Source organism: Kitasatospora sp. NPDC004272, assembly GCF_053603035.1.
This window is the reverse complement of record NZ_JBSGET010000030.1, coordinates 1-56,666: the sequence shown is the minus strand read 5'-3', so window position 1 is coordinate 56,666 and position 56,666 is coordinate 1. Positions and strand designations below refer to the sequence as shown.

The 56,666-nt window shown below is 75.6% G+C and carries 51 protein-coding genes (1 of these 51 running past the window's edge); 30 read left to right on the top strand and 21 right to left on the bottom strand.

The features are described from left to right. Positions 1–839: the 3' portion of a gamma-glutamyltransferase gene (ggt, locus tag ACWEO5_RS12510; protein ID WP_452162378.1), read on the top strand. The gene continues 958 nt to the left of window position 1, outside the view; only the last 839 of its 1,797 coding nucleotides appear in the window; its start codon lies beyond the left edge, outside the window; the stop codon is at positions 837–839. A 106-nt stretch (positions 840–945) separates the two neighbouring features. Next, a complete protein-coding gene (locus tag ACWEO5_RS12505) occupies positions 946–1,749 on the top strand; it encodes an exodeoxyribonuclease III (protein WP_452162377.1) in 804 nt (267 codons plus the stop codon). 16 nt (positions 1,750–1,765) lie between these two features. Here ACWEO5_RS12505 and ACWEO5_RS12500 read toward each other — a convergent pair whose 3' ends face one another. Beyond that, positions 1,766–2,254 carry a hypothetical protein gene (locus tag ACWEO5_RS12500; protein WP_452162376.1) on the bottom strand — a complete coding sequence of 163 codons (489 nt, stop codon included), beginning with the start codon at positions 2,252–2,254 and terminating at the stop codon, positions 1,766–1,768. Between the two features lie 112 nt (positions 2,255–2,366). Between ACWEO5_RS12500 and ACWEO5_RS12495 the strand changes: the two genes are divergently transcribed. From ACWEO5_RS12495 to ACWEO5_RS12480, 4 genes are all read left to right on the top strand, one after another. Further along, the gene (locus tag ACWEO5_RS12495) at positions 2,367–2,894 is read left to right on the top strand and encodes a PadR family transcriptional regulator (protein WP_452162375.1); all 528 of its coding nucleotides are present in this window, start codon (positions 2,367–2,369) and stop codon (positions 2,892–2,894) included. Further along, a complete protein-coding gene (locus ACWEO5_RS12490) occupies positions 2,891–3,577 on the top strand; it encodes an ABC transporter ATP-binding protein (RefSeq protein ID WP_452162374.1) in 687 nt (228 codons plus the stop codon). The genes ACWEO5_RS12495 and ACWEO5_RS12490 overlap by 4 nt, the downstream gene beginning before the upstream one ends. After that, the gene (locus ACWEO5_RS12485; protein WP_452162373.1) at positions 3,574–5,847 is read left to right on the top strand and encodes an FtsX-like permease family protein; all 2,274 of its coding nucleotides are present in this window, start codon (positions 3,574–3,576) and stop codon (positions 5,845–5,847) included. Before ACWEO5_RS12490 ends, ACWEO5_RS12485 begins: the two co-directional genes overlap by 4 nt. A gap of 342 nt (positions 5,848–6,189) precedes the next feature. After that, entirely contained in the window at positions 6,190–6,789 is a 600-nt protein-coding gene (locus ACWEO5_RS12480) for a hypothetical protein (protein ID WP_452162372.1), read from the top strand. A 138-nt stretch (positions 6,790–6,927) separates the two neighbouring features. Here the strand turns inward: ACWEO5_RS12480 and ACWEO5_RS12475 are convergent, their stop codons facing one another. Beyond that, positions 6,928–7,602 carry a lysoplasmalogenase gene (locus tag ACWEO5_RS12475; protein WP_452162371.1) on the bottom strand — a complete coding sequence of 225 codons (675 nt, stop codon included), beginning with the start codon at positions 7,600–7,602 and terminating at the stop codon, positions 6,928–6,930. Further along, positions 7,599–8,483 carry a sterol desaturase family protein gene (locus tag ACWEO5_RS12470; RefSeq protein WP_452162370.1) on the bottom strand — a complete coding sequence of 295 codons (885 nt, stop codon included), beginning with the start codon at positions 8,481–8,483 and terminating at the stop codon, positions 7,599–7,601. Before ACWEO5_RS12470 ends, ACWEO5_RS12475 begins: the two co-directional genes overlap by 4 nt. 271 nt (positions 8,484–8,754) lie before the next feature. Here ACWEO5_RS12470 and ACWEO5_RS12465 point away from each other — a divergent pair, with 271 nt between their 5' ends. Beyond that, a complete protein-coding gene (locus ACWEO5_RS12465; protein WP_452162369.1) occupies positions 8,755–9,996 on the top strand; it encodes a DUF2398 family protein in 1,242 nt (413 codons plus the stop codon). Between the two features lie 19 nt (positions 9,997–10,015). Here the strand turns inward: ACWEO5_RS12465 and ACWEO5_RS12460 are convergent, their stop codons facing one another. The 5 genes from ACWEO5_RS12460 to ACWEO5_RS12440 form a co-directional block, all read right to left on the bottom strand. Next, complete coding sequence (locus ACWEO5_RS12460; protein ID WP_344554260.1) at positions 10,016–10,231, bottom strand: cold-shock protein; 216 nt, start codon at positions 10,229–10,231, stop codon at positions 10,016–10,018. Positions 10,232–10,349: 118 nt separating this feature from the next. Further along, positions 10,350–10,550, bottom strand: coding sequence for a hypothetical protein (locus ACWEO5_RS12455; RefSeq protein WP_344554258.1), 201 nt, complete (start codon positions 10,548–10,550; stop codon positions 10,350–10,352). 470 nt (positions 10,551–11,020) lie between these two features. Then, complete coding sequence (locus ACWEO5_RS12450; RefSeq protein ID WP_452162368.1) at positions 11,021–12,673, bottom strand: BCCT family transporter; 1,653 nt, start codon at positions 12,671–12,673, stop codon at positions 11,021–11,023. Between the two features lie 120 nt (positions 12,674–12,793). Continuing rightward, positions 12,794–13,417 (bottom strand): TetR/AcrR family transcriptional regulator, encoded by a 624-nt coding sequence (locus tag ACWEO5_RS12445; RefSeq protein WP_344554256.1) that lies wholly within the window; start codon positions 13,415–13,417, stop codon positions 12,794–12,796. A gap of 101 nt (positions 13,418–13,518) precedes the next feature. Continuing rightward, positions 13,519–14,448, bottom strand: coding sequence for an acyl-CoA thioesterase (locus ACWEO5_RS12440; RefSeq protein WP_452162367.1), 930 nt, complete (start codon positions 14,446–14,448; stop codon positions 13,519–13,521). Positions 14,449–14,656: 208 nt separating this feature from the next. On the opposite strand from ACWEO5_RS12440, the gene ACWEO5_RS12435 reads away from it, so the two are divergent. Then, positions 14,657–16,030 (top strand): SWIM zinc finger family protein, encoded by a 1,374-nt coding sequence (locus ACWEO5_RS12435; protein WP_452162366.1) that lies wholly within the window; start codon positions 14,657–14,659, stop codon positions 16,028–16,030. Then, complete coding sequence (locus tag ACWEO5_RS12430; RefSeq protein WP_452162365.1) at positions 16,027–18,585, top strand: DUF6493 family protein; 2,559 nt, start codon at positions 16,027–16,029, stop codon at positions 18,583–18,585. Before ACWEO5_RS12435 ends, ACWEO5_RS12430 begins: the two co-directional genes overlap by 4 nt. A 78-nt stretch (positions 18,586–18,663) precedes the next feature. On the opposite strand, the gene ACWEO5_RS12425 is transcribed toward ACWEO5_RS12430, so the two are convergent. Next, positions 18,664–20,226 carry an MFS transporter gene (locus ACWEO5_RS12425; protein ID WP_452162364.1) on the bottom strand — a complete coding sequence of 521 codons (1,563 nt, stop codon included), beginning with the start codon at positions 20,224–20,226 and terminating at the stop codon, positions 18,664–18,666. Beyond that, positions 20,223–21,140, bottom strand: coding sequence for an SDR family oxidoreductase (locus tag ACWEO5_RS12420; protein ID WP_452162363.1), 918 nt, complete (start codon positions 21,138–21,140; stop codon positions 20,223–20,225). The genes ACWEO5_RS12425 and ACWEO5_RS12420 overlap by 4 nt, the downstream gene beginning before the upstream one ends. Before the next feature lie 283 nt (positions 21,141–21,423). Between ACWEO5_RS12420 and ACWEO5_RS12415 the strand changes: the two genes are divergently transcribed. Next, the gene (locus ACWEO5_RS12415) at positions 21,424–22,005 is read left to right on the top strand and encodes a TetR/AcrR family transcriptional regulator (RefSeq protein WP_452162362.1); all 582 of its coding nucleotides are present in this window, start codon (positions 21,424–21,426) and stop codon (positions 22,003–22,005) included. Positions 22,006–22,062: 57 nt separating this feature from the next. On the opposite strand, the gene ACWEO5_RS12410 is transcribed toward ACWEO5_RS12415, so the two are convergent. The 3 genes from ACWEO5_RS12410 to ACWEO5_RS12400 form a co-directional block, all read right to left on the bottom strand. Continuing rightward, on the bottom strand, positions 22,063–23,406 hold the full coding sequence (locus ACWEO5_RS12410; RefSeq protein WP_452162361.1) for an MBL fold metallo-hydrolase: 1,344 nt from the start codon (positions 23,404–23,406) through the stop codon (positions 22,063–22,065). Between the two features lie 352 nt (positions 23,407–23,758). Further along, a complete protein-coding gene (locus ACWEO5_RS12405; protein WP_452162360.1) occupies positions 23,759–24,217 on the bottom strand; it encodes a MaoC family dehydratase in 459 nt (152 codons plus the stop codon). A 113-nt stretch (positions 24,218–24,330) separates the two neighbouring features. Next, positions 24,331–24,843 (bottom strand): pyridoxamine 5'-phosphate oxidase family protein, encoded by a 513-nt coding sequence (locus ACWEO5_RS12400; protein WP_452162359.1) that lies wholly within the window; start codon positions 24,841–24,843, stop codon positions 24,331–24,333. 199 nt (positions 24,844–25,042) lie between these two features. Between ACWEO5_RS12400 and ACWEO5_RS12395 the strand changes: the two genes are divergently transcribed. The 13 genes from ACWEO5_RS12395 (at position 25,043) to ACWEO5_RS12335 (ending at position 39,115) form a co-directional block, all read left to right on the top strand. After that, positions 25,043–25,879 (top strand): hypothetical protein, encoded by an 837-nt coding sequence (locus tag ACWEO5_RS12395; RefSeq protein ID WP_452162358.1) that lies wholly within the window; start codon positions 25,043–25,045, stop codon positions 25,877–25,879. A 142-nt stretch (positions 25,880–26,021) separates the two neighbouring features. Then, on the top strand, positions 26,022–26,642 hold the full coding sequence (locus ACWEO5_RS12390; RefSeq protein ID WP_452162357.1) for a hypothetical protein: 621 nt from the start codon (positions 26,022–26,024) through the stop codon (positions 26,640–26,642). Next, entirely contained in the window at positions 26,636–27,574 is a 939-nt protein-coding gene (locus ACWEO5_RS12385; protein ID WP_452162356.1) for a hypothetical protein, read from the top strand. The genes ACWEO5_RS12390 and ACWEO5_RS12385 overlap by 7 nt, the downstream gene beginning before the upstream one ends. Before the next feature lie 87 nt (positions 27,575–27,661). Further along, on the top strand, positions 27,662–28,294 hold the full coding sequence (locus ACWEO5_RS12380; RefSeq protein WP_452162355.1) for an SAF domain-containing protein: 633 nt from the start codon (positions 27,662–27,664) through the stop codon (positions 28,292–28,294). Beyond that, on the top strand, positions 28,294–29,634 hold the full coding sequence (locus tag ACWEO5_RS12375) for a hypothetical protein (protein ID WP_452162354.1): 1,341 nt from the start codon (positions 28,294–28,296) through the stop codon (positions 29,632–29,634). The genes ACWEO5_RS12380 and ACWEO5_RS12375 overlap by 1 nt, the downstream gene beginning before the upstream one ends. Further along, positions 29,624–31,189, top strand: coding sequence for a CpaF family protein (locus ACWEO5_RS12370; RefSeq protein WP_452162353.1), 1,566 nt, complete (start codon positions 29,624–29,626; stop codon positions 31,187–31,189). Before ACWEO5_RS12375 ends, ACWEO5_RS12370 begins: the two co-directional genes overlap by 11 nt. After that, complete coding sequence (locus tag ACWEO5_RS12365; RefSeq protein WP_452162352.1) at positions 31,189–32,187, top strand: type II secretion system F family protein; 999 nt, start codon at positions 31,189–31,191, stop codon at positions 32,185–32,187. Before ACWEO5_RS12370 ends, ACWEO5_RS12365 begins: the two co-directional genes overlap by 1 nt. Further along, positions 32,184–33,071, top strand: a complete 888-nt coding sequence (locus tag ACWEO5_RS12360) for a hypothetical protein (protein WP_452162351.1) — start codon at positions 32,184–32,186, stop codon at positions 33,069–33,071. Before ACWEO5_RS12365 ends, ACWEO5_RS12360 begins: the two co-directional genes overlap by 4 nt. 159 nt (positions 33,072–33,230) lie before the next feature. After that, the gene (locus ACWEO5_RS12355; protein ID WP_176191250.1) at positions 33,231–33,494 is read left to right on the top strand and encodes a hypothetical protein; all 264 of its coding nucleotides are present in this window, start codon (positions 33,231–33,233) and stop codon (positions 33,492–33,494) included. Positions 33,495–33,574: 80 nt separating this feature from the next. Beyond that, on the top strand, positions 33,575–33,937 hold the full coding sequence (locus ACWEO5_RS12350; RefSeq protein ID WP_344554236.1) for a TadE/TadG family type IV pilus assembly protein: 363 nt from the start codon (positions 33,575–33,577) through the stop codon (positions 33,935–33,937). A gap of 38 nt (positions 33,938–33,975) precedes the next feature. Beyond that, positions 33,976–34,473: a TadE/TadG family type IV pilus assembly protein gene (locus ACWEO5_RS12345; RefSeq protein WP_452162350.1), complete on the top strand. Its 498-nt coding sequence runs from the start codon at positions 33,976–33,978 to the stop codon at positions 34,471–34,473. Beyond that, a complete protein-coding gene (locus ACWEO5_RS12340) occupies positions 34,473–34,949 on the top strand; it encodes a pilus assembly protein TadG-related protein (RefSeq protein WP_452162349.1) in 477 nt (158 codons plus the stop codon). The genes ACWEO5_RS12345 and ACWEO5_RS12340 overlap by 1 nt, the downstream gene beginning before the upstream one ends. After that, positions 34,949–39,115: a LysM peptidoglycan-binding domain-containing protein gene (locus ACWEO5_RS12335; protein ID WP_452162348.1), complete on the top strand. Its 4,167-nt coding sequence runs from the start codon at positions 34,949–34,951 to the stop codon at positions 39,113–39,115. The genes ACWEO5_RS12340 and ACWEO5_RS12335 overlap by 1 nt, the downstream gene beginning before the upstream one ends. A gap of 103 nt (positions 39,116–39,218) precedes the next feature. Here ACWEO5_RS12335 and ACWEO5_RS12330 read toward each other — a convergent pair whose 3' ends face one another. Continuing rightward, on the bottom strand, positions 39,219–41,246 hold the full coding sequence (locus tag ACWEO5_RS12330; protein WP_452162347.1) for an NACHT domain-containing protein: 2,028 nt from the start codon (positions 41,244–41,246) through the stop codon (positions 39,219–39,221). Positions 41,247–41,775: 529 nt separating this feature from the next. Then, the gene (locus ACWEO5_RS12325) at positions 41,776–42,255 is read right to left on the bottom strand and encodes a VOC family protein (RefSeq protein WP_344554230.1); all 480 of its coding nucleotides are present in this window, start codon (positions 42,253–42,255) and stop codon (positions 41,776–41,778) included. A gap of 361 nt (positions 42,256–42,616) precedes the next feature. On the opposite strand from ACWEO5_RS12325, the gene ACWEO5_RS12320 reads away from it, so the two are divergent. After that, the gene (locus tag ACWEO5_RS12320) at positions 42,617–43,153 is read left to right on the top strand and encodes a nucleotidyltransferase (protein ID WP_452162346.1); all 537 of its coding nucleotides are present in this window, start codon (positions 42,617–42,619) and stop codon (positions 43,151–43,153) included. Between the two features lie 13 nt (positions 43,154–43,166). Here the strand turns inward: ACWEO5_RS12320 and ACWEO5_RS12315 are convergent, their stop codons facing one another. Further along, positions 43,167–43,730, bottom strand: coding sequence for a DUF4240 domain-containing protein (locus ACWEO5_RS12315; RefSeq protein ID WP_452162345.1), 564 nt, complete (start codon positions 43,728–43,730; stop codon positions 43,167–43,169). A gap of 180 nt (positions 43,731–43,910) precedes the next feature. On the opposite strand from ACWEO5_RS12315, the gene ACWEO5_RS12310 reads away from it, so the two are divergent. From ACWEO5_RS12310 to ACWEO5_RS12300, 3 genes are all read left to right on the top strand, one after another. Then, positions 43,911–44,858, top strand: coding sequence for a zinc-binding dehydrogenase (locus tag ACWEO5_RS12310; protein WP_452162344.1), 948 nt, complete (start codon positions 43,911–43,913; stop codon positions 44,856–44,858). 54 nt (positions 44,859–44,912) lie between these two features. Continuing rightward, a complete protein-coding gene (locus ACWEO5_RS12305; protein WP_452162343.1) occupies positions 44,913–45,956 on the top strand; it encodes a S66 family peptidase in 1,044 nt (347 codons plus the stop codon). A gap of 209 nt (positions 45,957–46,165) precedes the next feature. Further along, entirely contained in the window at positions 46,166–47,455 is a 1,290-nt protein-coding gene (locus ACWEO5_RS12300; protein ID WP_452162342.1) for an amidohydrolase family protein, read from the top strand. Between the two features lie 126 nt (positions 47,456–47,581). Here ACWEO5_RS12300 and ACWEO5_RS12295 read toward each other — a convergent pair whose 3' ends face one another. After that, the gene (locus ACWEO5_RS12295) at positions 47,582–48,526 is read right to left on the bottom strand and encodes a GlxA family transcriptional regulator (protein ID WP_452162341.1); all 945 of its coding nucleotides are present in this window, start codon (positions 48,524–48,526) and stop codon (positions 47,582–47,584) included. Positions 48,527–48,607: 81 nt separating this feature from the next. On the opposite strand from ACWEO5_RS12295, the gene ACWEO5_RS12290 reads away from it, so the two are divergent. Then, positions 48,608–49,255 carry an HD domain-containing protein gene (locus ACWEO5_RS12290; protein WP_452162340.1) on the top strand — a complete coding sequence of 216 codons (648 nt, stop codon included), beginning with the start codon at positions 48,608–48,610 and terminating at the stop codon, positions 49,253–49,255. A gap of 178 nt (positions 49,256–49,433) precedes the next feature. Here ACWEO5_RS12290 and ACWEO5_RS12285 read toward each other — a convergent pair whose 3' ends face one another. Then, positions 49,434–50,723, bottom strand: a complete 1,290-nt coding sequence (locus tag ACWEO5_RS12285) for an MFS transporter (RefSeq protein ID WP_452162339.1) — start codon at positions 50,721–50,723, stop codon at positions 49,434–49,436. 56 nt (positions 50,724–50,779) lie between these two features. On the opposite strand from ACWEO5_RS12285, the gene ACWEO5_RS12280 reads away from it, so the two are divergent. Both ACWEO5_RS12280 and ACWEO5_RS12275 read left to right on the top strand, forming a co-directional pair. After that, positions 50,780–51,793 carry a MarR family transcriptional regulator gene (locus ACWEO5_RS12280; RefSeq protein WP_452162338.1) on the top strand — a complete coding sequence of 338 codons (1,014 nt, stop codon included), beginning with the start codon at positions 50,780–50,782 and terminating at the stop codon, positions 51,791–51,793. A gap of 196 nt (positions 51,794–51,989) precedes the next feature. Then, positions 51,990–54,104, top strand: coding sequence for an InlB B-repeat-containing protein (locus ACWEO5_RS12275; RefSeq protein ID WP_452162337.1), 2,115 nt, complete (start codon positions 51,990–51,992; stop codon positions 54,102–54,104). 3 nt (positions 54,105–54,107) lie between these two features. Here the strand turns inward: ACWEO5_RS12275 and ACWEO5_RS12270 are convergent, their stop codons facing one another. From ACWEO5_RS12270 to ACWEO5_RS12260, 3 genes are all read right to left on the bottom strand, one after another. Further along, positions 54,108–54,590: a DUF3592 domain-containing protein gene (locus tag ACWEO5_RS12270; protein WP_452162336.1), complete on the bottom strand. Its 483-nt coding sequence runs from the start codon at positions 54,588–54,590 to the stop codon at positions 54,108–54,110. 161 nt (positions 54,591–54,751) lie between these two features. Beyond that, the gene (locus tag ACWEO5_RS12265) at positions 54,752–55,399 is read right to left on the bottom strand and encodes a response regulator transcription factor (protein ID WP_452162335.1); all 648 of its coding nucleotides are present in this window, start codon (positions 55,397–55,399) and stop codon (positions 54,752–54,754) included. Further along, entirely contained in the window at positions 55,387–56,580 is a 1,194-nt protein-coding gene (locus ACWEO5_RS12260) for a sensor histidine kinase (protein ID WP_452162334.1), read from the bottom strand. Before ACWEO5_RS12260 ends, ACWEO5_RS12265 begins: the two co-directional genes overlap by 13 nt. Positions 56,581–56,666 lie beyond the last annotated feature (86 nt).

Sequence of the window (56,666 nt, the reverse complement as noted above, 5' to 3'; positions counted from 1 at the left end):
AGCTCACCGACCAGGCCGCCTACGACCACCAGTACCTGGAGGCCAGCCGGATCGCCTTCGCCGACCGCAACCGCTGGGTCGGCGACCCGGCCGCCGTCCAGGTGCCGACCCGGCAGCTCCTCGACCCCGGCTACGCCGCCGCCCGAGCCTGCCTGATCGACCCGGACCACGCGCTGACCAGCCCGCTCGCCCCCGGCGACCCGTACCACCCGGCCGCCTGCGGCAGCACCGGGCAGCCCGCCGCCGAACCGTACGAGGGCCAGAGCACCACCCACCTGACGGTCGCCGACCGCTGGGGGAACGTGGTCTCCTACACGCTGACCATCGAGCAGACCGGCGGCAGCGGCATCACCGTCCCCGGCCGCGGCTTCCTGCTCAACAACGAGCTGACCGACTTCGACTTCGCGCCGCTCACCCCCGGCGTCCCCGACCCGAACCTGCCCGGCCCCGGCAAGCGGCCGCGCTCCTCGATCTCGCCGACCATCGTGCTCAAGGGCGGCGAGCCCTACCTGGCGCTCGGCTCGCCCGGCGGCGCCACCATCATCACCACCGTCCTGCAGGTGCTCACCGGCCGGGTCGACCGCGGGCTGACGCTGGAACAGGCCATCGCCGCACCCCGGGCCAGCCAGCGCAACACCGCCGCCACCCAGGCCGAACCCGCCTTCCTGGCCTCGCCCGAGGCCGCGAAGCTCCAGGCGCTCGGCCACGTGTTCGCCTCCACCCCGGAGATCGGCGCCGCCACCGGGATCGAACGGCTCCCGGACGGCCGCTGGCTGGCCGCTGCCGAACCCGTCCGGCGCGGCGGCGGAGCGGCGGGAGTGGTGCACCCCTCGCGCTGAGCGGCCGTCAGCTGCCGGGCGCTGTCGGCGCCGGGCGGTATGTTCGGACGGGGTGCCCGGCCCGCGCCGGGGCCCCGTCCGTCCGCACCGCCGAGGGAAGGCCGCCGTGACCGTCCGCATCGCCACCTGGAACATCAACTCCGTCACCGCCCGGCTGCCCAAGCTGCTGGAGTGGCTGGAGTCCGCCAAGCCGGACGTGCTCTGCCTGCAGGAACTCAAGTGCGCCACCGACGCGTTCCCCGCCGAGGCCGTCGCCGAGCTGGGCTACGCCTCCGCCGCGCACGGCGACGGCCGGTGGAACGGCGTCGCCCTGCTGTCGCGGATCGGCCTCGACGACGTGGTCCGCGACCTGCCCGCCCAGCCCGGCTACCTCGCCGAGGACGCGCTGCTCCCGGTGGTCGAGCCGCGCGCCGTCGCCGCGACCTGCGGCCCGGTCCGGGTCTGGTCGGTGTACGTGCCCAACGGCCGCGAGGTCGACCACGCGCACTACCGCTACAAGCTGGAGTGGATGGCCGCGCTGCGCGACGCCGTCCGCGAGGACGCCGCGGGCGACCGCCCGTTCGCCGTCCTCGGCGACTTCAACGTCGCTCCCGCCGACGAGGACGTCTACGACCTCGCCGCCTTCGAGGGCCTCACCCACGTCACCGCCCCCGAGCGCGCCACCCTCACCGCCCTCCAGGAGGTCGGCCTGCGGGACGTCGTCCCGCGCGCCCTCAAGTACGACCGCCCCTACACCTTCTGGGACTACCGGGCGCTGGCCTTCCCGAAGAACCGCGGCATGCGGATCGACCTGACGTACGCCAACAAGCCGTTCGCGGACGCCGTCACCGACACCTACGTGGACCGCGAGGCCCGCAAGGGCAAGGGCACGTCGGACCACGCGCCGGTGGTGGTCGACCTGGAGCTGTGAGGGCGGCGGGCGGCGGTCAGAACAGCTCCAGCAGCGGGTTCATCAGGAACGAGTCCAGCACCGCCCACTGGTAGAGCGCGACCGCCACCAGCGGCAGCGGGTCGGACCCGGCCGCCGCCCAGTCGTCCCGGGAGCGGGCCAGCACCCGACCGTCCTCGACCAGCGTGTCGCTCCGAAAGCCCCCGGCCTCGAACCGCAGCGTGCGGGTCGGGGTCCGGAACTCCACGAAGCGCCGCCCGGCCCGCAGGTGGCGGCGGCCGTGGACGCGCAGCTCGGCGTCCTCGAAGGTGCCGAGCACGCCGCGACGCACCAGGGCCCGGGCCTGGTACCCGAAGCCGAAGCCGGGCAGCTCGGCCACCACCCGGCCGTCCAGTTCCAGCGGCCAGGTCTCCAGGCCCGCGACGATCTCCGCGGTGCCCGCCTTCGAAGGCGCCCGGTGCAGCACCAGTTCGCCGAGCGGCGTCCCGGTGCTGGCGCCGTCCTTCTTGACCAACTTGAACCGCACGTCTTCCCCTCGGTCGGCAAAACCCCGGGTGAAGGCTAGAGGGCGAAGATCCGCACGTCAGTATTCTCTGAGTGTATAGACGCGGAGTGTACGCGCGGCGTACGCTCCCGGCATGAGCGTTCCACTCACCCTGCTCGGGCTCCTCGAACGCGAGCCGAGCCACGGCTACGACCTCAAGCGCGACTACGACGCCTTCTTCGGGCGCGGCAAACCGCTCCCCTTCGGCCAGGTCTACGCGACCCTCGGGCGGCTCGCCCGGGACGGGAAGGTGGTGGTCGGCGACCCCGAGGCCGGCGACGGGCCGGACCGCAAGCGGTACGTGATCACCGAGGCGGGGGCCACCGAGTTCGAGGACTGGCTGCGCGAGCCGGTCGCCGCCGAACCCCACCTGCAGACCGTGCTGTTCAGCAAGGTCGTGCTCGCCCTGATGCTCGGCCGCGACGCCGAGCGCTACCTCGACACCCAGCGCGCCGCGCACATGCGGCGGATGCGCGAACTCACCGAGGTCAAGCGCTCCGGCAGCCTGGTCGACGCCCTGCTCGCCGACCACGGCCTGTTCCACCTGGAGTCCGACCTGCGCTGGATCGACCTCACCGCCGCCCGGCTCGACGCCCTCGCCGCGGAGGTGACCGCCCGATGAGCGGCCCCCTGATCGAGGCCCGCGCCGTCACCCTCTCCTTCGGCGAGACCCCCGCCCTGCGCGGCGCAGACCTGGCCGTCGACGCCGGCGAGGTCCTCGCCGTGATGGGCCCCTCCGGCTCCGGCAAGTCCACCCTGCTGCACTGCCTGGCCGGCATCCTCGCCCCCGACGGCGGAGAGATCCACTTCGACGGCCGCCGGATCGACCGCCTCGGCGAGCAGGAGCGCAGCGCGCTGCGCCGCGACAGCTTCGGCTTCGTCTTCCAGTTCGGGCAGCTGGTACCGGAGTTGAGCGCCGAGGAGAACGTCGCCCTGCCGCTGCTGCTCGGCGGCGCCAAGCGCGCCGACGCGCTGGCCCGGGCCCGCGGCTGGTTCCCCCGGCTCGGCCTGGACGGCCTGGAGGGGCGCCGCTCCGGCGAACTCTCCGGCGGCCAGGCCCAGCGCGTCGCCCTGGCCCGCGGACTGGTCGCCGAGCCGCGCGTCCTGTTCGCCGACGAACCCACCGGCGCGCTCGACTCGCTCACCGGCGAGCACGTGATGGACCTGCTGGTCGACTCCGCCCGCGCCCAGGGCACCACCGTCGTCCTGGTCACCCACGAGGCCCGGATCGCCGCCTACGCCGACCGCGAGGCCGTCGTCCGCGACGGCCGCGCCACCTCGCTGAGCGGGCGGGCCGCCGGATGATCCGCCTCGGCCTGCGCCTCGCCGTCAGCGGCGGCCGCGAAGCGTGGCTGCGCCTGCTGGTCACCGCCGCCGCCGTGGCCGTCGGCGTCGGACTGCTGCTCACCACCCTCGCGGCCGTCAACGCCGTGCACACCCAGAACGGCCGCTACGCCTGGGTCAACACCGGCTTCGCCGCCGACGCCGAGGCCGCCCCCGCCGATCGGGAGGCGGCGGGGACGGCCTCGGACGGCAGCGCCCCGCTGTGGTGGATGGTCCGGCGCGACGCCTTCCAGGGCGAGCAGATCGGACGCGTCGACGTCGCCCCCACCGGCCCGACCACCACGCTCCCGCCCGGGGTCGACCGGCTGCCCGCCGACGGCGAGTACTACCTGTCGCCCGCGCTGGCGAAGCTCGCCGACGCGGTGCCCCCGGAGCAGCTCGCCGACCGCTTCGGCGCCCACCGGATCGGCATCCTCGGCAAGGACGCCCTGCCCGGCCCCGACAGCCTGGTCGCCCTGGTCGGCCGCACCCCGCAGGAGCTGTCGGCGCTCGACGGCGCGACGCGGGTCACCCGGATCCTCACCACCCCGCCCGACCGCTGCGACGACTGCCCGGTCGGCATCCGGTCCAACGGCGTCACGCTGATCCTGACCGTCGTCACCGGCGCGCTGGTCTTCCCGCTGCTCATCCTGATCGGCACCGCCACCCGGCTCAGCGCCACCCAGCGCGAGCGCCGCTTCGCCGCGATGCGGCTGGTCGGCGCGACGCCCCGGCAGGTGACGGCGGTCTCCGCCGTCGAGTCCGCGCTCGCCGCCGCGGCGGGCGTCCTGCTCGGCTTCCTGCCCTACCTCGCGGTGCGCGGCCAGGTCGCCGCGATGTCGCTGACCGGGTACCGCTTCTACGCCTCCGACCTCGCCCTGACGCTCCCGCAGGCCGCGGTCGTCGTCCTGGGCGTGCCGCTGGCGGCCGTCGTCGCCGCCCGGATCGCGCTGCGCCGGGTGCAGGTCTCCCCGCTCGGGGTCAGCCGCCGGGTCACCCCGAAGCCGCCCCGGGCCTGGCGGGTGGCGCCGCTGCTGGCCGGGCTGGCCGAGCTGGTGTTCCTGCTGGTCCGGCACCCGGAGTCGGTCCCGGGCCAGGTGCGGGGCTACCTCTCCTCGTTCGGCCTGATCATGATCGGCCTGGTGCTCTCCGGCCCCTGGCTGACCGGCCGGGCCGCCGCCCTGCTGGCCCGGCGCACCCAGCGCCCGGCCGCGCTGATCGCGGCCCGCCGGCTCGCCGACAACCCCGCCGCCGGGTTCCGGGCGGTCAGCGGGCTGGTGCTGGCCCTGCTGGTGATGACCGCGACGATCGGGATCATCACCACGATGACCGACGAGCGCGGCCGGGTCGAGGGCGGTCCGCAGTACGACAACGTGCTGATCGACTACCTCAGCGAGGGCCGCACCCCCGAGGGTCTCGACCGCGGCGCCGCGCCGCCCGCGCAGCCCGGTTTCACCACCGGCCTGCTGGCCGTCCCCGGCGTGCGCGCCACCATGCTGGTGCACCCGCTCGACCAGGTGGTGCCGGTCCACGCCGGCGACGCGACCGAGGCGTCCGAGGCGGTGGCCTGCCCGGAGCTCGACGCCGTCGGGGTGTTCGGCCACTGCGAGCCGGGCGCGGCCACCGCCTACCTGCCGTCCGTACTGGGGGGCTTCCGCGACTACGCCGACACCGCGTGGCCCGCCGCGCCCTACACCGCCGAGCAACTGGCGGCCCTGCCGGTGGTGAACGTGGTGGTCGCCACCGACGGCTCGCGGGCCGCCGTCGAGCGGGCCCGGACGATGGTGGACACCGCCTACCCGGCCAACCGGCAGGCACAGACCCTCGCCGAGGGGCGGAAGCAGTCCGGTGCCGAACTGGAGGGCTTCCAGCAGCTGGCGAAGGTGGTCATCCTGGCGACCTTCCCGATCGCGGGCTGCAGCCTGGCGGTCAGCGTCGCCGCCGCGCTCGGCGAGCGCAAGCGGCCGTTCAGCCTGCTGCGGCTCAGCGGGGTGCCGCTGGCGATGCTGCGCCGGGTGGTGCTGCTGGAGTCCGCGGTGCCGCTGCTGGCGGTCTCGGCGCTGGCCATCGGCACCGGACTGCTGGCCGCCGACCTGTTCCTGCGCTCCCAGCTCCAGTACACGCTGCACCCGCTCGGCACCGGCTACTACCTGGCGGTCGCGGGCGGACTGGCCGGGGCGCTGGCCGTCATCGCCGCCACCCTGCCGCTGCTGCGCCGGATCACCGGGCCGGAGACCGCCCGCAACGAGTAGCCCCTCCCGGGGAGGGACCGGTCGGACCGGAGGGCACGCCCGCGACGGGCGGGCCCTCCGGGCGTTCCGGCGCTCCGGCGGGGGCCGGGGACGGGAGACGGGGGCCGGGGACGGGGACGGGAGACGGGGACAGGGAGGCAGGGCGTTCGTGGCGCCGGCCCGCGTGCGCGGTTCGCCGGGGGTGCCTGCCCGGAGGTCGTTCGGGTCCGGAGCACCGGTCGGCCCCGAACGGCCTCTCGCGTTCGCCGGTCCGGGCGACCCTGCCTAGCGTGGTCGGCAACCGGGTGTAGCGGCCCGAACACGCAGCCGCCGCCCCCAACCCCGACCCCCTGGAGGTACGGCATGCGCCCGACGCGCACCGCCGCCGCCGCACTGCTCGGCACCACCGTCCTGCTCGGCCTGGCCGGCACCGCCCCCGCGTCCGCGAAGGGCAGCGAACCCGCCTGGGTCTCTCCCGCGCAGGCCAAGCCCGGGCAGTCGGTCTCGGTCAGTGTCACGTGCGCGAGCAGCACGGAGAAGACCGTCACCGCGACCTCGCTGGCCTTCGCCGGCGGCTCCACCACGCTCCGCGTGGGCCCCGACGGGAAGTACTCGGGCAGCGCCACCGTCATCTCCGAACAGGAGATGGCCGTGGCCGCCGCCAAGCGCACCACCACCGACTCGTCCTGGGGCATCGACGGCAAGTGTCCCAACGGGGACGGCTTCGTCGGTGCGGTGGCCATCGCGGTCGCCGGGACGAACGGCACCACCAGCGGCGCGGCCGCCGGTGCGGGCGTCTGGGAGGGCGTCCGGCTCCCGCAGGGCGGGGTGGAGACCGGCCTGGGCGGCTCGGTCGGCACGGACGGCACCCGGTTGGCCGTAGGCGCCGGCCTGGTGGCCTCCGGCATCGGCGGGTTCTGGCTGCTGCGCCGTCGCGGTGCGGCGCCCGGCCGGGCCTCCTGAGCGGCCGGCCGGTACGCGCCCACCGTACCCGGCAGGCCGCGCGTCCCACGCGGCCGACGGCACGGCGAAGGGCGGCACCCCGCGGGGGTGCCGCCCTTCGCCGTGTCCGGGAGCCGGTGCGCTCAGGGGCCGGTGCGCTCAGGATTCGGTGCGCTCCACGCCGCCGGTGCGCTCCAGGGTGCCGACCGTCAGCAGGTACTGGCCGGCCAGGTACGTCACCATGATCAGGAAGCTGTGCGCGGGAAGGTGCCGCCAGTCCGCCAGGTCGGTGGCGATCAGGGTGTCGGAGAACAGGAACAGCGCCCCGCCCAGCCCGGCCCGCACGTTGACCTGCGAGGCGGTCACCGCGGTGGAGGCCAGCAGCAGGCTGTAGAGCGCCACCGGGATCCGCATCCCCGCGTCCAGGTCGGGCCAGAGCAGCACGATCAGCATCGCCCAGACCACCGCGTAGCAGCCCGCGACGAGCAGCGCCCGGCGGCGGTCGGCGAGCGCGCCCAGCTTGACGAACATCGTCACGTAGCAGACGTGGCCGGCCGCGAACGAGCCCATCCCGGCCAGGAACGCGGCCGTCCCGCCGATCTCCAGCAGGATGTCGCCGCCCGCGCCGAACAGCAGCGCCGGGACGAGCAGCTTCGGCGTGCCGGGCTTCCCGAGGGACCAGACCCAGGCGGCCAGCAGCGGCATCAGCAGCGGCTTGGTGGCGTACTGCAGGGGGTGGATCCCGAAGGCGATCGCCAGCAGGTGCGCGGCCGAGACGACGGTGAAGGCGATCAGCAGGGCCCGCGCGGTGCGCGGGTCGCGGAGGGGGGTCATGCGGCGGCACTCTCCGGTCCGGTGGCGGTGGTGGCGGGGCTCTCGGTGTGCGGCGCGGGCTGCCAGCCCGGTCCCTTCGTCAGGTGGCGCAGCCGGTCGCCCCAGGTGGTCGCTCCCCGTATGTCCCGGGCGATCGACGCGTACTCGTGGGTGGCGACCCGCAGCGGGTTGAAGGTGCCGATGTTCTTGGTGAGCCCGTACACCGGGCGCTCGGCCTCGGCCGCGAACGAGCCGAACAGCCGGTCGAAGACGATCAGGATGCCGCCGAAGTTGCGGTCCAGGTAGCCGCCCTGGGAGGCGTGGTGCACCCGGTGGTGCGAGGGCGTGTTGAACAGGTACTCGACCGGGCGGGGGAGTCGGCCGATCCGCTCGGTGTGGATCCAGAACTGGTACACCAGGTTCGCCGAGGAGCAGAACGCCAGCGCCGCCGGGTGCACGCCCGCCAGGACCATCGGCACGAAGAACACCCAGCTGGTGGCCGAGGTCCAGGGCTGGCGCAGCGCGGTGGACAGGTTGTAGTGCCGGCTGGAGTGGTGCACCACGTGGCAGGCCCACAGGATCCGGACCACGTGGTGGCCGCGGTGCGACCAGTAGTAGAAGAAGTCCTGGGCGAGCAGCATCAACGGCACCGTCCACCACAGCACCGGCACCCGGAGCGGCGTCAACTCGTACAGGAACGAGTAGACCGCCACGATCGGGATCTTCCACCCCGCGTCGAACAGCAGCGAACCCAGGCCCATGCCCAGACTGGTCGCGGTGTCCTTCGCGGCGTACCCCTGCTCCTCCTCGTCCGGATGGAAGCGGTACGAGACGATCTCCAGGGCGGTGAGCAGCACGAAGGCCGGTATCGACCAGAGCACGACGTCGGGCAGGTGAGGCATGCCCGGAACCCTAGGGGACGGTGGCGACCTGCGGAAGAGGTTGTTACCGGCGCGTAGTGCCGGGTTCGGCGTCTAGGCTTGGGCCGACATGGAGCGGCAGCGAGCAGCCGTCGAAGTCGCTGCGGCGACCGGCGGATCGGGGACGGGGCGCCCGGGCGGGGCCGGACGGCCCGCCGGACCGGCACGCCCGCAGGACCGCGCGCAGACGCATCCCCAGGGCCTCGCGCGGACGCACCCGCAGGGCCGCGCGGAGGACCGCCCCGGGCCCGAAGTGGCCGCGGCCGCCGAGGAGTTGGCCGCCCGGTTCGCCGCGGCCGAACCCGCCGCCGCCGACCTGCTCGCCACCGCCGTGTTCGGCGCCCACGGGGCCCGGCACCTGGGCGGGGCACCCCGGCAGGCCGAACCCGGGCCCGGGACCAGCTGGTGGCACGGCCCCACCGTCCACCACAGCACCTCGCCGCTGTTCCGGCCGCTCGGCTACCGCCGGATACGCCGCGAAGCGCCCGCCCAGGACGCCGCCCGCCCCACCGGCGGCGGCCGCCACCGCAAACCCGAACGCCCCACCACCGAAGTGCGCACCGCGGCCCGGCTGCTGACGGCCCACCCGCTGGTCACCGCCGACGGACCGCACGGCGCCGCGCTCGCGCTGATCCGCCGTCACGCCGAGGCGCTCGCCGAAGGCTTCCACACCCTGCTCGGCTACCGGCTCACCCTCGGCCCCGCCCACGCCCGCCTGCACAAGGCCCCGCTGCCCGGCCGCCCGCTGCCCGGCCTCGACCCCGCCGGGTACGCCGCCCTGGTCCGCGCCCTGGCCGGCGACCCCGCCCCCGCCCCGGCCCCGGTCCGCGCCCTGCTCGACCACTGGCGCCCGCCCGCCGCGCTCGCCGCCGACCTGCTCACCGCGCCCCCGCTGCCCGCCGCCGACCCCGGGACGGCCGTCCGGCGGCTGCTCGCCGAGACCCCCGTCGTGCTGTACGACGACCTCGCCCCCGCCGAACGCGAACACCTGCGCGGCGCCGCGGCCGCCGAGGCCGAACGGGTCGCCGACTTCCTCGGCCTCACCGCCGAGGTCCGCGCCGAGGGCGTCGCCCTGCTCGACCCCGCCGACGAACTCACCGACCTCGCGCTCCCCGGCCCCGGCACCCTCGCCCAGGCCGCGCTGCTGCTCGCCGAACGCCTGGTCGAGGACCTGCGCCCGGCCGCCACCGCCACCGCGCCGCCCGCCGTCCTGATCCCCGACGCGCTGATCGACGGCACCCTCGGCGACATCACCGACGACTACGGCATGAGCGCCGGGTGGGACGCCGGCTACCTCGCCGACCTCGCCGCCTTCCGCCGCGACGCGCTCGACCTGCTGCACCGGATGGGCTTGGCCGCCCCCGCCGGACGCACCTGGCTGCTGCGCGCCCCCGCCGCCCGCTACGCCCCCCGCGCCGAACCCGAACCCCCGGCGGGCAGCGGCCGGCACTCCCGCCCGAGCGTCCCGGCGCAGGGCCGGGTGCTCAGCAGGTGAGCTGTCGGCGGGCGAGCGGTCAGTAGGTGACCGGGCGGACCCGTTCGGCGACGGGACGGAGCTCCTGCACCGTCCCGTCGTAGCGCACCCGCTGGCCCTGGTGCAGGAAACGGTGGTCGTCGGTGTCGGCGAGCACCGAGTCGTAGTAGACGGCGAGGTCGGGGCCGCCGCCGTCCGGGGTGATGTAGCCGTAGCCGTGGTGGGGGTCGAACCACTTGACGGTGCCGGTCTCCATGACGGGACTCCCTTCGGGCCGGTCACCCTCAGTATCGGCCCGGGGCCCGGCGCCCACCACCCGTCCGGCCCGGCGCCCACCGCCCGGCGCCCACCGCCCGTCCGGCCCGGCGCCCGGTTCAGCGCCCGGCCGTGGCCGCGGCCCGGGCCGACTCGTCCTGGTGCCGGACGGTCTCCACCGTGGCGCCGACGCCGAGCGAGCCCAGCGCGACGGAGGCCGCGACGGCGGCGCAGGCGAGCAGGCGGCGGTGGCGGCGGGGCAGCGGGAAGCGCGGATCCTGGGCCGGCGGGAGGGCCGGCGAGGCAGTGCTGGCGGTCATGCCGGAAAGCCTGGCAGGGGGGTGTTACGCGGTCACGAAAGGCGGGTGAAGTCTGGAAGGGATCTCGGCGTCGGAACCCCCGCCCCCGCATCCGCGCAGGTCGAACGGCTGATCGCGGACGCGCGTAGCAGCCGGGGTGGCGCGGCGCGGGCCGCCGGGGCGGTGCGGCGCGGGTCGCCCGGGCGGTGCGCGAGCGGGCCCGGCGGGCCGGCGGAGGGGTGGGGGAGGGGAGGTGGCGGGAGGGGCGTCGGCGGTTCGGCGGTGGGCGCGGGCGGATGACGGCCGTCCGCGCCCACCGTTCGGCGTGGGCCCGACGCGGATCAGCCTGCCACCGCCGGCGGGCGATCGGGACCATTGCGAACCCTTGGTAAAGGCTCGGCGGTCGGGGCCCCGGCCGGGCGCCGCACGGGCGGCCGGGCCGGAGCGGGGCCGCGCGGGGGCGGTCCGGGGTGGTGCGGGGGACCGCAGGTTCACTCCTGCGGGCGAGACCGCTCGGGGTGTTCCCCGTACTCGTCGCCGACGCTCGCGCCGACCGCGTCGCGCAGGCCGTGCGCGGGGTGGAACCGGGAGAGCCCCGCCGCCGGGTCGGTGCGCAGCTCGCGCACCAGGGCCAGGCACAGCCCCAGCATGACCAGCACGAACGGCAGCGCGACCAGGATGGTGGCGTTCTGCAGCGCCGTCAGCCCGCCCGCCAGCAGCAGCGCGGCGGCCACGCCCGCCATCAGCACGCCCCAGACCACCACCAGCCAGGTGCGCGGGTGCAGGGTGCCGCCGGAGGACAGCGAACCCAGCACCAGGGACGCCGAGTCGGCCGAGGTGATGAAGTACAGCATCACCAGCAGCACCGCGACCACGCTGGTCACCGCCCCCAGCGGCAGCGCCTTCAGCATCTCGAACAGCCCGGCGTCCGCGCCCCGCGGAATGGTCGCCACCAGGTCGGCCGCGCCGGTCGACTGCAGCCGGATCGCCGAACCGCCCATCACCACGAACCAGACCGCGGTCGCCCCGCTGGGCACCAGTAGCACGCCCACCAGGAACTGGCGCACCGTCCGGCCCCGGGAGATCCGGGCGATGAAGGTGCCGACGAACGGCGCCCAGGACAGCCACCACGCCCAGTAGAAGATCGTCCAGGAGCCCAGCCACTCCTCGTCCGTGAGCGCCCCGGTCTGGGTGGCCAGCACCGCCAGGTCGGACAGGTAGCCGCCGACCGTGGAGGGCAGCGCGTCCAGCACGAAGACCGTCGGGCCGACCAGGAACACGAACAGCATCAGCACGCAGGCCAGCACCACGCTGGTGGTCGACAGCCACTTCACGCCCCGGTGCACGCCCGACATCGCGGACAGCACGAACGCGCTGCCCAGCGCCGCGATCACCACCAGCTCCACGCCCTCGGTGGCCCGGACGTCCGTCACGTAGCCCAGGCCGCCCGCCACCTGGATCGCGCCCAGGCCCAGGCTGGTCGCCGAACCGAACACCGTTGCGAACACCGACAGCAGGTCGACCACCCGGCCCTGCCAGCCGTTCGCCCCGCGCTCGCCGATCAGCGGCACGAACGCCGCCGACATCCGGTTGCCCCGCCCCTTGCGGAAGGTGGTGTACGCCAGCGCCAGGCCGCCCACCGCGTAGATCGCCCACGGGTGCAGCGTCCAGTGGAACAGCGAGAACTCCAGCGCCCGCTGCGCCGCCGCCGGGGTCTGCGGCTCGATGCCGGAACCCGGCTGGGGCTGTGCGTACAGCTGCAGCGGCTCGCCGACGCCGTAGAACAGCAGGCCGATGCCCATTCCGGCGGAGAACATCATCGCGATCCAGGCCAGCGTGGAGAACTCCGGCCGCTCACCGTCCCGGCCCAGCGGGATCCGGCCGAAGCGGCTGACCGCCAGCACCACCGCGAGCACCAGGAACACGTCCGCGGCGACCACGAACAGCCAGCCGAAGTCGTGCAGCACCCAGGCCAGCGCCGAGTCCGAGACCCGGCCCAGCGAGTCCTCCGCGAACACCCCCCAGGCCACCACCCCCAGTACGGCGGCCGCGCCGATCCCGAACACCACCCGGTCCAGCGGGAAGGCGTCCGCGTCCGGCGCGGTGGGCTGACGGTCCGTCGGGGGCTCGGCAGATGTGGACATACCAGGCACTATGTCCACAACCCGGGCCGGTCGGTGGCGCGGCACGCCGGGCGGACGGACCGGCGGACGGGTGTGCGGACGGGCCGGCGGACGGGCCGGCAGTGGTGGTGCCGCGGGGGTTCAGGCCGACAGCGGCGGCTCGTACGGCGTCAGCACCAGCCGGACCATCTCCTCCAGCCGGTTGCGGGCGTCGTCCAGCGTCGTCCGGCCGGTCACCCAGGCCGTCAACTCGCCCTGCCAAGCGTGCCCCACCATGTGCCGCACCAACTCCCCGGAGGCCGGCGGGACCTCCGGCATCACCGCCCCCAGCGCCGCCCGGTCCGCCCGGGCCAGGCCCTGCAGCGCCTCGCTGGCGAACGGGTCCGTGGACGTCGCCACCGCCACCCGCAGCCGGGCCAGCTCCGGCTGCCGCTGGTACGCCCGCATCCCCCGCCGCACGAACCGCACCGCCCGCTCGGTCGGCGAGGCGCTGCGCCCCGCCCCCACCTCGCCGACCAGGTCGGCGAGCAGCAGCCGGTGCCAGTCCGCTATCGCGGCGGCGAGCAGGTGGTCCTTCGAGGAGAAGTACCGGTACGCGGTACCGAGGGCCACGCCAGAACGCTCCGACACCTGTTTCATCTGGAGCCGCTCCACGCCGATCTCGGTCACCAGGGCCAGGGCGGCGGACAGGAGGGAGCCGCGGCGTTCGAGCTGACGGGGGGACATCGCCTCCACCGGACGAGGTGACAGGTCAACCTTGGTCACCCGAACCATGATACGTGGCGGCTCCACGCAGCGGTATGACGCGGCAGATCACCAGTGGGTGACAAAGGACGCGTACCAGTGGGTGCCGCGTCGTCAGGTCGTCAGCTCGTCCGGGCGGCCCGCGGGCGCAGTTCGCGGAGCAGGGTCTCCTGGACGGCGGAGGCCACCAGCACCCCGTCGCGGTCGTAGAACTCGCCCATCGCCAGTCCTCGGCCGTCCGAGGCGGACGGGCTGCGCTGGGCGAACAGCAGCCACTCGTCGGCGCGGAACGGGCGGTGGAACCACATCGCGTGGTCCAGCGAGGCCAGTGACACCCGGGGCTCCTCGACCCGGTGCACCCGGTGCGGCTGGAGGTGCAGGGCCGCGGTCGAGGCCAGCGTCAGGTCGGACAGGTACGTCAGCGCGCAGACCTGCAGCAGCGGATCGTCCCCCGGCAGCGGGCGGTCCGTCCGCAGCCAGACGAACTGCTGCGGGACGCCCGGCAGTTCCGGCGGCAGGCCGGGGGCGTCCGCCGGGACGAAGCGCATCCGCAGCGCGCGGAAGACCGCGGCGTTCGCGAACTCCTCGGGGGCGTCCCGCTCCCAGGCCAGGTACGGGTCGGGCAGTTCCTCGGGGCCCGGCACCGGTGGCATCGTGCGCTGCCGGTCGCCCGCCGGCTCCGGGTGCTTGAACGAGGCCGACATCGTGAAGATGACCTCGCCGCGCTGCACCGCCGACACCCGCCGGGTCGCGTACGAGCGGCCGTCCCGGGCCCGGTCCACCTGGTAGACGATCGGGCGGCGCGGGTCGCCCGGCCGCAGGAAGTACCCGTGCAGGCTGTGCACCCGGCGGGCCGGCTCCACCGTGCGCCCGGCCGAGGTGAGCGCCTGCGCCGCGACCTGGCCGCCGAACGCGCGCAGCGGGGCGCCCGCGTGGCAGCGGCCCCGGAACAGGTCCTCCTCCAGCTCCTCGATGCCGAGCAGTTCCGCGAAGGAGCGCAGGCCGGGGGAGAATTCGGGGGTCTGGGCGGCGGGAGCGGTCACCCGGCTCATGCTAGAACAGGTGGCAATCGGTGCAGGCTGTGGGGCCGGTCACGCCGGGTGGCGGCCGGACGGCGGCCGGACGGGGGCCGGACGGGTGCCGCCGGGTGGACGCCGCCGGGTGCTGCGCAGACACTGCCGGTACGGGGCCAGGACGGGATCGGGACGGGGCCAGGACGGGATCGGGGTGCTGTCGGGGTCGGAGGCTAGCGTTCCGCCCATGACCACGGCCGTGCACGCCCTGCGCTACCTCCAGCCCTCCGCCCTCAGCCCCAGCCGGCTGGACCTCGCCACCAGCGGCGGCGCCACCCCGCACGGCGCGGCCGAGCACCCCCGGTTCTTCACCGGCGCGCTGCGCCACCCCGACGCCGCGGCCGCCGCGCTGCTCGCCGTCGCCGACGTGGCCGCCACCCGCTACCACCGGCCCGCCGGCGCCGCCTCGCTCGACCCCGTGGTCACCGCCGACGGCGACCGGCTGCGCTTCGAGTCCTTCTCCGGCTGCGGCGGCGTGCACGCCCGGCTCGACGTGCTGCCCGAGGGCCTGGACGGCGCCGCCACCGGCCACGGCACCACCAACGTCGACGTCAACGCCCCGCTGCGCACCCCCGGCGAACGGCTGCGGCTCGCCGTCGGCGCCGACGAACTGGCCGTCGGCGTCGGGGCCGAGGAACTGGTCGAACGCAGGGTCCCGCTGCCGCAGCGCTGGCTCAAGGGCTTCGCCGAGACCCAGGTGCTCACCGCTCGCTTCGACCGGCGCGCCGCCCTCCCCGCCGCCGAAGCCGTCCGCTTCCTGCGCACCCTGCCCGCCGGCGTCAGCGGCAGCGGCCGCGGCACCGTCCGCTGGGTCCTCCCGGCCGGCCCCGGACTGCGCCCCACCTCCCGGCCCGGCCCCGGCGCGATCTGCCTGCCCGGCCCCGAACGGCTCTCCGCGCTGCGCCCGCTGCTGCGCCACGCCACCGGCCTGCACGTCTACGCCCCGCCCGGCACCCCCACCGAGCCCACCGCCTCCGCCTGGGAACTCACCTTCCCCGGCGGCCGGTTGACGCTCACCCTGTCGCCCGACAGCTCCCGCGGCTTCTCCGGCGAGGGCGGCCTGCTCGACCTGCTCGCCCGCCCCGCCGGTACGGCCGAGGACGTCGACGCGCTCGCCGCCCTGCTCGCCTGGGACCCGCGGATCGAACCCGCCGACCTCGCCGAGGACTCCGGCCTGACCCCGGACCGGGTCCGCTCCGCCCTCGCCCACCTCGCCACCGGCGGCCAGATCGGCTACGACCTGGCCGAAGCCGCCCACTTCCACCGCCAACTCCCCTACGACAGCGGTCGGGTGGCGGACCGCAACCCCCGGCTGCGGTCCGCCCGCGCGCTGCTCGCCGCCGACGCCGTCGGGCCGGTCACCGGCGACCTCCGGGTGGTCACGGTCGGCGACCACGCCCACCACGTCCGGGTCGGGGCCGACGGCACCGCCCTCGGCTGCACCTGCCGCTGGTGGGCCCGCCACCGGGGCGGCCGCGGACCGTGCAGCCACGTGCTCGCGGTGCGGATGACGAACGGCACGGACGGGGCGATCGACGTGGACGGGGCGGTGCAGAAGTGAGCACCGAGGACCTCGTGACCGCGATCCGGGAGGCCCGGACCCCGCTGGCCGCCGCCCTGGTCGAGCGGATGACGGACGCCGAACGCCGGGCCGCACTGCCCCGGCTCAAGCAGCTGCGCCGCGAATTGCGCGACAGCGACCACTCCCGGGGCGGCGCCGTCACCGCCCTGCTGGTCGTCGGCGCCGTCTGCCACACCGCCCCCTCCGGCGCCGCCGACTGGATCGGCGGCCGCGACTTCGAGGTCCGGGCCTGGGACCAGCGACCGCTGCTCGCCCTGCTGAACGCCCGACCCGCCGCCTGGCAGCGGGACGTGGCCCTGCGGCTGGCCCGCGCCCTCTCCGCCCGCCCCGCCGACCCGATCGGCTGGGACTCCGCCACCCCCTACCAGATCGCCGAGCACCTGCTGCGCCGCAGCGACACTCCGCCGCCCGCCGAACCCGGCCTCGTCCTGGAGTGGATGCGCGACCGCGGCAACCCCGAACCCCGTCGCTGGCGCGACCAACTGCCGCCCGGGCCCGACCTGTACGCCCGGCTGCGCGCCGACGGCTTCACCCCCGTCCTCGCCCCGCTGGTCTTCGACGCCGACACCGTCCAGCAACTCTCCGGCCCCTGGGCCGCCAAGGACTCCGAACAGCGCTGGCCCGCCGTGCTGGCCCGGCTCGCCGCCGAGGGCGTCATCGACCGCCCGGCACTGCTCGGACGCGGCTTCGCCCGGCTGGTGCGCGGCGGCGGCCAGGGCGAGCTGCGGACCTACCTGGGGGTGGTGCGCGCACTGGAGCCCAGCAGCGCCGAACTGGCGGACAACCGGCGGGCGTTGCTGGCCCTGCTGGACGGTGACTCGGTACTGGCCGGGTACGCGCTGGAGTCACTGGCGGCCCTGGACGTCGCCGGGCTGCTGGGCGAGGAGGAACTCGCGGAGGCGGCCGGGGTGGTGTGGGCGCGGCCGGAGAAGAAGTTGGTGCGGGCGCAGTTGGGTTGGCTGGACCGGGCGGCGGCCGGTGGTCGGGCGGGGGCGGCGTTGCGGGCGGTGGCGGGGTGTTTCGGGCATCCGGACCGGCAGGTGCAGGGGCAGGCGTTGAAGGTGGTCAAGCGCCATGTCCGTGCGGTGGAGGGGGAGTTGCTGACCGAGCTGCGGGCGGCGGCGCTACTGCTGGATCCGGCGCACGCCGTGCTGGCGGCTGAACTGCTGGGTGTGGAGGTGGAGTTGGCGGGTGAGGTGGTGGTGGCGGACCGGCTGCCGGCGCCGTCCCGGCCGGTGCCGATGCCCGCACCGCTCGCCACCCCGGCGGAGCTGGCCGAGAAGGTGGTCCCGCTGCTGGTCTCCCCCGAGAAGATCCCGGCTTTCGAACTCCTCCTCGACGGCCTGGTGCGCCAGGCTTGGACGGACCGGGACGCCCTCGCCGCCGCCCTCGCCCCGCTCGGCCCGGAACGCCACTCGCTGCACCGGCTCGCCCTGGCGGTCGCGGCCGGCGGCGCGGAACCGTCGCCGTACTGGGCCGAACAGCTGCGGCGCTCGTACACCGGGCCGTTCGGGGCGGTGCTCGCCGCCCGGATCGAGGAAGCCCGGCAGCAGGCAGCCGGGCGGGCGGTGCCGTTCCTGCTGGCCACCCCGACCTGGTGCCACGGTGCCCTGGACGCGCGGGAGTTGGTGTCCCGGATGGCCCACTACGAGGAACTCGGTGTGCAGCCGGGGCCGGTGGACTTCGCGCAGGCGCTGCTGCGCACCGTCGGTGACGGGAGCGAGGGCGCGGAGGCGCTGACCTCGCCCGCCGGGCGGCAGTTGGCGGCCTGGCTGCGCGGCGGCGGACTGCCCCGGCGGGCCACCACCGTGGTGCCCAAGGAGGCGGCGGCGGACGGCCACCGGCACGGCGAGCAGCCCGCCCCGGACCCGGAACGCGCGGCCCTGCTGTCGGTGGCGGCCGGGGCGCCGGTGCCGGAGGAGGTCCGGCTGCTGCTCGGCCCCCGCCGGGGCCTGGTGGAGCACCACCGGGGCAGCCCGCGGTGGCCCGACGTCCGGGCCGCCGCCGTCCTCCCGCACCACCGGGAGGAGAGTGCCGTCCGGCTCCTCCCCGGCCTCGGCGACGCGCACGTCCTGCTCCTGCTCACCGAGAACGCCGGGCCCTGCGGCCCCGCCGTCCACCTGCTCCTCGCACGCGCCTGCGGCGCGGAACGCGAACGGGAACGGACCGCCGCCGTCGACGCGCTGCTCTCGCTCGCCGCCCAGCGGGCGATCGACCCGGCGGCACTGGGCCGGGAGGCCGCCGCCCTGATCCGCGACGGCGACCTCAAGCCCCAGCGCCTGGCCCGCACCCTCACCGCCCTCGCCGCCGCCGGAGCCCCCCGGCTGGCCTGGGACGTCCTCGCCGCGCTGCTGCCCGCCCTGCTGGAGGTGCCGCTGCCCAGGGGCACCGCGGAACTCCTGGCCACGGCGGTCGACCGCGCCCGGGAGGCGGGCGCGCGCGGCAGGATCGACGCGGTGACGCGGCTCGCGACGGGCGGCGGCCGCAGCCGGGCGGTCACCGAGGCGGGGAACCTGGCGGTGGTGCTCGGCTAGGACCGGTCGGACGAGCCCCGCGGCCCGCCCCGACCCGGCCCGGCCCGGTGCGGCGCGACGCGGTGCGGTGCGCCGGGGTCATTCCGGGCTGGTGCGACCGGCCCGCCGGGCGGCGAGGACGACGACGGCACCCGCGGCCAGGGTGACCGCGCCCGCGACGTGCAGGGCGCCGGCCGCCCCGGTCACGAAGGCGTCGAGGACGGCGGCCCGGTCGGCCGGTGCGGCGGCCAACGCGGCGGGGACGGAGCGCAGCCCGTGCGCGGCGGCGGGCAGGGCGGAGGCGAAGACCGAGGTCAGCACCGTACCGGCGACCGCCACGCCCACCGCGCTGCCCAACTCGCGGGTGGCGGACTGGAGTCCGCCGGCCACCCCCGCCTGGTGGGCGGGCAGGGACGAGGTCAGCTCGACCGTCAGCACCGGCATCGCCAGGGCGAAACCGGCACCGATCACCACCAGCCAGAGCGCGTACAGCGGGTAGGACGCGTGCGCGGCCGAGGCGAGCCCGAACAGGCCCCCGCCCAGGCACCCGAAGGCGAGCAGCAGGGTGGCCGCGAAACCGATCCGCTCGGCCAGAGCGGGCGTGAACCGGGCACCGACGATCATCGGCAGCACCAGCGGCAGGATCGCGACACCGGTCTGCGGCAGTGAGAAGCCGCGCCCGTACTGGAGCAGCGAGGCGTTCAGGTAGAACAGGGCGAAGCTGCCGAAGAACATCACGAACATGCCCAGGCTCGCGGCGCTGAGCATCGGGATGCGGAACAGCCGGGGGTCGAGCAGCGGGTGCGCGGTGCGCAGCCCCACCAGCACCCAGACCGCCCAGAGCAGGGCGCTGACCGCGAAGGCGCCGACCACCAGCGGGCTCGCCCAGCCGGAGCCGGGGCCCTCGATGATGCCCACCAGCAGCGCGACGGTGGCGAGCACCAGCAGCGCGGTCCCGGCCGGGTCGAGCGAGCGGGGGCTGCGCCCGCTGGGGCGGACGACGAGCGCGACGCCCAGGGCGCAGGCCAGCGCGAGCGGGACGACCGCCCAGAACAGCAGCCGCCAGGAGCCGGAGGACAGCAGTGCGCCGCCGCCCAGGTTGCCGACCAGGCCGCCCAGCCCGGCGACCGCGCCCCACAGCGCCAGGGCCCGGCCGCGCCGCTCGGGACGGGTGGCGTGCACGAGCACCCCGACGCCGTTGGGCAGCACGAGCGCCGCCCCGACGCCGCTGACGACCCGCCCGACCAGCATCACGCCGGTGTTCGGCGCCGCGGCGGTGACCACGGCCCCGGCGGCGAAGGTGAGCAGCCCGGCGAGCAGGACGCCCTTGCGGCCGAACCGGTCGCCCGCCGCGCCGCCCGGGATGACCAGGCAGGCGAAGACCAGGACGTAGGCGTCGACGATCCACAGCAACTGCGCGGAGCCGGGGTGCAGCGAACTGGCGGCGAGCATCGGCACCGCCAGGTTGATCGCCGCCACCAAGCCGACGACCAGTACGGTGCAGACCGACACCCAGGTCAGGACGAGCCTCTCGGTGCGCCGGAGGCCCGCGGCCCCGGCGTCCCTGGCGGCCCCGGTGGGTTCGGTGCTCCCGGTGCTCCCGGGGGCTCCTCCGGTGGGCGGGGGTATGGCGGCGGCGGTGTCGGAGGGCGTGGTGGTCATGCGTCCTGCTCCTGGTCTGGGGTGGTGGTGTAGGCGCCGCCGAGGATGTCCTCCAGCAGTGTCGGGCCGGTGGGCCGCCAGGACAGCAGTTCCCTGGTGCGCGCGCTGGAGCCGGTCAGGGTCCGGCCGAAGAAGTGGCCGACCACGCCGAAGTGCTCCGCCGCGTCCGCCGGGTCGATCGAGGTCACCGGCAGGCCGAGGGCGGTGCCGAGGGCCTCGGCGATCGCCCGGGTGGTGATGCGCTCCTCGGCGACGGCGTGCATCCGGGTACCGGCCGGGGCCCGCTCCAGGCCGAGGCGGATGAGCCGGGCCGCGTCCGTGACGTGCACGGCGGACCACTCGGCGGTGCCGTCGCCGACGTAGCCGCTGACGCCGTGCTCACGGGCGGCGGCGGTGAGCCAGTCGACGAAGCCCCGGTCGCCGCGCCCGTGCACGCTCGGGGCGAAGCGGACCGCGACCGGGCGCAGGCCGCGCGCGGCCGACTCGAGGGCGAGGTTCTCCGAGCCGCCGCGGTCTGCGGTCGGGCCGACCTCGGGCGAGGCGTCGTCCTCCAGCACCGGGCGCCCCCGGACGATGCCGGAGAGGCCGTTGGCGATCACGAAGGGCTTGCCGGAGCCCGCGAGGCCGTCCAGCACCGCCTCGACGGCGGCCCGCTCGGCGCGGTCGCTGCCCGCCGGGTCGGCCCAGTCGTGCTTGTTGGCCAGGTGCACCACCGCGTCGGCGGCGCGGGCGGCCTCCCGGAAGGAGGCCGGGTGGTCGAGGTCGCCGCGGTGCACCTGCGCCCCCTTGGCGACCAGTCCGGCCGCGGCCCGGTCGGACCGGGCCAGGCCGAGGACCTGGTGGCCGGAGCCGAGCAGTTCGTCCACGGTGGCCGAGCCGATCCAACCGGTGGAACCCGTCACGAAGACACGCACGCGGCGGTCTCCCTTCCGCCCTGCGGGCATGGCGTCGGCGCCGTCGGCCGACAATTACGGATCACGATGTACCGAAACTAGTGGATCCGGTGCACGATGTCCACTAATGCGGGGTGGGGCGGTGGCGGTGGTGGTGGCGAGGCGTAGTGGAGGTGGGGGCGGAGGCGGTCGGCGATGGGTTCCGAGATCCCAACGGGACGGCCCCGAGCGGCGTTTGGCGCAATCATGTGCATACTGTCTCGTAACGTACGAGGCCGGGTAGGGGCCCGGGAACGGAGGCGGCATGGGCGGCAGCGAGCACGGCAAGGTCGGTCGCCCGCGCAGCGAGGAGGCCAGGACGGCCGTCCTGCACGCGGTCGACGACCTCGTCGTCGAACTGGGCTACAGCGCGGTGACCCTCAAGGGCATCGCCGAACGCGCGGGCGTCTCCCGGCAGACCGTCTACCGCTGGTGGTCCACCAAGGCCGAGATCCTGCTGGAGGCGAGCGCGACCGACGCCCGCCACGAACTGGACGTCCCCCCGCAGCCGGACCCGGCCGCCGACCTCGCCGCCTACCTCAAGGCACTGACCGCCTTCCTCACCACCTCCGACGCGGGCGCCGCCTACCGCGCGCTGGTCGGCGAGGCGCAGCACGACACCGCCGTCCGCGACCTGCTGCGCGGCACCGATCCGATCGGCGCCAGCGCGGCGACCGTCATCGGCCGCGCCCTGCCCGGCGACGCGCTGGCCGTCCCGATGCCGCAGGCGACCGCGCTGCTGGTCGGGCCGGTCTTCTTCTGGATCCTCAGCGGCCGGGAGCCGGACGGGCTGGAAGTGCGGACGCTGGCCGCGGACTTCCTGCGGCTGGCGTCGCCCGGGAGCTGAGAAGCCCCCTCCCGGGGGTCGGCGAGGGGCTGGGCGGTTCCGGGCCCGTGGGCGGCGCTAGCGCTGCGGGACCTCGCCGTCCTGGCCCGGTGTCTGTCCGGGGGCCTGGTCGGCGGTGGGGCGGGCGTCGGCGAGCGGGGCGTCGGGGTGGGGCGGGGGAGTGGTGAGGGCGGCGGGGGTGTCCGGGACGGCGGAGAGGCCGGGCGGGAGGAGGAGGTCCGAGCCGGAGGGGGCCGCGGCGACGGCGCGCCACCAGGGCGTGGCGACGGGCGGGTCGGCGGGTTCGAACGGGCGGCCCGGGCGGGGCAGCGCGAGGGTGACCCCGGCGTCCTGGGCCGCGGCGACGGTGCGCTCGGCGGGCTCCTCCCACGGGTGCGGGGCCAGGTCGAAGGTGGCCCAGTGCACCGGCAGCAGCACGTCGCCGCCCAGGTCCCGGTGCGCCTGCACCGCCTCCTCGGGCGTCAGGTGGACCTCCGGCCAGTGCTCGGAGTACGCGCCGACCTGCATCATCGTCGCGTCGAACGGCCCGAAGCGGTGGCCGATCTCGGCGAACCCGGGGAAGTAGCCGCTGTCGCCGCTGTGGAAGATCCGCTGCCGCTTGCCCTCCACGACCCAGGACGACCACAGGAACTTGCCGCTGGGCCGGGGCCCGCGCGAGCAGTAGTGCCGGGCCGGGGTGGCGGTCAGCCGCAGGCCGTCCAGCTCGGCGGTCTCCCACCAGTCGAGGTCGACGATCCGGCGCGGCGACACCCCCCAGTGCTCCAGGTGCGCGCCGACACCCAGCGGCACCGCGAACACCGCGTCCCCGGCGGCCAGCGTCCGCACCGTCGCCATGTCCAGGTGGTCGTAGTGGTCGTGCGAGATCACCACCACGTCCACCGGCCCGAGCTCGGCCAGCGGCAGCGGCACCGGGTGCAGCCGCTTGGGGCCGATCCAGTCGAACGGGGAGCAGCGCTCGCTCCACACCGGGTCGAACAGCACCCGGACCCCGTCCAGCTCGGCCAGCACGGTGGCGTGGCCCAGCCAGGTCAGCCGCAGGCCGGAGGCGGGCGGGGCGGCCAGCTCCATCGGCAGCAGCCGGTGCACCGGGACGGCCGCGGCCGGGGAGCGGCGGTTGGGGTCGACCGCGAGCTTGGTGCGCATCAGGGCCAGCGGGGTGTGCGCGTACGCGAGGCGGCGGGTGGCCACCGGGTTGCGGAACGACCCGTCCACGAAGTGCGGCGAGTTGCGGACCCGGTGCAGGCGCCAGCCCGACGGGTCGGCGCCGAACGCGTCCGTGCGCATCCGCTGCCAGGTCTCCCGGGGGAACGTCCGGTACGAGCGCTTCGCGTCGCGCAGGGCGAGCCCGGCCTCGGCGGCCAGCTCGCCGGCGCGGAACAGCCAGGAGACGGGGCGGGACACGGCACCTCCACGGTCGAACATCCGAACGGCGGCGCACCGGGAGGACGGCGGGACGCAGCGCGCCCCGCGGTGTCCGCAGCGGGCCGGAGCGCGACGCCCGGGCAGCCGGGGACCCCGGTGCCGGACGGCACACCTCAGGCCGGGACATTACCTGCACAAAGCGGACAAAAGGTGGCAGAGTGACGGTGGCGCGCCGGAACGGGTGGCCCGGATGGTCCGCACGGAGCAACGGAAACGGACCGCCCCGGGGTGCGGGGCGGTCCGTCGTCGGTGGAGCGGGCCGTCGTGGGTGGAGTGGGCCGGGATGGCGGATCGGGCGGTTGGGAGGGCGGGTCGGGCGGTTGGGAGGGGATCAGGCGGCCGGGTAGAAGCGGGTGATGGTCTCCGCGACGCAGTGCGGCTTGGCGCTTGTCTCGCTGGCGATGGTGAACCGCACCACGGCCTGCACGCCGCCCGGCACCTCGTCCGCCGAGACCAGCACTGCCGTCGCCCGCACCGCCGTGCCCACCGGCAGCGGGGCTGGGAAGCGCACCTTGTCCGAGCCGTAGTTCAGGGCCATCCCGACGCCCTCCACCCCATAGCACTCCTTCGCGAGCACCGGCAGCAGCGAGAGCGTCAGGTAGCCGTGCACGATCGTCCCGCCGAACGGCGTCTCCTTGGCGCGCTCCGGGTCGACGTGGATCCACTGGTGGTCGCCGGTCGCCTCGGCGAACAGGTTCACCCGGGCCTGGTCGACGGTGTGCCACTCGCTGGTGCCGAGTTCGGTGCCGACCGCGGCGGTCAGGTCGGCGAGCGAGGCGAAGGTCGTCACGGTGCGCTCCACAGGTGCGTCGGGGCAGGGACGGCCCGGGGCGGGGCCGACCCGCAGAGTATGCCTACTCGCCGGTCACATGTCAGCGGGGCCCGGTGGCGACGGTGCCGGGCTCAGCCGTGGCGCAGGCCCGGCAGAGCGGGAGCGTGAGCGGGGACGGGGGCGGGGACGGGAGTGGGGGCGGCGCCGGGTCGGGCGTCCGGGGCGGCCTCGGGGAGGAGCGGGAGGATGCGGCGGCCGGAGACCAGCTCCGGGCTGATCGCCACGTACTCCGGCCCCGGGTCCGGGATCCACGGGCGCAGGCCGCCGGAGTGCAGCAGGGCGCGCTCGCCCGTGTCGCGCACCACCTCGGCGCGGCCGTGCACCAGCACGCTCCAGCCGCAGCGGCCCGCCCGGTCGAAGTCGTCCACCTGGAACGCGGCCACCGTGCCGTCCAGCGCCCGGGCCACCCGGGTGCCGGTGCGCAGGGCCAGGATCAGCCGGCCGTCCGCCGCCACCCGGAAAGCCACCGGGAGCACCGCCGGAAGCGCGTGCTCGGTGTACACCACCCGCCCCAGCGGCACGGTGCCGAGCAGCCGCAGGCACTCGGCCTCGCTGAGGGTCTCCACCCGGTCGTCACGGTCCATACCGACGATGGTGCCCCCGCCGGCACCGCCCCGAACAGGGCCCATGGTCCCTGAGCTGGGGCTCATCGGGCCGATTCCGCCCCGCACCGGCACCCCGCGGCGATACCTTGGCCTCGGGCGGTGCCCCGCCCCGTCCCGGCCGACCCGGACGGGGCGGCCAGGCGGGCCGGCGGCGGCACAGGCGGAGGGGGCGGTACGGGTGAGCGGTGGCATCGAACTGGTGATGATCGGCGCGGACGGCGGACCCGAACGCGGCCACGGCGGCTCGGCCCGCGCCGCCGACGGCGCCCGCACCCTCGCCGACGCCCTCCCCGGCCGCACCTTCGACGCCGGCACCCGCGGCAGCACCGTCACCCACCCCCCGGCCGACGCCGACGCCAACACCCTGCTCACCGCCGTCCGGCAGGCCGCCCAGCGCCCCGCCCGCTGGCTGGTGGTCGGCCTGGTCGGCCAACTCGTCGCCGACCCGCGCGGCCGCCGGGTCGCCCTGGTCACCGCCGGCTCCACCCCCGACAACGCCTACCGGCGCGGCCTCGCCTGGGACTGGATCACCAGCGCGATGGTGCACGGTGCCCAGGAGGAGACCCTGCTGATCGTCGACGCCGTCGCCGACCGCGACACCTGGGCCGCCCTCCAGCGCGAGGACGGCGCGGGCGAACTGCTCGGCCACTCGCGCGTCCCGCTCTGGGGCCGGATCGGCCGCTGGAGCGCGGGGCGGCGCGGCCGCGACGGCGTACTGCCCGGCGCGGAGGGCTCGTTCAGCTGGGCACTCGGCCGGGTCCTCGAACACGGCGTGCCCGGCGCGCCCGCCGCCGTCGGACCGCTCGACCTCCAGCCCGCCGTGGAAGAGCAGTTGGGCTGGGGAGAACCGGCCAATGCGGGAGAGGCCAGACTCCTGGTGCCGCGGGACGGGGGAAGACTCCTGATGCGCAATCGGGCTGCTGTGAGGGGTGCGCTCGCCGGATTGCCGTTTTCCGATGAACTTTTGGCGGTTCTGTGGCGAGAAAGTGCCCCAACGGATCCGCCTTCCGCGTAAGGTCAGGAGGCCCCGGGTGTTGCCGTGCCGGGGCGGGGTGGCGAAGAATCGACCTCCGAGCGACCCAAGAACGACACCGGGGACGGCAGACGACATCCGCGGTCCGGATCCACCACAGGTCCGGCCGCAACAAGGTGGGGCTATGCGGCAGCGCTCAATTCTGGTGCGCCCTGGGGCGGTTGGGATCAGCGGGCTGCTTCTGCCATTCCTGCTGACAGCCTGTTCGTCCTCCGGCGCGGGATCCGCGGACCGGCTCGGAACACCCTCCGGAAGCCTTCCGTCGGCGGCCTCCACCGCCACCGCGAACACCTCCCCGCCCGGCAGCCCGGCGCCGAAGGAAGGCGCCCAAGGGCTTGAGGGCAATGAGGCAGTGACGGCCTATCAGTCCTGGTGGGACGTCCAGGTCGACGTGCTCGGGCGATCGAATTCGGACGGAACTCCGCTCCGCCAGTACGCGACCGGGGCGGCTTTCACCGAAACCGTGATCTCGCTCACCCAGCTGCACGACAGCAAACTCGTCATGATCGGCCGACCGGTCACCTCGCCCGTCCTCAAAAGCCTTGATCAGCAGGCGAATCCGCCCACCGCCACGATCGACGACTGTCTCGACGTGTCCGGCTGGCACCAGGCGGACGCCGACACCAAGAAGATCAGGGATCCCCAACCGCGGCTGTCGCGTTATCCGGCGACCGTCGTGGTCAAGAAATACGGAAACCGTTGGCTGGTCGCCGAGTTCACCCGCGAGGAGGGCAAGACATGCTGAACTCCGCCTGGCGCACCGCTGTTTGTGTACTGATCGGGCTCGGATTGGCCGCCGCGGCGGTTCCGGCGGCGAGCGCCGACGACGACCCCGCCGCACCGTGCGCAGACCGGACCATCTGCGTCGAGCACCACGAGCCGGGCAGCACCCCCACCGCGGGCGGGGGGTCGTCCGGGGGGAGCGGTGGGAGCAGTGGGACGGACAAGTGCACCTGGCTGGGGAAGGAAGTAGCGTGCTGGCTGGACGACAGGGGCGCGTTCTCGGAGGGGTGCTACTACATCGAAGCCGACCCGCAGCCGCTTCCGAGTGAAGCCGTGTGGGCCGGGCGCACCTCCGAAGACGGTGCGTTCTATGACAAGTCCTGCATCCTGGACGACGGTTTCGTGCCGGCCGGTCGGGTCTTCCTGGCCACAGCCGTCGCACCCCCGCCGCCCAAGACGCCCGCCCAGGTGGCCTACGACGCGCTGAAGAAGATCACCGTTGCCGAGCCGGTCCTGCACGGCGCCCCCGCCAAGGACGCGGTGGTCGGTTCGCCGGTGTGGCTGTGGTTCGACCAGAACCCGGACACGGTGGGCCCGTTGAGCGAGACACTGGAAGGCGTGGGGTTCAAGGTGACCACCACGGTCACCCTCGCGGAGGTGGTCTGGAACGTCGACGACGGTCCGGCCGGGGGCGAGCAGGTCCAGCACTTCACCTGCCAGGACGCCGGGAACCCGTTCAGCGCGCAGGGAAAGCCGACCTGCAGCCACGTCTTCACCGAGAGCTCGGCGCGGATGAAGGACAAGGCGTTCACCCTCAGCGTGACGCTGAAGTGGCACGTGAGCGCGCAGAGCACCGACGGGACCGCCATCGACATGACCGCCTTCGACTGGTGGCCCACCTACACCGAGGCGGTGCTGAGCGTCCCGGTCAACGAGGTCCAAGTGCTGAACTGACCGGGCCGGGCCCGCCGGTGGGCGGGTGGCGGCAGAGTTGACGTCCCATCACGAGTGAGAGGCCGCAGAGCGGTGGAGAACCGAAGCATGCCGACCCCGCCGCGCCGACTCGGCGCACGGCGGCGGCGTCCCGCCGTGCTGGCGATGGCGGCTGCGCTGATCGCGGCCGGCGGGCTGGGCGGGGCGGTGCTGTACAACAGCAGCGGGCAGCGGATCGCGGTGCTGGCGCTGGCCCGGGACGTGCCGATGGGGCAGGTGATCGGCTCGGACGACCTGGTGGTGGCGCACATCGCGGGGGATCCGGCGCTGCACCCGCTGGACGCCCAGGACCTCCAGCGCACCGTCGGGCTGCGGGCCACCACCGACCTCAAGCGCGGGGCGCTGCTGGTCAAGTCCGACCTGACCAGCGACCCGGCGACCCAGCCCGGGCAGCAGATCGTCGGCGTCTCCGCGAAGCGCTCCCAGCTGCCCGCGACCAGGCTGCAGCCCGGCCTGCAGATCCTGATCGTCAACGCGCCCGGCGGCAGCGGCGACGCCGCCACCACCCGCACCCCCGAGACGATGACCGCGGTGGTCGCCGCGGTGGGCAAGCCCGACACCGACGGCAGCACCGTGATAGACGTCGCCGTCGGCCCGGCGGACGGGCCGCGGCTCGCGCTCTGGGTGGCGGGCGGCAAGTTCCAGGTGATCCTGGCGCCCCGAACCGCCGGAGGGTCCTGATGGCCGTGGTGGCCGTGCTCGGCGGGACGGGCGCGCCGGGGGCCACCAGCAGTGCGCTCGCGCTGCTGCTGTCCTGGCCGCTGGGTCCGGGGCGCCGGGTGCTGCTGGTCGAGTGCGACCCGGACGGCGGCGCGGTGCTGGCCGGGGCGCTGGAGGGCCGGGTCGAGGCCGTGTACGGGCTGCGCAACCTGGCCGTCGCGGACCGGCGCGGGCTGCTCGCCGAGACGCTCTGGGAGCAGCTGCTCGACGTCTCCCCGCAGGGCACCGGCGACCGCCTGCTGCTGCCCGGCCTCACCGACCCCACCCAGGCCCCCGGCCTCGCCTACACCTGGGAACCCCTGGTCGAGGCCCTGCGGGCGCTCGAACCGCAGGGCTACGACGTGCTGCTCGACCTGGGGCGCTCCGGCGCGAACGGGGCGATGGCGGTGCTGCCCCGGCGGGCCGACGTGGTGGCCGTGACCGTCCGCACCACCCTGCGCGGGCTCTCCGCCGCCCGGCCCCGGATCGCCGCGCTGCGCGAGGACCTCGACGCCCACGGTACCGGCTCGGACGGGCTCGGCCTGCTGCTGGTCACCGAGGGCCCCTACCCCGAGAGCGAGGTCTCCCGGCAGTTCCAGCTGCCCGTGCTCGGGGCGCTCACCCACGCGCCGCGCACCGCCCGGGTGCTCTCCGACGGGGGCGACACCACCGACCGGCGGTTCATCCGCTCCGAGTTGATGCGCACCGCGCGCAGCGCCGCCGACCGGATCAAGGACGTCGCCGCCGCCCGCCGCCGGCGCCTCGGCGGCCCGGAACCCGTGCAGCCCGCACCGGCCGTCGCCCAGGCCCCGCCCCAGCAGGCGCTGCCCCAACCGCAGCCGGTGCAGCCGCAGTTCCAGGAGCAGCCGCAGTTCCAGGAGCAGCCGCAGCCGCAGCCGCAGCCGTCGCGCCAGGTGCCGGTGCCGCCGCAGCAGCAGGTGCAGGCGGCGCCGTTCGTGGCGGGACCGGTGGCCGGGCCCGCGCACCAGCCGCAGTTCCAGGAACAGCCGCCGCCGCAGTCCCACCCGCAGCAACCGCCGTACCAGCAGCAGTACCAGCAGTACCAACAGCCCTACCCGTACCAGCAGTCGTACCAGCAGCAGGCGCCGCAGGTGCCGGGTGCGGGCGGGCAGTTCACGGGGGAGTGGCCGGTCCGGATGGAGGCGCCGCAGATCTCGTACGCCGCGCCGCACATAGCGCCGCCCGCGGTGCCGCAGCCGCCGGTGCCCGCGCCGTTCCCGGGGCAGCAGGGGCAGCAGGTGCAGCAGGGACAGCAGGGGCAGGACGGTTCGGAGGGTGAGGAGGTGTGGCGTGCGCGCTAGCCCGTACCAGGGGCCGCTGCCTCCGCAGCAGCCGGTGAACGGACAGGTGGTGCAGGGGGGGTCGGCCGACGCGGCCGGGCTGCCCTGGGGGAAGCCGACGGCGGCGGAGCCGCAGGTGCGGACCGGGCCGGTGGCGTCGGGGGTGCCCGCGCTGTCGGCGGCCGGCGCGCGTCCGGCGGTGGACCCGCAGGTGGCGCGGGAGTTGAAGCGGCAGGTCGCGGCGGAGCTGCACCAGCAGCTGTCGCGGCTGGCGCAGGCGTCCGGCGGCGAGGCGGACCGGGCGACCCGGCGGCAGCGCGGGCGGGCGCTGATCGAGGAGGCGGTGGCCCGCTGGTCGGACGCGTACGCGCAGACCCACGGGATCCCGCCGACCCGGGAGCAGGACCGGGTGCTCGCCGAGGCCGTGTACGACCTGCTGTTCCGGGCCGGGCGGCTGCAGCCGTACCTGGACGACCCGGAGATCGAGAACATCCTGATCAACGGGTGCGACGACGTGTGGATCTCGCGGGTGCACCAACCGCTGCGGCAGGTGCCGCCGGTGGCCGACACCGACGAGGAACTGGTCGAGCTGCTCCAGGACCTGGCGCGCCAGCACGGCGGCGGCGAGCGCAGCCTGTCCACCGCCAGCCCGATGCTGGCGCTGCGGCTGGAGGGCGGGATGCGCCTGCAGGCGATGACCGAGGTCACGCCCCGTCCGTACGTGGCGATCCGCCGGCACCGGGTGGCCAGCGCCACGCTCAGCGACCTGGTCCAACTCGGTACGGTGGACGGCACGTTGGCGGCGTTCCTGGCGGCCGCGATCCGGGCCCGGAAGAACGTGATGATCACCGGGACGCAGGGCGTCGGCAAGACCAGCCTGCTGCGCGCGATGGCCGCCGAGATCCCGCCGGACGAACGGGTCGGCACCCTGGAGTCGGAGTTCGAGCTGTGGCTGCACACCCTGGGCCACCTGCGGCAGGTCGTCCCGATGGAGGCCCGCGAGGGCAACGGCGAACGCGTGGACGGGCGCCTGGCGGGCGAGTTGACGATCGGCGAGCTGATCCCGGCGGCGCTCCGGATGACGCTGTCCCGGATCATCGTCGGCGAGGTCCGCTCCGCCGAGGTGGTGCCGATGCTGCGGGTGATGACCAACGGCGAGGGCGGCTCGATGTGCACCCTGCACGCCCGCGGCCCGCACATGGTGGTCGACCGGATCGCCGAACTCTGCCTGGAGTACGGCGCTCACATGACCGACACCCTCGCCTACCGGCTCACCGCCAACGCCGTCGACTTCATCGTGCACGTCACCATGGTCGACGAGACCGCGGTCGGCGGCCGCCGGCACCGCTTCGTCTCGCACGTGCTGGAGGTCGCGGGCCTCGGCGAGTCCGGCCGCCCCGCGCTGAACACCGTCTTCGGGCCGCGCCCGGAACTCGGCGAGGTCCGGGCCGTGCCCGTCACCCCGCCGCACTGCCTGGACGACCTGCGCCGGGCCGGATTCGACGCGGGCCTGCTCGGCTCCCCGTACGGGACGTGGGGCGCGCCGCTGGCGCTGCGGATCGGGGGGATGCGCTGATGCTGCTGCTGTACGTGCTGTGCGGGCTGGCGCTGGCCGGCGGGCTGGTCGCGCTGGCCGCCGGACTGCGCGGGCGACCCCTGGACGAGGAGGAGCGGGACAACCCGCTGGAGGGCCGGCTGCACACCCTCTGGTACGGGGCGCCCGGCACCGCCTCGCCCGGCATGGCCCGGCTGCGCCGCACCCAGCTGGCGCTGGCCCTGATCGGCGCGCCCGGCGGCTGGCTGTTCACCGGCATCCCGCTGGTCGCGCTGCTCGTCCCGGCCGCCGTGTTCGGCCTGCCCTGGCTGTTCGACGCGACCCGCTCCGACACCCGGCGGATCGAACGGCTGGAGGCGCTCGCCGAGTGGACCCAGCGCCTCGCCGACGTGCTGCTGCTCGGCGTCGGCCTGAACCAGGCGATCATGACCAGCCGGCGCACCGCCCCGGTCGCCCTGGAGGCCGAGATCTCCGACCTGGCGGCCCGGCTGCAGTCCCGCTGGCGTCCCGAGGACGCGCTGCGCGCCTTCGGAGACCAGGTCGCCGACGCCACCGCCGACAAGGTGCTCGCCGCCCTCGTGCTGCGGGCCGGGGACAGCGGACCCGGCCTGGCCCGGGCGCTGGCCGACATGGCGGAGTCGGTGCGCGAGGAGGTCCGGCAGCGGCGCGCCATCGAGGCGGACCGCTCCAAGCACCGCACCACGATCCGCTGGATGGTCGGCATCATCATGCTGGTCATCGTCATCGGCGGCCTCAACCCCCGCTACACCGAGCCCTATTCGACGGTGCTCGGCCAACTGGTGCTGGCCGTCGTGGCGGTGGCGTTCGTGGCGGTGATCGGCTGGATGCGCTCGCTGGCCCGGCACACCCCGCTGCCCCGCGTCCTGGAGGTCGACCGCCGCTCCAAGACCGGCCGACTGCCCGGCCCCGGCGCCGACGGAGCCGCCGGTGCCGGTGCCGGTGCCGGTGCCGACGGCGCCGCGGCCGGGGACGACCCACTCGTGAAGGAGGCCAGGTGATCTCCCCCTGGGCGGTCCTCGCCGGCGGCGCCGCGGCCGGCGGCGTGGCCCTGCTGCTGGCCGAACTCCGGCCCGCGCCACCGGACCTGGGCCAGGCCCTGGACCGGCTGCACCGCGTCCCCGAACCCCGCCGGGCCGAGGACGCCGACGTCGCGCTGCCCTGGTACGACCGGGTCGGCGAGGGCTCGGCGCGGCTGCCCGGGGTGCGCATCCCGCACCAGGCGCTCGCGCTGATCGGCCGCAGCCCGGCCCGCTTCATGGCGCACAAACTGCTGTTCGCCGTCCTCGGGTTCGCACTGCCCGGCTACCTGACGGTGATGGCCGCCGTGGTCGGCGACGGCCTGTCGCCGGCCGTTCCGCTGCTGCTCGGGCCGCTGCTGGCCGGACTGCTCTGGTTCGTCCCCGACGGCATCGTGGCCGGCGAGGCCAAGGAGGCCCGCACCGAGTACCTGCACGGCATCGCCGCGTACCTGGAACTCGTCGCGCTGGAGCGGGCCGCCGACTGCGGGCCCGCCGAGGCGCTGCGCCGGGCCGCCTCGGTCGGGCGCGGCACCGTGTTCCGGCGGATCCGCGACGCGCTGGAGCGGGCCGCCACCGACCGGCTCCCGCCCTGGGACGGACTCGACGCGCTCGCCCAGGAGTTGGGCCTCACCCCGCTCCAGGACGTGGCCGACATCATGCGGATCTCCGGCGTGGACGGCGCCGCCGTCTACGACACCCTGCGGGCCCGCGCCAAGAGCCTGCGCGGCGAACTGCTCTCCGAGGAGCTCGCCAAGGCCAACACCGACAGCGAACGGATGGTCGCCCCCGGCTCCGCCCTGACCCTGCTGATGACCGTCCTGATCGCCTTCCCCGCGGTCTACCAGATGCTCAACACCACCTGACCGCCCCGCGACCCGACCGCCCGACTCCCCGTCCCCTCCGACCTTCCGACCTTCCGACCTCCCGATCGAGCAGCGAACGAACAGCGAACGAACAGCGCCACCCGCCCAACGCGGCACCCCGCACAGAGTCCCTCCCCTCGAAGTCCTGGAGACCACACCATGGCCCGAATCCGCACCGTGGCGGCCGCCCTGCGGCCGCTGCTCCCGCTCCATCTCGTCCGACCCGCCGTCGAGTACCGCCTCGTCAAGCTGCGCGCCGCCCGCGAGTCCGGCGACCGCGGCGCGATCAGCATCGAACTCGCCCTCGCGGTGATCGTGCTGGTCGCCATCGCCGGGACGGTCGTCTACGCGATCACCCAGCTGGGCCAGAAGGTCCAGGGCAACATCCAGAAGGACGTCCCCGCCGGCGGCACCGCGCCGTGATCCGCCGCCCGCACCGGCCCGCCACCCGGCCCGCACCGGCCGGGTGGCTCCCGCGCGCCCGCGGGTCCGACCGGGGGGCGATGTCGATCAGCCTCGCCATCGTCTTCCCGGCCGTGCTGTTCGTGATCCTCCTGGTGGTGCAGGCCGGCCTGTGGTGGTACGCCGAACAGGCCGCGCTGGCCGCCGCCCGGGAGGGCGTGGAAGCCGGACGGATCAACGGCGCGCCGGCCGGTGCGGGCGAGCAGCGGGCCACCGAGTTCGTCGACCGGCTCGGCAACGTGGTCGAACTGGCGCGGCCGCCCGAGCAGACCGGCGGCGACCCCGACATGTACCAACTGTCCGTCACCGTCAAGACGCTCTCCCTGGTGCCGTTCGCCGACCTGGCGGTCACCAAGACGGCCACCGCGCCCCGGGAGAAGTTCGTCCCGCCGGTGGCGCCGTGAGCGGCGGGGGAGCGGGGGACGGAATCGTGGACGGAGTCGTGGACAGGGCGGAGGGGGGAGCGGCGGACGGCGGGGGAGCGCTGCGGCGACCGCCCGTGCGTCGGCGGCGCGGGCTCCGGGACCGGGGCTCGTTCGCCGTCGAGGCCGCGCTCCTGGTCCCGGTGATACTGACCTTCGCGCTGATGGCGGTCGCCGCCGGACGCCTGCAGACCACCGGCGCGGTGGTCGACGCCGCGGCCCGCGCCGGGGCCCGGGCCGCCTCGCTGTCCCACAGCCGGGAGGGCGCCCAGCAGGCGGCCCAGGACGCGGTCGCCCAGGCGCTGGCGGTCCGGCAGGTGCGGTGCGAGACCCTCTCGCTCCAGGACCTGGAGTACCGCCCGCTGGCGGTCGGCGGCGAGACCCTGACCACCGTCGTCGTCCAGGTGTCCTGCGAGGTGCCGCTGGCCGACCTGACCGGGCTGGACAGGCTGCCGGGCAGCAAGACGCTCACCGGCACGTTCAGCTCCGTGCTGGACCGCTACCGGGAAACCGACTGATGGTCTGTCAACTCACCGTGGGGGGAGGGAACGTGAACGCACGAGGCGTGAACTGCCGCGACCGGGGCAGCATTTCGGTCATGGTCGCCATCACCGTCGCCAGTCTCGTCGCCGTGGTCGGCCTGGTGCTCGACTTCGGCGGCCAACTGCGGGCGATGGAACGGGCCGACGCGGTGGCCCAGGAAGCCGCCCGGGCGGCCGGCCAGCAACTCGACATCGACCGGCTGCGGGCCGGCGGCGGCTACCAGGTCGACGCGGCACGGGCCGAGGCCGCCGCCCAGGCGTACCTGGCCTCCCAGCACGTCACCGGTGACGTGGACTTCCCCAAGTACCCCGACCTGAGCGAGATCAGCGTCACCGCCAGAACCACCTACCGAACCTCGCTGCTCGGCGTGGTCGGCATCACCACACTCTCCGTGCAGGGCCACGGCAAGGCCACCCTGCTGCACGGCATCACGGAAGGGAAGACCGGCTGATGGCCGCGCGCGGAGCCGACGACCAGCACCGCAGGGGACGCCGGGAGCGGCGCCCGGGGAACACCGCCGCGCCCGGCCGGCAGCCCGCACCGGTGGCCGCCGGGCGGCGCGAGCGCCGCGGCCGGAGAGGCGCGGGCGGTTCGCTGCTCGCCGCGCTCGGCTCGCTGCTGGCGCTGCTCCTGCTGCTAGCCGGCCTGCCCGCCCTGCTCGGCTACGGCACGCTGGCCGTCGCCGCGACGGGCGACCCCGTCCACGGCGACCTGCTCGCCGCGCTCACCAGCCCCGACGACGGCAGCCTGTTCCTGTGGCTGCTGGTCGGCATCGGCTGGATCGGCTGGCTGTGCTTCCTGTTCTCCGTCCTGGTCGAGGTCCCGGCCCAGCTGCGCGGCCGGGTCGCCCGCCGGATCCCCGCGTTCGGCTGGAGCCAGCGGATCGCGGCCGGCCTGGTCGGCTCCGTGCTGGCGCTGCTCCCGGTCGCCGGATCGGCCTTCGCCGCCACCCCCGAAATCGCCCAGCGCCCTTCCGTCGTCGCCCAGTTGGACGCCGCGCCGACGTACGCCGCACTGCCCGCCGGGGCGCCCGCGGCCGCGCCCGCCGCCGACCCCCAGCAGCCGGTCTACACCGTCCGTGACGCCCGGCCCGCCGACAGCCTGTGGTCCATCGCCGAACGCCAACTCGGCTCCGGCGAACGCTGGACGGAGATCGCCAAGCTCAACGCGGGCCGCCCGATGGACGATTCGGGCACCCGCTTCGACGCCGACCGGCCGATCCAGCCCGGTTGGCGGCTGCTGATGCCCGCCGACGCCAAGTCCGACGCGGGCACCCCGGTGGTCGCCGACAGCGCCGCCGCGCCCGCCCTGCCCGCCGCCCCCGCCGCGCCCGCCCACGGCAGCGTCACCGTGCACTCCGGCGACTCGCTGTCCTCCATCGCGCAGCGGGAGTTGGGCGACGGCGACCGCTGGCCCGAGCTGTTCCAGGCCAACCAGGGCGCCACCGCCCCCGACGGCGAGCGGCTCACCGACCCGGACGTGCTCACCCCCGGCATGGTGCTCACCGTGCCCGGCGCCGTCCAGACCCCGCCGGCCCCCGAGGCCCAGCCGCCCGCGCCGAGCACACCGGACGCGCAGACCCCCGCGCCGAGCGCGCCGGAGGCCACCCCCGCCCCGCAGGCCACCCCGCCCGCGGCCGAGCAGAGCCCCGCCGCCTCGGCGCCCGCCGCGCAGCCGTCCACCGGGCAGCCGTCCGCCGGGCAGGAGACCGGGCAGCCGTCCGCCGACCAGCTGCCCGCCGTCCGCGACCAGCACCCCGTGGCGCGGACCGGCGGCGACTACACGGTGGCGCTGGCCGCCTCCGGCCTCGGCGTGCTGATGGCCGCCGCGCTGATCACCCTGGTGGCCCGCCGCCGCACCGACCAGCAGCGGGCCCGCCGCCCCCGGCACCGGATCGCGCTGCCCTCGGCCGAAACCGGCCGCTTCGAGGCCGAGTTGAAGGCCCGGCAGGACGAGCACGGCCTGGAGCTGCTCAACCGGGCCCTGCGCACCCTGGGCCGCAACACCGTGCGCGGCGAGAAGCGGCTGCCCGCGCTGGTCGCCGCCCGGGTCACCACCGCGGGCACCGTCGAACTGCACCTGGCCGCACCGGCCGTGCCGATCGCCCCGTTCCGGGCCGCGCACGCCCCGAACGTGTGGTGGTGCCCGGCCGACTCCACCGACCTGCTGTCCAGCGGGCAGGCCGCCAAGTACGCGGCCCCGTACCCGGCGCTGGTCACCCTCGGCGCCACCCCCGACGGCTCCACCGTGCTGGCCGACCTGGAGACCGTCCGGCTGGTGCACCTGTCCGGGCACCCCGAGGACGCCGAGGACGTGCTGCGCGCGCTGGCCGTCGAACTCGCCCACAGCCCGCTCGCCGACCGCCTGCACCTGCACCTGGTCGGCATCGCCGCCGACCTGCCCCCGGCCGGCCCCGCCGCCGACCGGGTGCACCACCACCCCACCCTGGAGGCCGCGCTCGCCGCCCTCGGCCCGCGCACCGCCAAGGCCCGCGCCACCCTGATCGGCGCGAACGTCGGCAGCCCCCGCGAGGCCCGCAGCCGGGGCAGCGCGGACGAGGCGTGGCTGCCGGAGATCGTGCTGTCCGCGCAGCCGCCCGCCGGCGGCGTCCCCGCCGAACTCGGCCGCCTGCTCGACGGCCGCCCGCGCACCTGCCTGGCCGTCCTCACCCGCGCCCCCGAGCGCGGCGCCGGACCGGTCGCCCGCTGGACGCTCCCCGCCACCGGCCACGCCCCGCTGCCCGGCCTGCACCTGAGCGTCGAGCTCCAGCGCCTCAGCCGCGAGCAGTACGACCGGCTCGGCGAGCTCGTCCGGGTCTCCGGCGACCTCACCCAGCACCCGGCCCCCGAGTGGACCCTCGACGGACCGCACAACGGCCCCGAGGACGAAGAGGCCGAACTCCCGCTGCCCGTTCCCGCGCTGGCTGCCGTCGGCGCCGCGATAGGAGCCGTTCCCGCCCCGTTCGGCGCGGGCTTCGGCCCGGACGAGGACGAGGACCGGACGGGCACCCGCCCGGACGGCTCGCTCGACGCCCGGCTGATCGCCCTGCTCGGCGGCCCGACCGGCACCGACCAGGCCACGGCCGACGCCCCGCCGCGCACCAGCCTGGACAAGCCCGCCGCCACCGGCACGGCGGTGGAACGCGCGGACGACGGCGCCGCGGCCGGACCCCGGCTGCTGGCCCGGGTGGTCCCCACCGGCAGCAGCCCGTTCGCCGGGCTGGTCCCGACCGCGCCCACCAACCCGTACGCGGTCGTCCCGGTGGTGCCCGTCCAGCCCGCCGCACTGCCACCGGTCGCACCCGCGGTGCCCGCCCCGCCGGCCCCGTCCGCGCCGTCCGCGCCGTCCGCCCCGCCCGTCCAGCCGCGGCACGCCGCCAACGGCCAGGCCCGCAAGGTCACCACGCCGCCGCACGGGACGCCGGTCGACCCCCGGGTCGCCGCCGCGCTGCCCGCCGCGCCCGCCCTGCCCGCGCAGCCGCCGTCCCCGCCGGTGCGGGACGTGCCGTCCACTGCAACCCAGTTCACGCCCGAGTCCGCACCCGAGTTCACGCCCGAGTCCGCGCCCGGGTCGGAGCCGGTGGCGGACGGCGGCACCCGTTCCTTCGAGCTCGCCGCCCCCGCGCCGGTCGAGCAGCCGGTCGAGCAGTTCGTCGAGCAGTTGGTCGAGCAGCCCGCGGTGGCCGAACCGCTGCCCGCGGCGCCGGTCTCCGAGCCGCTACCGGTCCACGACCAGGCGGCGGCCCCCGACCCGCGCTCCCCGGCCCGGCCCTCCGTGCGGCCCGGGAGCGGCCCGGCCCGCACCGACAGCGACGACCTGCTGGCGATCCTGCGCTCGCCGGAGGCCCACCACCTGCGCTCCGCGCCGCGGATCCGGGTGCTCGGGCCGGTCGACGTGCTCGGCGCGGCGGGCAGCGTCGACCCGGCGGGCCGCCCCCGGCTCACCGAACTCGCCGCGTACCTGGCGCTGCGCCCCGGCGCCGAGCACGGCATGCTCGACCGGGACATCCACCCGGGCGCCGCGCACCTCGACCCGAAGGCCACCGCCGAGCGCCTGGCCGACCCGCTGCCGGTCAAACTCGCCGCGCTGGCAGGCTGGTTGGGCACCTCACCGGAGGGCCGCGACTACCTGGGCGTGGTGCCCGCCGACAGCTACACCCTGGCGCCGACGGTCAGTTGCGACTGGGACGAGTTCCGTAGCCTGTACCGGCGCGGCATGCGCTCCACCTCCAGCACCGCCGACGCCGCGCTGGCCCACGCGCTCGCCCTGGTCCGCGGCGCCCCGTTCGCCGAGGCCCCGGCCGGGACCTTCGCCTGGGCGGAGACCGAACGCCAGGACATGCTGGCCGCGATCGTCGACACCGCGCACGAACTCGCCGCCCGCCGCCTCCAGTACGGCGACCACCGCACCGCCGAGGCCGCGATCTTCCGCGCCCTCGCCGTCGCCCCCGAGGTCGAACTCCTGCACCGCGACCTGTTCTACGCCTACGCCTCGGCCGGCGCCCGCGACCAGCTCGTCCGCTCGGTCAACCGCCTGGACGCCCTCAGCCGCCGCACCGGCCGCGACCTGGACCCGGACACCGTGGCCCTGCTCCGCGACCTGCTCACCGGCAGCTGAGCCCGCCCGCCGACCGGGCCAGTAGCCGGGCCGCACCACCGACCGCCGTCGTCCCGCCCGGGGCGGCGGCGGTCGGGGGGTGCCGGGCGGGTCGTACCGGGCGTCAGCGGTGACTCAACCAGTCCTGGAGTTCCTTGTGGCGAAACTGGTAAGAGTCCCCGGACATCCGGAGCAGGCCGGCCTCGTGTGCCCACTCAAGGAAGTCGATCAATTTCCAGGGCAGCAGTCTGCGGCTCAGCAGCAGGACAGCGAAGTACCGGCGTGTCGCGGAACCGGACAGCAGGGATCCTATGGTGAGCCCGAAGCCCGCACCGTAGGCCAGGGTGATACAGAGGAGTCCGAGGATCTGGTCCTCCGCCATGTCCACGGACTGGCTTCCGTCGAGGGCGTCCCGAACGGTGAACCACCCCTGGCCCAGCAGGCCGACCACGGACACCGCGAGTGCTCCGATGGCGGGCCCTGCGACGAACTGGGTGGCAAGGTCTCGGCGGAGCACTCCCCGTGGTCCGATGGTGCGGCGCCGGTCCGCGGTGACGGTGCCGCCGACCAGTGCGTGGACCAACCCGAAGGGGAGGGAGACGGCGATTCCGATGCCGGCCCCGACGCCGAGGGTGGGCGCGTCATCGGGAAGACCGAAGGCGAGGGCGACCAGGAGCCCGAGCATGCCGCCGCCCAGGGCGATGGAGGAGATCACGAAGAAGGACCGGGCGGTCGTGAGCCGGGCGAATCGGAAGTCGCGGGGCGGGGAGTCCTTCACAGCGATCCTGGCGGCACCCCCGATCACTGCCGCTGTCACGATCAGGTCCGAGGCCAGGGTGATCTCCTTCGTGGCCTGGGCGGGGGTCAGGGACAGGATGAGGCCGAGGCCGGCCACAGCCGCGATCATGGTGAGGACGGCGTCCAGCAAGCGGACCCGCAGAAGGCCCGTCAGCTCGCCGAAGGCGTGCGGTACGAAGTCCGTCCGTCCGGTGGTCGTGAGATGCCTCGCGAGGACGGTGAGCCATCGCTCCACCTGTTCGGGGCAGTACCGGTTCGGGCCGGTGGGATGCTGCCGCACGGTGGCAGGAAGGTAAAGGGAGAGGAGGTGCGTGCGGAGCGCTCCGGCGGTGGTGAAGTCGTGCAGGCGGTTCGGCGCCCGCACGTGGGCGAGCGTGTCCGGGTCGCGCTCCTCGTACGCGGCGACGGCCAGGTTCAGTGACCACGGGGTGCCCAGCGCGCGGGCCAACGGGCCGGTCGGTGACGCACGCAGGGCGTCGAGGACCGGTTGCCACCGATCGGGGTCGGTGACGCGGGCGGTGAGGTAGGCGATGGCGTCCGCCGCCGGTACGTGAGTGATCTCGATGTGTGTGGACTCCCGCAGCCGTACGTCGAGCGTGGCCAGAGCGGTGTACCGCTCGGTGCGGCAGGTCAGGATCACGGGTGCGCTGCCCGTCGGGGCCTGGTACGTGTTGAGCTGTTCCAGGGCTCGGACGGCGCGCCCCTTGGCGATGGGAACAGCGACCCGGTCCATTTCGTCCAACCCGTCCAGGACGGGGATCACTTGGTGGTGGTCGACGAGTTGCTGGGCGTCACGATGGCTGATGCCCTGGCTGCGGAACTGTTCGTGGATCTGTTCCGTGAGGAAGGCCCGGAACGACGATGCGGGATCCCAGCTGGCGAGTGAACAGCGTACGGGCACTGGGTCGTCCGGGTTCCGTCCGGGGTCGGTGAGCAGACCCAGGACGAGATCGATCGCCAACAGCGTCTTTCCGGCACCCGGTTCGCCGGTGATGACGAGCCGAGCCGGTCGTAGCCTCCGGTAGTAGTCGGCGACATCGGCCAGTCGACCGTTCGGGGCGGCCCCCGCGGCGTTGTTCGCGGGGGCGGGCAGATGGATAAACGAAAGGTCGATGCGGTGTGCGCCCGCTCCGATCAGCTGTGCCCGCTGCCGGGTCTCAGCGGCGAGCACAGCCCGGGAAAGTGCTTTCGCCCGGCTGCTCGGATCCGTTGCGGCTTCGGCCCGCCGGAACGTGTGAACGGACAGGAGGAGTGCGGCGAGGGCGCTCAACGCACCGAGCACGCTGGCGATCGGGTCGGCCGATCCGACTCCTTTGACGAGCGCCACCACCGTCAGCCCTACGGCGGGTACCACGCAGAGTATGACGGTGGATCTCCAGGTCCACGACCGCAGCATCAATGGATTCCCCAACGCGATGGTTCCGCAAGCACGATGACCTGCGAGGTAGATCGGCACCGTAGCGCGTGACCGCAGCGGACGCGAATGACCTGTTCACCGGCCCGATGCCGAGCCGGTGCGGATTCCGGTGCCGTCGGCGAAAGTGTGGTCGCGGATGGTGATCCCGGAGGGGCGGTACGAGCCGGGCCGGCGGCGTCCTCGTAGGGTGAGGCGAAGGCGCTCGGCGGGCCGACGCCGGTGTTGAAGGCGGTGATCTTGGCATCGGTGGCGCTGACCCGCTCGGTGTTCGTCACACTGATGCTGGTGCCCGCTATGCCGTCTCCCGCCGAACGAGCCCTGTTCACCGGCCGGTCCGGGCCCGTCACCACGCCCGGGGCCACCGCAGTCCGCCCGGGATCCCCGTTCGCCCGGTCGGGGTCGGTCCGAGGGAGTCGAGCGGGCAGGGCGGGCGGTGGCCGATGGGCGGTCGGCGGTCGGCGCGGTGTCAGCCGCCGTCGGCGGCGGCCTCCAGGGCGGCGACGTCCAGCTTGCCCATCTGCAGCATCGCGGCGGTGGCCCGGCGGGCGCGCTCCGGGTCCGGGTCGGCGAGCAGTTCGGTCATCCGGCGGGGCACGATCTGCCAGGACAGGCCGTAGCGGTCCTTCAGCCAGCCGCACGGGCCCGGGGCGCCGCCGTCCGCGGTCAGCAGGTCCCAGTAGCGGTCCACCTCGGCCTGGTCGGCGCAGTCCACCTGCAGTGAGACGGCCTCGGTGAAGGGGAACTGCGGGCCGCCGTTCAGGGCCAGGAACTCCTGCCCGAACAGTTCGAAGGACACCAGCATCACGCTTCCCGGCTCGCCCGGCCCGGCCTCCGAGTAGCGCTGCACGTCGGTCACCCGGCCGTACTCGAACACCGACGCGTAGAACTCGGCGGCCTGTTCGGCCTGGTCGTCGAACCACAGGAAAGTGGTGATCTTCTGTGCCATCGGAAGGGTCCTCCGTTCCCGGACGGTCGCCCGGCCGGACGACCGGACCGCTCCGACGGTAGGCCGTCGGCGGCGCCCGGCGGCGCAGGCGCGTCCGCCCGGCCGTGTCAGGACGGGCACCATGACCCTTCCGGACCCTTCCGGACCCGTCCGCGGTCGGGCTGGCTGCCGCCGGTGCCGCCCAACGCGCCCTGGCCGCACCGCCGCTGGCGGAGTTCGCCGTCCGGCCGGCCGCCGTCACCCCGGTGCGCGCGCGGAGGGTGCGCGGTGGGCGCGCGGCTCGTCGGCGCTCGGCGACTACCGGCACGGGCGCAGCGACCTCGCCCTGGTCGCGGTCCTCCCCGCCGCCCCGGACGGCCGGATGCTGGGCCGACTCGCCGCACTGCACCGGGAGTTGATCGAACAGGAGCCCGACGCGGTAGGACTGCACTGCGGCCACCTGCCGACCGGTGCGCCCGCCGACCCGGCCGCCGCCCACTTCGCCTTCGCCCGGAGCGAGCCGATGCGGCGCCCGGTCACCGCCGTCACCCGGCGCGAACTCCTGCACGGGGGAGAGGTGTTGGCGGGCGAGCGGCCCGGTGCGCTGCTGCTGCCGGTGAGCGACGCCGCACTGCACGCCTTCGTCCGGGCCGGCCTGCGCGACTACTGGCACCCGATCACCGCCCGCCCCGAGCCGTGGCTGCGCGACGTCCGGGTCGACCGCGGTCCGGTCACCGCCGCCCGCGCCACCGCCGCGCTGCGCGAGGGCCGGCTGATCGCCAAGCGCGAGCCGATCGGCCGCCTCCCGGCGCTGGGCGCCCCGCCCGTCCTCACCCCAGAGGTCCGAGCCCAACGCGCCGAGCAGGCCCGGCCGTTCACCCGCGCACTGATCGAACGGGCTCTGGACGGAACGGGGTAAAACTGACGGCAGGTCAGATCGCTTCGCCAAAAAGCGCGGTGAGCCGGGGCAGTCGGGCGGCCCGCTGCTCCGGCGTCCACACCGGTTCGTCGAACTCGGCGTTGCACGGGCTGTCGTGGCCGATCTCCTCCAACGCCTCCTCCAGGCCGTCCTCCTCGCCGGTGAGCTGCTCGTACGCGTAGTGGGCGCAGTAGTCCAGCGCTTCCCACTCCGGGAAGTCGTGGTCGTCCCACTGCTCGTACGGTCGCGCGGCCAGCTGCCGGAAGACGGGGTGGTCGGCCAGCGCGTCCGGGTCGTGCGCGGCGAGGTGGTGGGCCGCGCGGCCCAGGCCGAGCAGCCAGACGTGGAAGTACCACAGGGTGTCGTCGCTGACCAGGTCGCGCAGCACCACCTCCGCCACCGCCAGCGTGCCCGGGGTGTCCAGCGGGGCGCGGGCCTCGTCCAGGCGGAGCTGGAACTCCAGCACCTCGGGCAGCGGCAGGCCGGTCAGCCGCGCGGTCAGCCGCTCGGCCCGCTCGCAGGCCGGGCCGCCCGCCGCGCTCGACTCGACCAGGGCCCAGAATCCGTCCATGTCCATGGCCCGGATCCTGGCACCCGCCGGTGACACTCCGCCCGCCGCCGGATCCGCCCACTGCCGGATCCGCCCACTGCCGGTGGCACCCGGCCCGCCGCACGGTCCGCTTGACCTCAAGTCCGCTTGACGTCACAGGATGGGTGCCGGGACGGAACGACCGGCCCGCGAACGGGTGGAGGCGCGATGCGAGCGGTGTGGCTGCGGGAGTTCGGCGGGCCCGAGGTGCTGGTGGCGGGGACCGCCCCCGATCCGGTGCCGGGGGAGGGGCAGGTGCTGATCGAGGTCGCGCACGCCAACCTGACCTTTGTCGAGACCCAGTTCCGCGCCACCGGCCTCGGCCCGTTCACCGCCGCCCTCCCGATGGTCCCCGGCAACGGCGTCGGCGGCACCGTCGCCGCCCTCGGCCCCGGCGCCGACCCGGCCTGGCTCGGACGGCGGGTGGTCTCCTCCACCGGTGGCAGCGGCGGCTACGCCGAACTCGCCGTCGTCCCCGCCGACGGCCTGCACGCCGTCCCCGACGGCCTCCCGCTGGACTCCGCCACCGCGCTGCTCGCCGACGGCCGCACCGCCCGCCTGCTGCTGGAGGCCGCCGCCCCCGCCCCCGGCGAGCGCGTCCTGGTCACCGCCGCGGCCGGCGGCGTCGGCACCCTGCTGGTCCAACTCGCCACCGCCGCCGGGGCCCGCGTCCTCGCCGCGGCCGGCGGCCCCCGCAAACTCGCCCTCGCCGCCGAACTCGGCGCCGCCGAGACCGCCGACTACCTGCGGCCCGACTGGATCCGCGACCTCGCCCCCGTGGACCTCGTCCTCGACGGCGTCGGCGGCACCCTCGGCCGGACCGCCGCCGGACTGCTCCGCGACGGCGGCCGGATCCTCAGCTTCGGCCTGGCCAGCGGCAGTTGGACCGAACTCCCGGACGAGGAGGCCGCCGCCCGCGACCTCACCGTCCTCCACCTGCGCCCCACCCCCGAACGCATCCGCGCCGCCACCGCCCACGTCCTCGCCGAAGCCGCCGCCGACCGGCTGCGCCCCGTCATCGGCCGGCGCTTCCCGCTGGAGCACGCCGCCGACGCCCACCGCGCCATCGAAGTCCGCGCCACCCTCGGCAAGACCCTGCTGGACGTCCGCCTCTGAACCGCTCCGCATATCCGGTCGTGGGCGGCCCGCCCGGGCCGTTAGCATCCCGGCATGACGGACCAGCCCGCGTACCCGCCCAAGCCCCGGCCCGGCGACCGGATCGCGATCGTCTCCCCGGGCTTCGCCGGACCGGGCGCCTTCCCGCTCCCGCACGAACTCGGACTGCGCCGGCTGCGCGAGGAGTACGGCCTCGAACCGGTCGAGTACCCGACCACCCGCAAGCTCGACGCCACCCCCGCCGAGCGCGCCGCCGACCTGCACGCCGCGTTCGCCGACCCGACCGTCACCGCCGTGATGGCCACCCTCGGCGGCGACGACCAGATCACCGTCGTCCCGCACCTGGACGCCGAGCTGATCCGGGCCAACCCCAAGCCCTTCTTCGGCTACAGCGACAACACCAACCTGCTCGACTTCCTGCACCGCCAGGGCATCGTCGGCTACCACGGCGCCGCCCTGATGACCCAGCTCGGCCGCCCGCACGCCGTCCACCCGCTCACCGACGCCTCGCTGCGCGCCGCGCTCTTCACCGGCGGCACGTACGAGCTCACCGAGGCCGCCGACACCAGCACCGTCCTGGGCCGCTGGGAGGACCCGGCCACCTTCGCGCGCGAACCCGCCGCCGAGCCCGCCACCGGCTGGCACTGGCACCGCCCCGACCGCGTCGTCGAGGGCACCAGCTGGGGCGGCAACCTGGAGATCCTGCACTGGATGGCCGCCGCCGACCGGCTGCGCCCCGCCGAGGAGCACGCCGGCAGCGTGCTGTTCCTGGAGACCTCCGAGGAACTGCCCAGCGCCACCGAGGTGTTCCGGATGCTCCGCAACCTCGGCGAACGCGGCCTGCTCCGGCAGTTCCCCGCCGTCCTGGTCGGCCGCGCCATGGCCTGGACCTTCGAGCACCCGCACGACGCCGAGGGCCGCGCCCGCTACCGCGCCGAGCAGCGCGCCGCCGTCCTGCGCGCCCTGGAGACCTACGCCCCCGACGCCACCGCCGTCCTCGACGTCGACCTCGGCCACACCGAACCGCAACTGGTCGTCCCCTACGGCGGCCGCATCCGCGTCGACGGCCCGGCCCGCCGGATCACCGTCACCTACTGAACCCCCTGAAGGGCACCGACGCACGAAGGGCACTGCGTCCACGCCGGCCGCGTCCCGGCCGAGGCGGCCGCCGCCGGACTCACCGACCACCGGGACGAGCCCGACGAACGGACCGGGCACGCCGCTCTGGCCGCCGAACCCCCGTGCGGCGCGCCCACGTCCGGCCGAACCGGCGGGTGCGGCCCGGGCGGGCGGACGAGCATGGGGGCATGGCTTCTGACACGTCCACCGCCGCTCCGGGCGGGCTGCTGATCACCAACGTGCGGGTCTTCGACGGGATCGGGGACGAGGCGGTGCCCGGCCACCTCCGCACCGAGGGCGACCGGATCGCGGAGGTCGTGCTCGGCCACCCCGCGCCCGCGGGCCCGGCCGCCGGGACGGTGATCGACGGCGGCGGCCGCACCCTGATGCCCGGGCTGACCGACGCCCACGTCCACCTGATGCTGATCGGCGGGACGATGGCCGGGCTGCAGCTCGCGCCCACCGGCGCGGTCTACTACCAGGCACTGGCCGCCGCCCGGGCCATGCTGATGCGCGGCTTCACCACCGTCCGCGACCTGGCGGGCGACACCGACCCGCTGCGCCGCGTCCTGGACGCCGGACTGTTCCCCGGGCCGCGGATCTACCCCAGCCAGGCCGCGCTCTCGCAGACCTCCGGGCACGGCGACTTCGGCATGGTCTACGACCCGCCCACCGCGCTCGGCGGGCCGCCGTCCCGGGCCGAGCAGGTCGGCCTGATGCGGGTCGCCGACGGCCCCGAACGCGTCCTCGCCGCGGTGCGCGAGCAGCTCAAGCGCGGCGCCGCGCAGATCAAGCTGATGGCCGGGGGCGGCGCCGCCTCCGCCTACGACCCGCTGGACGTCCTGCAGTTCACGCCCGCCGAACTGGAGGCCGCCGTCCGGGCCGCCGCCGACTGGGGCACCTACGTCACCGTGCACGTCTACACCTCCGAGGGCGTCCGGCGCGCCGTCGACGCGGGCGTGCGCTGCATCGAGCACGGCCACCTCGCCGACGAGGCCACCGTCCGGCTGCTCGGCGAACGCGGCGTCTGGCTCAGCACCCAGCCCTTCGCCGAGGACGACCACCACTTCGACAACCCCGACAGCCGGGCCAAGAACCGCCAGGTCTGCGACGGCGTCGGCACCACCTTCCGCTGGGCGCTCAAGCACGGCGTCCGGCTCGCCTTCGGCACCGACCTGCTGCTCGAACCCTCCCTCGCCCACCGGCAGAACGAGATGCTGGTCCGCCTCGGCGAGTACCTCGACCCCGTCGCGGTGCTCAAGCTCGCCACCTCCGGCAACGCCGAACTGTTCCGCCTCGCCGGCCGCCGCGACCCCTACCGCGACGCCCCGCTCGGCGTCCTCGTCCCCGGCGCCTGGGCCGACCTGCTGGTCGTCGACGGCGACCCCACCACCGACCTCGCCGTGCTCGCCGACCCCGGCCGCAACCTCCGGCTGATCGTCAAGGGCGGCACGGTGCACAAGAACACGCTGGGCTGAGGACCCGGCTCAGGACGGCGGGCGCGGCTCAGGGCGGCGGGCGCGGCTCAGGAGGGCGGGACCCGGCTCAGGAGGGCGGGTGCGGCTCAGGAGGGCGGGACCCGGCTCAGGAGGGCGGGACCCGGCTCAGGAGAGTGGGCGGAAGGTCGCCCGGTAGGTGCTCGGCGGGACGCCCACGTGCTCGCGGAACAGCGCCCGGACGTTCCCCGGCGTGCCCAGCCCGCAGCGGTGCGCCACCGCCTCCACCGTCAGGTCCGTCGACTCCAGCAGCTCCCGGGCCCGGGCCAGCCGGGCCTCCAGCAGCCAGCGCATCGGCGGCAGCCCCGTCCCCGCGTGGAAACGGCGGATCAGGGTGCGCCGCGACACCCCGGCTCGACGGGCCAACTCGTCCACGGAGAGCGGCAGATGGAGATGGTCCAGGGCCCACTCGTGCAGCCGGGCCAGGCCCGCGCCGGGCGCCGCCGACAGCGGCAGGTCGATGTACTGGGCCTGCCCGCCCTCCCGCTGCGGCGCCGTCACCAGCGTCCGGGCCCGCTGGTTGGCCACCCGCGTCCCGTGGTCGCGGCGCACCAGGTGCAGGCACAGGTCCAGCCCCGCCGCGACGCCCGCCGAGGTCAGCACCGCGCCCTCGTCCACGTACAGCACCTTCGGATCCACCGTCACCCGCGGGTGCGCCGCCGCCAGCTGCGCCGCGTGCTGCCAGTGCGTGGTCGCCCGCAGCCCGTCCAGCAGCCCGGCCGCCGCCAGCACGAACGCGCCCGTGCAGATCGACACCATCCGGGCACCCCGACCGGCCGCCGCCCGCAGCGCCGCCAGCACCTCCGGCCCGGGCGGCGACAGCTCCGCGCACCCCGGGACCACCACGGTGTCCGCGTCGCCCAGCAACTCCAGGCCGTCCGGCACGTACAGCTCGGGCCCGCCGTGCACGGGCACCCGGCCCGGCCGCTCCGCGCACACCGCGAGCGCGTACGGCGCGTCCGGCCAACTCCCGAACACCTGGAGGGGAATGCCCAGGTCCAGCGGCAGCACCCACGGCAGGGCCAGCACCACCACCCGGTGCGTTCGCGACACGGACTCCACGGCACGATCCTATCGGTCGACGGCACCCGTGCCACTGCCGGGCGCCCGGCCGGCCGCCGTACGGTCGGGGCCGTGAACACACCCGCACCGCTCGTCCCCGCCCTGCCCGCCGGCCCCGTCGCCACCGCCGCCCTCGACCTCCTGCGGGCCGCCGTCAGCCCGCCCGTCGCCCACCACAGCGTGCGCAGCTACCTGTTCGCCCGGCTCCTCGCCGACCACGAACGGCTGACCCCCGGCACCGACTACGACGACGACCTGCTCTTCCACGCCTGCCTCCTGCACGACCTCGGCACCTCCCCGGACGCCCCCGGACAGGACCGGTTCGAACTCGAAGGCGCCGACCTCGCCGCCGAGTTCCTCACCCGGCACGGCTACCCCGCCACCGCCGTCGACCAGGTCTGGGAAGCGATCGCCCTGCACTCCTCCGCCCGGATCCCCGACCGCCGCGGCCCCCTCGCCCGCCTCACCCGCCGCGGCGTCACCGCCGACTTCGGCATCGACACCGCCCACCTCACCGACGCCCACGGCGCAGCCGTCCACCGCGACCACCCCCGCCTCGACATGTCCACCGCCCTCGTCGACGCCATCACCACCCATGCCGCCCGCTCCCCGCAGGCCGCGGCCCGCTACACCCTGGCGGGTGAACTGGCCCGGGAGCGGGTGGAGTCGGGGGTGACGGGGTTGGAGTTGGGGACGGCGGCGGGGCGTTGGGGAAGGTGAGGGGCGTTGGGGGCGGTGGGGGATGGTGGCATGGAGAGGGGAGAGCAGGTCGGGGGGTGTGGTGAGGGGGCGGGTGAACTGGCCCGGGAGCGGGCGGAGTCGGGGGTGACGGGGCTGGAGTGGGGGGCGACGGAGGGGCGTTGGGGAAGGTGAGGGGCCCACGGGTTGGTTTGTCGTGTCAACCTGCGGATGCGTGAACCTTGTTGATTGACGTCGTGGCCGGCTCCTGTGCCGCGTTGCGGTGCGCTGCGTGGCGGGCCACCGGGGGGAGGGCGAGGGCCGCGCAGGCGAAGACTGCGGCGAGGGCGGCCCAGCCGGTGGTGCCGTGGGGGAGGACCAGGGCGGTGAGGGCAGCGGGGGCGAGGGCCTGGCCGAGGGCGACGCCGGTGTGCAGGACGCCCTGGTAGGCGCCGTGGGCGTGTTCGGGGGCCAGGCCGTAGGAGAGGGCCCAGCTGCCCGCCTGGGACAGCACTTCGCCGGCCGTCAGCAGCACCACCGCTCCCAGCAGCACCGCCACCGCCACCCCCGGCGTCCGTCCGGCGGCCCCCGCGACGGTCAGGCAGGCCGCGCCCACCAGCAGTCCGCCGAGCCGGAACGACCTTGCCGCGCCCGCGAGTTCGGACACCCGGCGGACCGCGAGCACCTGGAGCAGCGCGACCAGCACGGTGTTGGTGAGCAGCAGCCAGCCCGTCACCGCCGGACGGGCCGCGGTGTGGCCGAGCGTCCACAGCGGCAGGCCGACCTCCAGCACCACGTACAGCGTGTTCACCACCGCGTTCAGCACCGCCACCCCCACGAACGGCAGGTCCCGCAGCGGGCGCGCCGCCACCGTCCGGGCGGCGTCCGGCGCGGGCGCGGCCCCGGTCGGCACGGCCCGCAGCGGCAGCAGCGCCAGCAGGTACGCGGCCGCGCTCGCGCAGACCGCCGTCCGCAGCGCGCCCCGCCCGCCGTGCGCCAGTACCAGGGAGCCGAGCGCCGCGCCCGCCCCGATGCCGACGTTGTTGAGCGCCCGCAGCACGGCCAGCGCCCTGGTCCGGGCCCCGGCGGGCAGCGCGTGCGCGTACAGGGTGGAGCGGGCCACCCCGTTGGCCCGGGAGGCCGCGCCCGTCACGCACACCAGCAGGACGAACAGCCACAGCGAGGAGGTGAACGCGAACACCGCCGTCGCTCCGGCCTGCAGCACGTGCACCACCGCCAGCACCGGCTTTGCGCCCAGCCGGTCGCACAGCCGCCCCACCGGCACCGCCGCCGGCACCCCGCACAGGCCCGCCGCCGTCAGCGCCGCGCCCACCACCCCGGCCGAGAAGCCCAGGCCGCGGGTGAACCAGAGCGTCCCCACGGTCAGGAACAGGCCGTTGCCGACCGCGTTGACCAGCAGCAGCGCCGCCAGTCGGCGTACCACCGGCGCGGTCGGGGCGGACCGGACGGCGGAGGGGGACAGGGGCGGGGAAGCGGTGCTCACGTTCATGCCGCCCAGCACACCCGGCGCCGCCCGGGGCCGGAATGGATTTACCCTGGAGGTCAATGATCCGCTTCCGGCTCCGCCTCGCCGACCTCGCCGCCACCTCCTTCGCGTACTCGCCGCTCCAGGAGGCCGTGCTCAGCCTGCGGATGTGGACCCCGCACGCCCGCCGCTTCCCCGCGCTGCGCCCCGCCTTCGAGGGCCTGCGCCCCGCCTTCGAGCAGCTGACGGCCCGCCCGCTGCTGCTCTCGCTGGTCGCCCGCCGCCGCTACTGGGTCCCCGACTTCCTCACCCCGCGCCCCGCCGTCCCCGCCCCCGCGCTGCGCGAGGAGCTCGCCGCGCTGCGCGCCACCGACCCGGCCCGGCTGCGCCCCGGCATCGAACAGACCTTCCACCCGCTCGGCGAGCCCGTCCCGCCCGTCCTCGCCGACGGCCTGCGCCACCCCGACCGGCTGCTCGCCGACCTCGCCGACGCCCTGCAGGCGTACTGGGAGACCTGCCTGCTCCCGCAGTGGTGGCCCCGGGCCCGCACCGTGCTGGCCGCCGACCTCGCGCACCGGGCCCGCACCCTCGCCGAGGGCGGCGCGGACGCCCTGTTCCGGGGCATCAGCGAACGCCTCTCCTGGGCCGACGACACCCTCACCATCCGCCGCGGCGGCCCCTGGCCGTCCGCCCCCGACGAGATCCCCGTCGACGGCCGCCGGCTGCTGCTCACCCCCAGCTGCTTCGCCGACGGCGTCTCCACCATGCTCGACCGCGACGCCCCGCCGCACATCGTCTACGCCTCCCGCGGCCTGGCCACCCTCGCCGAATGCCCGCCGCCCCCCGCCCCGCGGGCCCTGGCCGCGCTGCTCGGCCCGCCCCGCGCCCGCCTGCTGGTGATGCTCGCCGACGACGGCCCCGCCACCACCACCGAACTCGCCCACCGGCTCGCCGTCACCCCCGCCGCCGTCAGCCGCCACCTGACCGCCCTGCACGCCGCCGCCCTGCTGGAACGCACCCGCCACGGCCGCCACGTCCACTACCGCCCCACCCCGCTCGGCGCCGCCCTGCGGGCGGGGAACGGGCACCCCTGACGGGCGGGGACCGGCGTACGGGTATAGGGGCGTACGGGCGTACGGGCGTACGGGCATACGGGCCTACGGATGGACGGATGGACGGATGCGTGACCCGATCGGCTGAGCGGGCCGGGGCGCGCACCGCGCGACAGGGGACACGCCGTCGATCCCGGCCGTCCGTAAGCGGAGGGAGATCATCCGCCTACGCTGGGGCATGCGCAACTCCACCAGCCCGAGCAGGGCCGCCCTGGCGGCGGCCGCCGCCGTCGCGGCCACCTGGAGCGTGCTGCCGCAGCCCGCGTTCGCGGCGGGGGTCGGCAGCTGGGCGGCGCTCAGCGGCGCGTTCGCGAACCCGGCGGGCGTCGGCGGGCACGCCGAGCTGGACGCCGACCTGGCCCAGGGCGCCGCCGCCGACCTGCGACTGGCCGACGGGGCCGCGCTCATCCTCGACCTGAACGGCCACGACCTCGACACCGCCGGCGTCAGGCTCGGCGCCGGTAGCACCCTCACCCTCACCGACACCACCGCCGCCCCCGGCACGCTCACCGCCGAGGCCCCGGACACCGACGGCGCGGGCATCGTCGTCAACGGAGCCACCCTGGTCGTCCAGGGCCGGGCGAACGTCCACGCCTCGGCCGAGCGCAACGCCGCCGCCGGCATCGGCGGCGACGCGGACCATCCCGAGGGCGGCACCGTCACCATCACCGGTGACGCCCACGTCACCGCCGTCGCGGGCCAGTTCGGGGCCGCCATCGGCGGCGGCGACCGGGGGAGCGGAGGCAGCATCACCATCTCCGGCAACGCCGTCGTCACCGCCGAGGCCACCGACGGCGCGGGCATCGGCGGCGGCGACTACAGCCCCGGCGGCACCATCCGAATCACCGACCGCGCCGCCGTCACCGCCAGCAGCGACGGCGGCGCGGGCATCGGCGGCGGCTACTACGGCGGCGACGGCGGCCGGCTCACCATCGACGGCGCGGCCACCGTCACCGCCACCAGCACCGGACGCGGCGCGGGCATCGGCGGCGGACAGGCCAGGCGGACCACCCCACCGGTCGGCGGCAACGGCGGCACCGTCCTGATCGCCGGCACCGCGCGCGTCACCGCCACCGGAGCCACCAACGCCGCGGGCATCGGCGGCGGTTCCGGCGGTTCGGGCGGCTCGCTCACCGTCCGGGACGACGCCGTCGTCACCGCGACCGCGGTCGGCACCGGCGCGGGCATCGGCGGCGGCAACCAGGGCACCGGCGGCGCGGTCGTCCTGGACGGCGGTACCGTCACCGCCGTCAACCGGGCCGCGTACACCTCCTCCGCCGTCGGCCAGGGCAACTCCGCCAGCGGCTTCGGCTCACTGGCCGTCAACGCCCCCGCCAGACTGATCATCCCGGGCGGCGCGGCGCTGCGCGTCCCCGCGGGCACCACCGTCACCGGCGACGGCTCGCTGCTCAGCGGCGGCGCGAGCAACGGACTGGTCGTCAACAACGGGGCGATCCAACTGCCCACCGCGGGCGTCCAGTGGGAGCGGATGGGCGTGCGGCCGAACAACTTCCTGGTCACCTTCGACGCCAACGGCGGCGCCCCCACCGAGGCCGTCCGGGTGTTCGCCACCACCTTCGCCGCCGGGGCCCGGGTCATCCCGCCCCCGCCGACCCGGCCGGGCTTCGCCTTCCAGGGCTGGAACACCGCCGCCGACGGCAGCGGCCAGAACGTCGAGATCGGCCCCGACACCCCGCTGGACGCCGACCGCACCGTCTACGCCCAGTGGATCGCGGAGACCGCCACCGCCCTCGTCCCGCGCGGCACCCCCCGGGAGGGCGTCGACCTGCCCGTCGACATCCGCGTCACCGCCCAGGACCCGGCCGCGGGCACCCCGCCCGGCACCGTCACCCTGTACGTGGACGGCGTCGCGGTCGGCACCGCGACCCTGGACCCGGACGGGCGCGCCGTCCTGACGTACCCGCACCCGACGGTGGGCACCCACCTGCTGCGCGCCGAGTACGCTCCGACCGGGCACGAGTGGCTGGCCTCACGCAGTCCGGACGTCCCGGTCGAGGTGGTCACCCCGTCGCCGTCGCCGTCCCCTTCGCCTTCGCCGAGCCCGAGCCCGAGCCCGAGCCCGTCGCCGGCGCCCACGCCCAGCCCCGTGCCGTCGCCCACGCCGCACCCCGGGCCGACCGACCGGCCCCGGCCGCACCCGCACGGCGGGCGGCTGCCCGCGACCGGGACGGGCGGGGTCGGCACGGTCGTCGCGGGGACGGCGCTGAGCGGGCTGGTCGGCGTCGGGGTGCTGCTGTTCGCGCGCAACCGCCGTCGGCGGGAGGCTCGTTGAGCGTTAGCGTGAGAAGTGGTAGCCGACGGGGTACCCCCAGCGGTCCAGGGCCGGCGGGTCGGGTTGCAGGCCCTTGGACAGGGTGATGGCGGCCGCCGTGAGCAGGGCCGTCCCGACGATCACGCAGAGCACCACCAGGGCGACCGTCCCCACGGACTCGCCCGCGCGGAACGTCTTCTTCGGGTTCCGGGGCCGGTAGCGGACCGTCAGTTCGTCGCCCACGACCAGGTCGCGGGCCAGCAGGTGGGAGCGGTGCGCGGTGCCGTCGGGCGTGCGGTACTCGACGATCGCCCAGCGGGAGGAGGTCGAATGGTCCTCGTGCCGGTGGTTCTTCACGTACGTCTCCAGGCAGCGCGCCTCGGCGGTCAGCCCCTCGGAGGTCCAGCGGCGCCCCCGCAGCAGCGCGCCGGGGATCCCGGCTCCCAGGACGGCGAGCCCGGCCGGGCCGGTGATCAGTCCTGCCACCAGCATCGCCGTGTCGGCCATGGGGTGTCTTCCCTCGCTCCGTCCGTCTCCCGGGGCCGCTGATCGGCACCGGAGTCGTACGAGTGTGCCCGTGGCGGCCGTGCGGGCCAAGGGGATTTCGGCAGCCGGGACGCTCCCGTGACGCGGCGGCGACCCGGCCGGGACGAACGGCGCGGGAGCGGTCAGGCGCCGATCCCCAGGAACCGCAGCACCGCCAGCACCCGGCGGTGGTCGGCCTCGGCGTCGGGCAGGTCGAGCTTGGCGAGGATGTTGTTGATGTGCTTGGCCACCGTGCTCTCGGTGACCGTCAACTGCTCGGCGATCCCGGCGTTCGACCGGCCGCCGGCCATGATCTCCAGCACCTCGCGCTCGCGGGCGGTCAGCCGGTCCAACGGAGCGCTCCGGCGGCGGGCCAGCAGCTGGGACACCACCTGCGGGTCGAGAGCGGTGCCGCCGGCCGTCACCCGGTGCAGCGCCTCGATGAACTCCTCGACGTCGGCGACCCGGTGCTTGAGCAGGTACCCGACCCCGGCCGTGTCGCGGGAGAGCAGGTCGGCCGCGTACCGCTCCTCGACGTACTGGGACAGCAGCAGGACGGCGGTGCCGGGCCACTGCTGCCGGATCAGCAGGGCGGCCTGGACCCCCTCGCTGGCGAAGTGCGGCGGCATCCGGACGTCCACCACCGCGAGGTCCGGCCGGTGCAGCTCGACCGCCGCCAGCAGCCCGTCGGCGTCACCCGCCTCGGCCACCACCTCGTACCCGGCCATTTCGAGCACCCGGACCAGACCGATCCGGAGGAGGACCGAGTCCTCGGCAATCACCGCGCGCACGGCAGCTCCACGGTGATGACGGTGGGACCGCCCACCGGACTGCTGAGCGAGAACTTCCCGTCCACGGACGCCACTCGCCGCACCAGCCCGGCCAGTCCGCTGCCGCCCGACTCGCTCGCCCCGCCCACGCCGTCGTCGGAGACCACCAGGAGCAGCGTGCCGCCGATCCGCTCGACCGAGACATCGACCCGTGACGCCCGCGCGTGCTTGACCACGTTGGTCAGCGCCTCCGACACCACGAAATAGGCGACCGCCTCCACCGCCGGGGCGGGCCGCTCCGGAAGGTCCACCGCGAGCCGCACCGGCACCGGCACCCTGGCGACGATGCCGGAGAGCGCCGCGTCCAGCCCGCGGTCCTCCAGGACGGCCGGGTGCAGGCCTCGCACCAGGTCGTTCAGCTCCGCAATGGCCTCCTTTGCGTCCCGGTGCGCCGCGTCGATCACCTCGCGCGCCCCGACCGGCAGGTCGTCGCCGAGGGTGGCCCTGGCGATGCCGAGGTTCACCGCCAGCGACACCAGGCGCTGCTGGGCGCCGTCGTGCAGGTCCCGCTCGATCCGGCGGCGCTCCAGGTCGGCCGCGTCCACCACGCCGGACCGGCTCTCGGCGAGGTCCTCGATCCGCCGCTCCATCCGCTCGGCGCGGCTGGGACCCAGCAGCAGGGTCGCGCCGCGGGTGTCGGCCCCGACCAGGGCGTCGGCCAGCCGGAGCGCGAGCCAGAGCACGGCCAGCCCGGCGACGGTGAGGTAGCAGGCCTGCGTACTGTACCCGGGGTGGTCGATCCGCCACTGCCACGGCAGCAGCAGCATCCAGAGCAGGACCGTGGACGCCGCCAGGCCGAGCAGCAGCAGCCCCAGCACGGCCACCGCGCCCAGCGCCACCAGCGGACCGACCAGCAGGTGGTAGACCGCCTGCCGCCGCGCCGACCGGAACGCGAACCGGCCCCCCGGCCGCCCGGCCCCCCGCTGCTCCCCGTCGCCCTCGCCCTCACTGTCGCCGTGCGGAACCTCGACCCCGAGCAGGGACCGGAAGCGGTGGCGCTGCACGGCGGTGAGCAGCGGGACCGGCAGCACGAGTAACGCGGTGAGGGCCGAGGCCCACTGCACCGGGATGCCCACGGCCAGGAACACGGTGTGCCGACGGGCCCGGACGAGCCGACGGCGCACCTCGATGGGGAGACGCATCCACTCACCATAACTACCCGTGCACGGACGGTCATTCACGCCGGCATCCGGATCGGTGGTGAAGCCAGCACCACCACCGATCCGGA

Coding starts and splice junctions, on each gene's coding strand:
- ACWEO5_RS12495 (WP_452162375.1), top strand. CDS start 2,367: ATGAGCGTTCCACTCACCCTGCTCGGGCTCCTCGAACGCGAGCCGAGC.
- ACWEO5_RS12490 (WP_452162374.1), top strand. CDS start 2,891: ATGAGCGGCCCCCTGATCGAGGCCCGCGCCGTCACCCTCTCCTTCGGC.
- ACWEO5_RS12485 (WP_452162373.1), top strand. CDS start 3,574: ATGATCCGCCTCGGCCTGCGCCTCGCCGTCAGCGGCGGCCGCGAAGCG.
- ACWEO5_RS12480 (WP_452162372.1), top strand. CDS start 6,190: ATGCGCCCGACGCGCACCGCCGCCGCCGCACTGCTCGGCACCACCGTC.
- ACWEO5_RS12475 (WP_452162371.1), bottom strand. CDS start 7,602: ATGACCCCCCTCCGCGACCCGCGCACCGCGCGGGCCCTGCTGATCGCC.
- ACWEO5_RS12470 (WP_452162370.1), bottom strand. CDS start 8,483: ATGCCTCACCTGCCCGACGTCGTGCTCTGGTCGATACCGGCCTTCGTG.
- ACWEO5_RS12460 (WP_344554260.1), bottom strand. CDS start 10,231: ATGGAGACCGGCACCGTCAAGTGGTTCGACCCCCACCACGGCTACGGC.
- ACWEO5_RS12455 (WP_344554258.1), bottom strand. CDS start 10,550: ATGACCGCCAGCACTGCCTCGCCGGCCCTCCCGCCGGCCCAGGATCCG.
- ACWEO5_RS12450 (WP_452162368.1), bottom strand. CDS start 12,673: ATGTCCACATCTGCCGAGCCCCCGACGGACCGTCAGCCCACCGCGCCG.
- ACWEO5_RS12440 (WP_452162367.1), bottom strand. CDS start 14,448: ATGAGCCGGGTGACCGCTCCCGCCGCCCAGACCCCCGAATTCTCCCCC.
- ACWEO5_RS12435 (WP_452162366.1), top strand. CDS start 14,657: ATGACCACGGCCGTGCACGCCCTGCGCTACCTCCAGCCCTCCGCCCTC.
- ACWEO5_RS12425 (WP_452162364.1), bottom strand. CDS start 20,226: ATGACCACCACGCCCTCCGACACCGCCGCCGCCATACCCCCGCCCACC.
- ACWEO5_RS12415 (WP_452162362.1), top strand. CDS start 21,424: ATGGGCGGCAGCGAGCACGGCAAGGTCGGTCGCCCGCGCAGCGAGGAG.
- ACWEO5_RS12400 (WP_452162359.1), bottom strand. CDS start 24,843: ATGGACCGTGACGACCGGGTGGAGACCCTCAGCGAGGCCGAGTGCCTG.
- ACWEO5_RS12390 (WP_452162357.1), top strand. CDS start 26,022: ATGCGGCAGCGCTCAATTCTGGTGCGCCCTGGGGCGGTTGGGATCAGC.
- ACWEO5_RS12385 (WP_452162356.1), top strand. CDS start 26,636: ATGCTGAACTCCGCCTGGCGCACCGCTGTTTGTGTACTGATCGGGCTC.
- ACWEO5_RS12380 (WP_452162355.1), top strand. CDS start 27,662: ATGCCGACCCCGCCGCGCCGACTCGGCGCACGGCGGCGGCGTCCCGCC.
- ACWEO5_RS12375 (WP_452162354.1), top strand. CDS start 28,294: ATGGCCGTGGTGGCCGTGCTCGGCGGGACGGGCGCGCCGGGGGCCACC.
- ACWEO5_RS12365 (WP_452162352.1), top strand. CDS start 31,189: ATGCTGCTGCTGTACGTGCTGTGCGGGCTGGCGCTGGCCGGCGGGCTG.
- ACWEO5_RS12355 (WP_176191250.1), top strand. CDS start 33,231: ATGGCCCGAATCCGCACCGTGGCGGCCGCCCTGCGGCCGCTGCTCCCG.
- ACWEO5_RS12350 (WP_344554236.1), top strand. CDS start 33,575: ATGTCGATCAGCCTCGCCATCGTCTTCCCGGCCGTGCTGTTCGTGATC.
- ACWEO5_RS12340 (WP_452162349.1), top strand. CDS start 34,473: ATGGTCTGTCAACTCACCGTGGGGGGAGGGAACGTGAACGCACGAGGC.
- ACWEO5_RS12335 (WP_452162348.1), top strand. CDS start 34,949: ATGGCCGCGCGCGGAGCCGACGACCAGCACCGCAGGGGACGCCGGGAG.
- ACWEO5_RS12325 (WP_344554230.1), bottom strand. CDS start 42,255: ATGGCACAGAAGATCACCACTTTCCTGTGGTTCGACGACCAGGCCGAA.
- ACWEO5_RS12320 (WP_452162346.1), top strand. CDS start 42,617: ATGCTGGGCCGACTCGCCGCACTGCACCGGGAGTTGATCGAACAGGAG.
- ACWEO5_RS12315 (WP_452162345.1), bottom strand. CDS start 43,730: ATGGACATGGACGGATTCTGGGCCCTGGTCGAGTCGAGCGCGGCGGGC.
- ACWEO5_RS12310 (WP_452162344.1), top strand. CDS start 43,911: ATGCGAGCGGTGTGGCTGCGGGAGTTCGGCGGGCCCGAGGTGCTGGTG.
- ACWEO5_RS12305 (WP_452162343.1), top strand. CDS start 44,913: ATGACGGACCAGCCCGCGTACCCGCCCAAGCCCCGGCCCGGCGACCGG.
- ACWEO5_RS12300 (WP_452162342.1), top strand. CDS start 46,166: ATGGCTTCTGACACGTCCACCGCCGCTCCGGGCGGGCTGCTGATCACC.
- ACWEO5_RS12285 (WP_452162339.1), bottom strand. CDS start 50,723: ATGAACGTGAGCACCGCTTCCCCGCCCCTGTCCCCCTCCGCCGTCCGG.
- ACWEO5_RS12280 (WP_452162338.1), top strand. CDS start 50,780: ATGATCCGCTTCCGGCTCCGCCTCGCCGACCTCGCCGCCACCTCCTTC.
- ACWEO5_RS12275 (WP_452162337.1), top strand. CDS start 51,990: ATGCGCAACTCCACCAGCCCGAGCAGGGCCGCCCTGGCGGCGGCCGCC.
- ACWEO5_RS12270 (WP_452162336.1), bottom strand. CDS start 54,590: ATGGCCGACACGGCGATGCTGGTGGCAGGACTGATCACCGGCCCGGCC.
- ACWEO5_RS12260 (WP_452162334.1), bottom strand. CDS start 56,580: ATGCGTCTCCCCATCGAGGTGCGCCGTCGGCTCGTCCGGGCCCGTCGG.